Origin of the sequence: Enterobacter sp. CP102, assembly GCF_025152625.1 — a bacterium.
Classification (GTDB): domain Bacteria; phylum Pseudomonadota; class Gammaproteobacteria; order Enterobacterales; family Enterobacteriaceae; genus Enterobacter; species Enterobacter soli.
On sequence record NZ_CP104014.1, the window covers coordinates 745390 to 803060 of the forward strand.

Sequence of the window (57671 nt, forward strand, 5' to 3'; positions counted from 1 at the left end):
ATAAAAGGGGAACTCCTGACAAAAAATCAGCAATTTATTTATCCCTATATTAAGCCAATAATTCTTCCCGATGAAGCGAGGAGGTAAATTATGAAGAGGTCTACCGCACGTCAGTTTTATCAGCAGTATTTTTCAGCGACAAAGGGAGTGTCCTGGCTGGCCCGCCAGTGTGCAGAGCAACGGCTGAAAATTTTGGAAGAATTGATGCAGTGGGACGTTACGAAATCGACCTCTTCTCGCTAACTCGCCTCGATCATGTGTGACTGAGTATTGGTGCTAATCACCCGCCAGCAAAATGTTTTTGCTGGCTTTTTTCGTTTACTATTTCACCCAATTTAAACCGCTTTCACAAGGATTTCGTATGCTCTGGTTGATGACGATGGGGCGACGCCTGAACGGCGTGTATGCCGCATTTATGCTGGTGGCTTTTATGATGGGTGTGGCGGGGGCGCTCCAGGCGCCTACGCTCAGCCTGTTCCTCAGCCGCGAAGTCGGGGCGCAGCCATTCTGGGTTGGCCTGTTTTACACCGTCAACGCCATTGCCGGGATCCTGGTCAGCCTGTGGCTTGCTAAGCGTTCCGACAGCCAGGGCGATCGCCGAAAATTGATCCTCTTTTGTTGCGCCATGGCCATCGGTAATGCCTTGCTGTTTGCCTTTAATCGTCACTATATGACGCTGCTCACCTGCGGCGTGCTGCTGGCGGCGCTGGCCAATACCGCCATGCCGCAGCTCTTTGCGCTGGCCCGTGAGTATGCAGACAGTTCTGCCCGCGAAGTGGTGATGTTCAGCTCGGTGATGCGTGCGCAGCTCTCTCTCGCGTGGGTTATTGGCCCACCGCTGGCATTTATGCTGGCGCTGAGTTATGGCTTTACGGTCATGTTTTCGATCGCGGCAGGGATTTTTGCCATCAGCCTTGTACTGATTGCCTTTGCGCTGCCTTCGGTTGCAAGGGTTGAGCAAACGCCAGACAAACTGGTTGCCCAGGTCAGCGGCTGGAAGGATAAAAATGTCCGGATGCTGTTTATCGCCTCCACGCTGATGTGGACTTGCAACACCATGTACATCATCGATATGCCTTTGTGGATCAGTAGTGCGCTGGGTCTACCGGACAAACTTGCGGGCATCCTGATGGGGACGGCCGCAGGGCTTGAGATCCCGGCGATGATTCTGGCGGGTTACTATGTTAAGCGCTTCGGAAAACGCCCGATGATGATTGTTGCCGTGGCGGCAGGGGTGTTGTTCTATCTGGGGCTTATCTTCTTCCATTCGCGCGAGGCGCTGCTGGCGTTACAGTTGTTTAATGCCGTGTTTATCGGGATTGTTGCCGGGATAGGGATGCTCTGGTTTCAGGATTTAATGCCCGGGCGCGCGGGTTCGGCCACAACGTTGTTTACGAACAGTATTTCAACCGGTGTGATTCTGGCGGGGGTGATTCAGGGGGCGCTTTCACAAAGCTACGGGCATTGGGCTGTGTACTGGATGATTGCGGCGATATCCCTGGTGACGCTGGGGCTGACCTGCCGGGTTAAGGATGTCTGATTCTGGAAGGCAGCTTCACGAAAAGAAACGACTTTCTGACAGGTGCAAATAAGGCGCATAGAGTGCGTGGCGGGTGCTTGAGGCTGTTTGCCTCAGGCTTTCGCAAGAGGCAAACAGTGGAGAGTCCCACATCAAAAAAACGATGGGGAGACCAACTTCACAACCAACATTGCGAGGTTAGTCTCTTCATTGCCGAAAATCAATAAGGAGGCTGGAATGCCAAAACGTACTCTGCTGTTAAGTTTGTTTTTGATCTGTACGACGCTGTTGATCTTCACCTGGATGGTGCGCGACTCGCTGTGTGAGCTGCACTTCAGACAGGAGAAAACAGAGCTGGCGGCAGTGTTGGCTTACGAAGCAAAACGTTAGCGGTGTTGGCGGGGGAAGGTTCCCCGCCTCTCCAGAGTGGTTGAGCCTCAACGCACCCTTTTCAATGGCCCGCGCGCTGCGGGCCATTGCCTTTAGCGCATAAACGCAGGTTGTTTTTTCTCGTATGCGGAAATTGCGTCTTCATGCTGTAACGTCAGACCAATACTGTCCAGGCCGTTCAGCATACAATGGCGACGGAATGCATCAATACTAAAGCTATAAGTTTTATCACCGGCTTTCACCACTTCCGCTTCCAGATCCACTTCAAACGATATGCCCGGATTTGCCTGCACCAGCGCAAACAGCTCATCGACCTGTTCATCGCTCAACGTGACCGGCAGCAGCTGGTTGTTGAAGCTGTTGCCGTAGAAGATATCCGCGAAGCTCGGGGCAATGACCACTTTAAAGCCGTAGTCAGTGAGTGCCCAGGGGGCGTGTTCACGTGATGAACCGCAGCCAAAGTTTTCCCTGGCCAGAAGAATCGATGCACCCTTATATTCCGGGAAGTTCAGCACGAATTCCGGGTTAGGGACTTCGCCTTTATCGTCCAGGAAACGCCAGTCATTAAACAGGTGAGCGCCAAAACCTGTGCGAGTCACTTTCTGTAAAAACTGCTTAGGAATGATTGCATCGGTATCGACGTTGGCCGCATCCAGTGGGACAACCAGGCCTGTATGTTGGGTAAATTTCTCTGCCATGATTGTCTCCTTATTTCAGGCTGCGAATGTCGGCGAAATGGCCGGTAACTGCCGCAGCGGCGGCCATAGCCGGGCTGACCAGGTGGGTGCGCCCACCACGGCCCTGACGGCCTTCAAAGTTACGGTTACTGGTAGAAGCGCAGCGCTCGCCCGGATTCAGACGGTCGTTGTTCATCGCCAGACACATGGAGCAGCCAGGCAAGCGCCACTCAAAACCGGCTTCGATAAAGATTTTGTCCAGACCTTCTGCTTCTGCCTGCGCTTTAACCGGGCCAGAGCCAGGTACGACCAGCGCCTGAACGCCTGGCGCGACTTTGCGGCCTTTGGCAATCTCAGCGGCTGCACGCAAGTCTTCAATACGGGAGTTGGTGCAAGAGCCAATAAACACTTTGTCGATTGCGACGTCTGTCAACGGGACGCCTGGCTTCAGCCCCATATAGGTCAGTGCTTTTTCTGCGCTGGCGCGCTCGACCGGGTCGGCGAATGATGCCGGGTCAGGGATAGTGTCATTGACGGAAATTACCTGGCCTGGGTTAGTTCCCCAGGTGACCTGCGGAGCAATGTCTTCTGCCTGGAGCGTGACAACCGTATCAAAGGTTGCTCCGTCGTCGGTGCTCAGGGTTTTCCAGTATTCAACCGCGTTGGCAAAATCCTGATCTTTCGGTGCGTGCAAACGACCCTTCACATAGTTGAAGGTGGTTTCGTCAGGCGCGACCAGACCGGCTTTGGCGCCCATCTCAATGGCCATGTTGCACAGGGTCATACGGCCTTCCATGCTTAACGCCTGGATAGCGTCGCCGCAGAACTCGACAACGTGGCCCGTGCCGCCCGCGCTACCGGTTTTACCGATAATCGCCAGCACGATGTCTTTAGCGGTAATGCCTGGTGCGGCTTTACCCTTCACTTCAATCTTCATGGTTTTGGCACGACCCTGTTTCAGGGTCTGCGTGGCCAGCACGTGTTCGACTTCAGACGTACCAATACCGAAGGCCAGTGCGCCGAACGCGCCGTGTGTCGCGGTATGGGAGTCGCCACAGACAATGGTCATCCCCGGCAGGGTGATGCCCTGTTCCGGCCCCATAACGTGCACAATGCCCTGATACGGGTGGTTCAGGTCATACAGCTCAACACCAAATTCGTTGCAGTTCTTAATCAGCTCCTGCATCTGGATACGCGCCATCTCACCCGACGCATTGATGTCTTTAGTCTGAGTGGAAACGTTGTGATCCATGGTGGCGAAAGTTTTGCCTGGCTGGCGTACCGGGCGCTTGTGTGCGCGCAAGCCGTCAAAGGCCTGCGGAGAGGTCACTTCGTGCACCAGATGACGGTCGATGTACAACAGTGGTGTTTCGTTGGCTGCCTCATAAACCACGTGGGCATCGAACAACTTTTCGTATAACGTCTTCGCCATGATTACACCCCTTCAGCGACATAGCGGGCAATGATATCGCCCATTTCATCGGTACTGACTGCCGCCGTGCCACGTGCTAAATCACCGGTACGGACGCCTTCTTCCAACGCACGGTTAATGGCGTTTTCAATTGCCGTTGCGGCATCGCCCGCATCCAGGCTGTAACGCAGCAACAGTGCCAGAGACAGGATCTGCGCGATAGGGTTAGCGATGTTTTTGCCTGCGATATCCGGTGCAGAGCCGCCAGCCGGTTCGTACAGACCAAACCCTTCTTCATTGAGGCTTGCGGAAGGCAACATCCCCATAGAGCCGGTGATCATCGCGCACTCATCCGACAGAATGTCGCCGAACAGGTTAGAGCACAGCAGCACATCAAACTGGGAAGGATCCTTGATCAGCTGCATGGTGGCGTTGTCGATGTACATGTGCGACAGCTCAACGTCCGGGTACTCTTTTGCGATTTCGCTGACGATTTCACGCCACAAAATAGAAGACTGCAACACGTTCGCTTTATCAATTGAGGTCACTTTATGACGGCGTTTACGCGCAGACTCAAAAGCGATGTGGGCGATACGTTCGATTTCAAAACGGTGATACACCTCGGTATCAAAGGCTTTCTCATGCTGACCGCTGCCTTCACGGCCTTTCGGTTGACCAAAATAGATCCCGCCGGTCAGTTCACGCACGCACAGAATGTCGAAGCCATTTGCGGCGATGTCTGCACGCAGAGGGCAGAACTCTTCCAGCCCCTGGTACAGCTTCGCCGGACGCAGGTTGCTGAACAGCTTAAAATGCTTACGCAGGGGCAGCAGCGCGCCACGCTCCGGTTGCTCTGCCGGTGGCAGGTGTTCCCATTTTGGGCCGCCAACGGAGCCGAACAGCACAGCATCTGCATTTTCGCAGCCTTCAACGGTTGCTTTTGGCAGCGGCGTGCCGTGGTTATCAATAGCAATGCCGCCTACATCGTAGTGGCTGGTGGTAATTTTCATCGCAAAACGCGAACGAACGGCTTCCAGTACTTTCAGCGCCTGTGCCATCACTTCCGGGCCAATTCCATCACCCGGTAACACAGCAATATGGTAATTCTTCGACATTACACGGTTTCCTTATTGTTCTCTTTATTCTGAGCTTTGCGTTGCAATTCTTTTTCGACTTCAGCGGCACGCCAGATGTTGTTCAGGACGTGAACCATTGCTTTTGCAGAGGATTCAACGATATCGGTCGCCAGGCCTACGCCGTGGAAACGACGTCCGTTATGGGTAACAACGATATCCACCTGACCCAGGGCATTTTTCCCCTGGCCTTTGGCCGTCAGGTCATATTTAACCAACTCTACGTCATACTCGGTGACGCGATTGATAGCCTGGTAAATGGCATCAACCGGTCCGTTGCCGTTAGCGGCCTCGGCTTTGATTTCATCCCCGCAGGCCAGTTTGACGGAGGCTGTTGCGATGTCGCTGGAGCCGGACTGCACGCTGAAGTAATCCAGGCGGAAATGCTCTGGCTCTTCCTGCTGTTTGTTGATGAAAGCCAGTGCTTCCAGGTCGTAGTCGAATACCTGACCTTTTTTGTCTGCCAGCTTCAGGAAGGCGTCATACAGCTGATCCATGTTGTAGTCGCTGTCCTTGTAACCCATCTCTTCCATGCGGTGTTTCACTGCCGCACGGCCAGAGCGTGAAGTCAGGTTCAGCTGTACCTGGTTCAGACCGATGGATTCCGGGGTCATGATTTCGTAGTTTTCGCGGTTCTTGATCACGCCATCCTGGTGAATACCGGAGGAGTGTGCGAATGCGCCCGTGCCCACAATCGCTTTGTTTGCCGGGATTGGCATGTTGCAGATCTGGCTGACGGTCTGGCTGGTGCGCCAGATTTCATTGTGATTAATGCGCGTGTTCACGTTCATGATATCTTTGCGCACTTTAATCGCCATGATCACTTCTTCCAGTGAACAGTTACCCGCACGTTCGCCGATACCGTTCATTGCACCTTCTACCTGACGCGCACCGGCGTGGACGGCGGCAATGGCATTACCGACGGCCAGACCTAAATCGTCATGGGTATGAACGGAAATAATCGCTTTGTCGATGTTTGGCACGCGGTCATACAGGCCAGTGATGATGTTGGAGAACTCAAACGGCATGGTATAGCCGACGGTGTCCGGGATGTTGATGGTTCTGGCACCGGCATTGATCGCCGCTTCAACGACGCGCGCCAAATCTTCAATTGGCGTACGGCCAGCATCTTCACAGGAGAATTCCACATCGTCTGTGTAGTTGCGAGCACGTTTAACCATGTACACGGCGCGTTCGATAACTTCATCCAGCGTGCTGCGCAGCTTGGTGGCAATGTGCATTGGTGAGGTGGCAATAAAGGTATGAATACGGAAGGCTTCCGCCACTTTCAGCGATTCGGCAGCAACGTCGATATCTTTCTCAACGCAGCGCGCCAGGCCACACACACGGCTGTTTTTGATGGTGCGTGCGATGGTTTGTACGGATTCGAAATCACCCGGAGAAGAGACAGGGAAACCGACCTCCATGACGTCAACACCCATACGTTCGAGGGCCAGTGCAATCTGGAGTTTTTCTTTTACACTCAGGCTTGCCTGTAATGCCTGTTCACCGTCACGCAAAGTTGTATCGAAAATAATGACTTGCTGGCTCATGGGTTAGGTCCTTGTCTGTCTTAGGGCGCCTTGCTACGAGCATAAAAAAACCCGCGCAGTGGCGCGGGTTTCTTGTATTACTGGTGACGATTCAACGCTGAATTTCGCCCGCCAGTCTACCGCGCACAGTGGATGCGTTTAGTAGTAGTAGACCGGTGAAACGAATGGTGCGAATCATGAATCGTGCTCCAGATAAAATCGATATGCTTTTAGTGGTACTGGATACGACGATTCATGTCAACCCCTGACAGGGAAAAAGGGCAGTAATCCGGGCGTGAAAGAGAAAGTTCGCTTTAGCTTATTGTGCTGGTTTTCTGTTTTCCAGCAACGCTAATTGTCTTATTTTGGACTGAGTATTCACTTGACGAATGATTTATTCATAATTCGTATCAATTAAACATATAATTTGTTTTATCAACCCTTAAGCATAAATGCTTTTTGTTTCATCAGGTTAAATAATTTCGCAATAATGATGCTTCGCCGGATGATGATAGATTGTTAATCACTCTTTAGCGGTATTGATTAATAGTTTAATAATACTTAAGTCATCATTAACCAGAGAGGTGATTGTTTATTGGTATGGTTTATGGTTTCATCTCAATCCTAATGTTATTCGTATCAATTGAACTGATTTTCATCTCATCAGGGTTGAGAACCCAATACATTCATTTGTAATGGCGACTTCTTTATTTATTCTGATTTTAAAACATTTCTCTTTCGCTGGTTCTATATGCATGGTAAATCATATTTTTCGATGTTCTTGCAACATTTTGATTAAGGGATATTAGCGTGACAGTGGAGTTAAAAGTGTCAAAAAATAATATTAAACAATCTCAAGTTCATGATGGGATGAAACCTCAGTTACGCACAGTAGATCTCAATCTGTTAACCGTATTTGATGCGGTGATGCAGGAGCAGAATATCACTCGGGCCGCTAACTCTCTGGGTATGTCTCAGCCTGCGGTAAGTAATGCCGTTTCCAGACTTAAGGTGATGTTTAACGACGAGCTTTTTGTCCGCTACGGCAGAGGGATACAGCCTACTGCGCGAGCCTATCAGCTGTTCGGCTCTATTCGCCAGGCACTCCAGCTTGTTCAGAATGAGTTGCCCGGTTCAGGGTTTGAACCCCTGAGCAGTGAGCGCGTGTTTAACCTGTGTGTCTGTAGCCCGTTAGATAATTATCTGACTTCAGTGATATACAATAAGGTTGAAGAGATCGCACCCAATATTCATCTGGTATTTAAATCGTCACTGAATCAAAACACCGAACATCAGCTGCGTTATCAGGAAACTGAGTTTGTTCTGGGCTACGAAGAATTCCGCCGACCTGAATTTTCCTGTGTTCCTCTGTTTAAAGATGAAATGGTGTTAGTTGCTTGTAAAAAACATCCGCGAATGAATTCACCGCTACGTGAAGCAGATGTTTATAATGAGCAACACGCAGTTGTTTCCCTCGACAGATATGCCTCTTTTAGCCAGCCATGGTATGACACCGTTGATAAACAAGCATGTGTTGCCTATCAGGGAATGGCGATGGTAAGTGTTTTAAATATCGTCTCCCAGACTCAGCTGGTTGCTATTGCGCCGCGCTGGTTAGCGGAAGAATTTGCTGAGCAGCTTGAACTTCAGATTCTGCCATTGCCACTGAAGCTAAATAGCCGGACTTGCTATCTTTCATGGCATGAAGCCGCTGGCCGGGATAAAGGCCATCAGTGGATGGAAGAGTTACTTATCAGCGTTTGCCGCCGATAAGCTCATCGGGATAAATCCTCCTTGTGCCTGTGATTTATCCCGGTTTATTTAGAATGTATGGAGTTTTATTCTGTGAGATTTTTTTATACATGCCGTTTCGCTCTCAAAAATAGATGAATTCCTGATTCTGTTCATTTTTAAACGATGATTAATCATCGTGTTCACTTATTCCAGATGAATTCACCATATCCCCTCGTAATGCCTGTTTTTTCTGCTTTAATCTCCATTTGAGGCTCTCGGTTTGCTAATTGCCTGCCTCATAGCGAGCGGTTAAGGTAAATGACACTCTGCAAAATATAAGATTGGGTTAGCCCAGTCAGAAGACGGCGCGGAAATGAATTCTGCGGTCTGTCTATAACAAAGCCTGGAGGCAAAGCATGGAGATGTTGTCTGGCGCGGAAATGGTTGTCCGATCGCTTATCGATCAGGGCGTGAAGCAAGTATTCGGCTATCCTGGGGGCGCGGTCCTCGATATTTACGATGCGCTGCATACGGTGGGTGGCATTGACCATGTGCTGGTACGTCATGAACAAGCCGCCGTGCACATGGCTGATGGGCTGGCTCGCGCAACCGGTGAAGTGGGCGTCGTGCTGGTGACGTCTGGCCCTGGGGCGACCAACGCCATCACCGGTATTGCCACCGCGTATATGGATTCTATCCCGCTGGTTATTCTCTCCGGACAAGTTGCTACCTCGCTGATTGGTTATGATGCCTTCCAGGAGTGCGACATGGTGGGGATCTCCCGTCCTGTTGTTAAGCACAGTTTTCTGGTTAAACAGACCGAAGACATCCCCGGGGTGCTGAAAAAAGCGTTCTGGCTGGCATCAAGCGGTCGCCCTGGCCCGGTGGTTGTTGACCTGCCAAAAGATATCCTGAACCCGGCAAACAAGCTGCCTTATGTCTGGCCGGACTCGGTCAGTATGCGTTCCTACAACCCCACCACTCAGGGGCACAAAGGGCAGATCAAACGTGCATTACAGACGCTGCTTGCTGCGAAAAAGCCAGTTGTCTATGTGGGGGGCGGCGCGGTCAACGCTGCCTGTGAAGAGCAGCTTCGCACACTGATTGAGAAATTAAATCTCCCGGTGGCTTCTTCATTGATGGGGCTGGGGGCGTTTCCTGCGACGCACCGTCAGGCGCTCGGCATGTTGGGGATGCATGGTACGTATGAAGCCAACATGACAATGCATAATTCCGATGTCATCTTTGCCGTTGGCGTGCGTTTTGACGACCGTACGACGAATAACCTCGCAAAATATTGTCCTGATGCGACCGTGCTGCACATCGATATTGACCCAACATCTATCTCTAAAACGGTGCCGGCAGATGTGCCGATTGTGGGCGATGCGCGTCAGGTTCTGGAACAAATGCTGGAGCTGCTGGCACAAGAAACGGCGACGCAACCCCTGGATGAGATCCGTGACTGGTGGCAGCAGATTGAACAGTGGCGTGCGCGTCATTGCCTGAAGTACGACACGCACAGTGAGAACATTAAGCCACAGGCGGTTATCGAAACGATTTGGCGACTGACGAAAGGCGAGGCGTATGTGACCTCCGATGTCGGTCAGCACCAGATGTTTGCTGCGCTTTACTACCCGTTCGACAAACCCCGCCACTGGATAAACTCAGGCGGTTTGGGGACGATGGGCTTTGGCCTGCCTGCCGCGCTGGGGGTGAAACTGGCGCTGCCAAATGAAACCGTCATTTGCGTGACCGGCGATGGCAGTATCCAGATGAACATTCAGGAACTCTCCACCGCCCTGCAATATGAACTTCCGGTGCTGGTGCTGAATCTTAACAACGGTTATCTCGGCATGGTGAAACAGTGGCAGGATATGATCTATTCTGGCCGCCACTCGCAATCGTACATGACGTCGCTGCCGGACTTTGTTCGCCTGGCTGAGGCTTACGGCCATGTTGGAATGCGTGTGTCCGATCCTGCAGAGCTGGAAACAAAACTCGGCGAAGCGCTTGAGCACGTGAAAAACAACCGCCTTGTTTTTGTGGATGTCATTGTGGACGGTGCAGAGCACGTTTACCCGATGCACATTCGCGGTGGCGGTATGGACGAGATGTGGTTAAGCAAAACGGAGAGAACCTGATATGCGCCGGATATTATCTGTATTACTGGAAAACGAGTCGGGCGCATTGTCTCGCGTCATTGGGCTGTTTGCACAGCGCGGCTATAACATTGAAAGCCTTACCGTTGCGCCAACTGACGATCCAACGCTTTCACGCATGACTATCCAGACCGTTGGCGATGCCAAAGTTCTGGAGCAGATCGAAAAGCAGCTGCACAAGCTGGTTGATGTACTGCGGGTCAGTGAACTGGGGCAGGGGGCCTATGTTGAACGTGAAGTAATGCTGGTGAAAATTCAGGCCAGCGGCTACGGGCGTGAAGAGGTCAAACGCAATACAGACATCTTCCGTGGGCAAATTATTGATGTAACGCCTTCTATATATACGGTTCAGCTTGCAGGAACGAGCGATAAACTGGATGCTTTCCTGGCGTCCGTTCGCGATGTAGCAAAAATTGTCGAGGTAGCGCGCTCAGGCATCGTGGGACTTTCCCGCGGCGAGAAAATCATGCGCTAGTTGTCAAAAAGGTTCGCCTCTTTCTGCCCGGTCACCAAAGCCGGGCTTTTTTTTGCGTAATCGACCGCCAACGCAGATAAAAGCGGTTGCCGCGAGGGCTATTCTGCGTTTAGATGTTAAAAGATTTAACCATAACCTTGACAGGGCCATGGACTCTTTTCTTTTTTTAAGGGGCAATTGTGAAACTGGATGAAATCGCCCGGCTCGCCGGCGTGTCACGAACTACGGCGAGCTATGTGATTAACGGTAAAGCAAAGCAGTACCGTGTCAGCGATAAGACCGTTGAAAAAGTTATGGCGGTGGTTCGTGAACATAACTACCATCCGAATGCTGTCGCAGCCGGCTTACGCGCCGGGCGTACCCGCTCTATTGGCCTGGTGATCCCAGACCTGGAAAACACCAGCTATACCCGTATTGCCAACTACCTTGAACGCCAGGCACGTCAGCGTGGTTATCAGTTGTTGATCGCCTGCTCGGAAGATCAGCCTGACAACGAGATGCGTTGCATTGAACACCTGCTGCAACGCCAGGTGGATGCGATCATCGTCTCAACCTCCTTACCGCCAGAGCATCCCTTCTATCAACGCTGGGCAAATGATCCGTTCCCAATTGTCGCGCTTGACCGCGCGCTTGACCGGGAACACTTCACCAGCGTCGTGGGGGCTGACCAGGACGATGCAGAAATGCTGGCTGCTGAGCTGCGCACCTTCCCGGCCGAAACCGTACTGTACCTGGGAGCCTTACCTGAGCTTTCCGTGAGCTTCCTGCGTGAGCAGGGGTTCCGCACGGCCTGGAAAGATGACCCTCGTGAGGTGCATTACCTCTATGCCAACAGTTATGAGCGTGAAGCGGCAGCCCAGTTATTCGAAAAATGGCTCGAAACGCACCCGATGCCGCAGGCGCTTTTCACCACCTCGTTTGCGCTGTTGCAGGGCGTGATGGACGTGACCTTGCGTCGTGATGGAAAGCTGCCTTCTGATCTGGCGATTGCGACGTTTGGTGATAACGAGCTGCTCGACTTCCTTCAGTGCCCTGTTCTGGCTGTGGCTCAGCGCCACCGTGATGTGGCGGAGCGCGTGCTTGAGATAGTCCTGGCAAGTCTTGATGAGCCACGTAAGCCGAAGCCGGGTCTGTCCCGAATCAAACGTAATCTCTATCGTCGTGGAATTTTGAGCCGTCACTAATGAATTAGCCGGGCCGTGAAAACGGCCCTTTTTTGACAAATTAATGAGAAGAATAATTCCCGGATAAAATTTAGGATAATTCCTTAGGAATCATAGCCTGCTATTTTTCTTAATTCATTTTGGCTTTTAAATTGCCTTTAAAAGAACATTTATAGACTTTTTAAATGCTGACTTTGTATTATTTTGTTACAAAGGTCATTCGGGCGATGAATTATCAGACGTTTTTCCAGCCTGCACACCAGCCCGTAAGCCCGCCTGCGCGCCCGCATGACACCTTGATGAATCTGGCGCTGTTATCCCCTGAGAATATGTCTTAAAATGCTGCCCGCGTCGCAAACTGACACTTTATATTTCCCTGCGATGATATTGAGTGATTTTTAACGCTAGTGTGCATATTCGGTTTTTTTCTTACAAATATTCATAACGTTAATTTTGCCTCGCCAGTTGTTCAGTTATTAATCAGCTCGGGATATATCTGCAAATCGAGGGCTTTCGGGTCCATATAGCGATAGTCCTGGCTTGACAAGCTTTTCCCTCGCTCCGTAAACTCCTTTAGGTGGGAATTTGTGGGTTAAAGTGGTGAGGAGGGGTGAGGCTGGCATGTTCCGTGGAGCAACGTTAGTCAATCTCGACAGCAAAGGGCGTTTATCGGTTCCAACACGATACCGCGACCAGCTGATTGAGAACGCTTCAGGTCAAATGGTTTGCACCATTGACATCAACCACCCCTGCCTGCTGCTTTACCCCTTGCCTGAATGGGAAATTATTGAGCAAAAGCTGTCGCGACTGTCGAGCATGAACCCGCAAGAACGCCGTGTGCAGCGGCTGTTATTGGGACATGCCAGTGAGTGTCAGATGGATAACGCGGGGCGATTACTGATTGCGCCTGTGTTGCGGCAACATGCCGGTCTGACAAAAGAAGTGATGCTGGTCGGCCAGTTCAACAAGTTTGAACTGTGGGATGAAACGACCTGGTATCAACAGGTCAAGGAAGATATCGACGCTGAGCAATCTGATTCCGCAACCTTGTCGGACCGATTGCAGGACTTGTCTCTATAAATATGATGGAAAATTATAAACATACAACGGTGTTGCTGGATGAGGCCGTTAATGGCCTGAACATTCGTCCGGATGGCATCTACATTGATGGCACTTTTGGTCGCGGTGGTCACTCGCGTTTGATCCTCTCCCAACTTGGAGCGGAAGGACGCCTGCTGGCAATCGATCGCGATCCGCAGGCGATTGCCGTTGCGCAAACCATCGATGACCCACGCTTTTCCATCGTGCATGGACCTTTCTCTGCGCTGGCTGATTACGTGGCTGAGCGCGGACTGACGGGCAAGATCGACGGAATTCTTCTCGATCTTGGCGTTTCTTCACCTCAACTTGATGACGCAGAGCGTGGCTTCTCCTTTATGCGCGATGGCCCGCTGGACATGCGCATGGACCCGACTCGCGGTCAATCTGCTGCTGAATGGCTACAAACTGCTGACGAAGCGGATATCGCCTGGGTGATAAAAACCTTCGGTGAAGAGCGTTTTGGCAAGCGTATTGCGCGCGCTATCGTTGAGCGTAACCGTGTAGAACCTATGACCCGCACCAAAGAGCTGGCAGAAGTCATCGCGGCCGCCACTCCGGTAAAGGACAAGCACAAACATCCCGCGACCCGTACCTTCCAGGCGGTGCGCATCTGGGTAAACAGTGAACTGGAGGAAATAGAGCTGGCGCTAAAAAGCTCGCTCGACGTGCTGGCCCCGGGTGGGCGGTTATCCATCATCAGCTTCCATTCGCTGGAAGACCGCATTGTGAAGCGCTTTATGCGTGAGCAAAGCCGCGGTCCACAAGTTCCAGCGGGCCTGCCGATGACGGAAGAACAACTCAGGAAACTGGGTGGCCGTCAGTTGCGAGCATTAGGCAAGTTGATGCCGGGCGAAGAAGAGGTGGCAGAGAATCCACGTGCCCGTAGTTCAGTGCTGCGTGTTGCAGAGAGGACGAACGCATGATCAGCAGAGTGACAGAGACCCTAAGCAAAGTTAAGGGATCGTTAGGAAGCAACGAGCGCCATGCCTTGCCTGGCGTGATCGGCGACGATCTTTTGCGGTTTGGGAAGCTGCCACTCTGCTTGTTCATTTGCATCATTGTGACGGCAGTAACGGTGGTCACCACGGCCCACCATACCCGTTTATTAACGGCGCAACGCGAGCAGATGGTACTGGAACGCGATGCGCTTGATATTGAATGGCGAAATCTGATCCTTGAAGAAAACGCGCTCGGCGATCACAGCCGGGTTGAACGGATCGCAACGGAAAAGCTGCAATTGCAGCATGTTGATCCTTCTCAGGAAAATATCGTAGTACAAAAATAAGGGAAAACGCGACGCATGAGAGTAGCGGCAAAAACGCAAAAACCAAAACGTCAGGAAGAGCAGGCCAACTTTATCAGTTGGCGTTTTGCGTTGCTGTGCGGCTGCATTTTACTGGCGCTGACTTTCCTGCTGGGGCGTGTCGCCTGGCTGCAAATCGTCGCGCCTGACATGCTGGTGCGTCAGGGGGATATGCGTTCCCTGCGCGTACAGGAAGTCTCGACTTCTCGCGGGATGATCACCGATCGCTCTGGCCGTCCGCTGGCGGTGAGCGTGCCGGTTAAAGCTATCTGGGCCGATCCTAAAGAGCTTCATGACGCCGGCGGGATCACGCTCGATAACCGCTGGAAAGCACTTTCAGATGCGCTGAAAATGCCGCTGGACCAGCTGGCGTCGCGTGTTAACGCAAACCCGAAAGGGCGCTTTATCTATCTGGCGCGTCAGGTGAACCCTGATATGGCCGACTACATCAGAAAACTGAAGCTTCCGGGGATCCATCTGCGTGAAGAATCACGTCGTTATTATCCTTCCGGCGAAGTAACCGCTCACCTCATCGGCTTCACCAACGTCGATAGCCAGGGGATCGAGGGCGTAGAAAAAAGCTTTGATAAATGGCTAACCGGCCAGCCTGGCGAGCGTATTGTGCGTAAAGACCGCTACGGCCGCGTTATTGAAGACATCTCGTCAACGGACAGCCAGGCGGCGCACAACCTTGCGCTGAGTATTGATGAGCGCTTGCAGGCGCTGGTCTATCGCGAACTGAACAACGCTGTGGCTTTCAACAAAGCGGAATCAGGAAGCGCCGTGCTGGTAGATGTGAGCACGGGGGAAGTTCTGGCGATGGCGAACAGCCCGTCCTATAACCCGAACAACTTTACGGGCACCGCGAAAGACGCGATGCGTAACCGGGCAATCACGGACGTGTTTGAGCCTGGTTCAACAGTCAAACCCATGGTAGTGATGACTGCGCTCCAGCGCGGCATCGTGAATGAAAGTACGGTTCTGAATACGATCCCTTACCGAATTAACGGTCACGAAATCAAAGACGTGGCACGTTACAGCGAATTGACCCTGACCGGGGTTTTGCAGAAGTCGAGTAACGTCGGTGTTTCAAAACTGGCGTTAGCGATGCCGTCCTCAGCGTTAGTAGAGACTTACTCACGTTTTGGGCTAGGAAAGGCGACCAATTTGGGGTTGGTCGGAGAACGCAGTGGCTTATATCCTCAAAAACAACGGTGGTCTGACATAGAGAGGGCCACCTTCTCTTTCGGCTACGGGCTAATGGTAACCCCGTTACAGTTAGCGCGAGTCTACGCCACGATTGGCAGCTATGGCGTTTATCGTCCGCTGTCGATTACCAAAGTTGATCCACCGGTTCCGGGAGAGCGTATCTTCCCGGAATCTATCGTTCGTACCGTTGTTCACATGATGGAAAGCGTGGCACTGCCAGGCGGCGGTGGCGTGAAGGCGGCGATTAAAGGCTATCGCATCGCCATTAAAACCGGTACGGCGAAAAAAGTCGGGCCAGACGGCCGCTATATCAACAAATACATTGCCTATACCGCAGGCGTTGCGCCTGCAAGCAATCCGCGTTTTGCGCTGGTGGTCGTCATTAACGATCCACAGGCGGGTAAATACTACGGCGGCGCCGTCTCCGCGCCTGTGTTCGGGGCTATCATGGGTGGCGTGTTACGCACCATGAACGTTGAACCGGATGCGCTGGCGACGGGCGAAAAAAGTGAATTTGTAATTAATCAAGGCGAGGGTACAGGTGGCAGATCGTAATTTGCGCGACCTTCTCGCTCCGTGGGTGCCAAATGCACCGGAGCGAGCACTGCGGGAGATGGTACTGGACAGCCGTATGGCTGCTTCTGGCGATCTTTTTGTAGCGGTGGTCGGTCATCAGGCGGACGGGCGTCGATATATCCCGCAGGCGATTGCGCAAGGTGTAGCTGCCATTATTGCTGAGGCAAAAGATGAAGCAACCGACGGTGAAATCCGTGAAATGCATGGTGTGCCGGTCATCTATCTCAGCCAGTTAAGCGAACGCCTTTCCGCACTGGCGGGGCGTTTCTATCATGAGCCTTCTGACCAGTTACGCCTGATTGGCGTGACCGGAACCAACGGTAAAACCACGACCACGCAGTTAATGGCGCAGTGGGCGCAGTTGCTGGGTGAAACCAGTGCGGTGATGGGGACCGTGGGCAATGGCCTGCTGGGCAAAGTGAACCCAACGGAAAATACCACCGGTTCTGCGGTAGACGTGCAGCATGTGCTGGCGGGTCTGGCAGGGCAGGGTGCAACGTTCGCCGCAATGGAAGTCTCTTCACACGGGCTGGTGCAGCACCGCGTAGCGGCACTGAAATTTGCTGCTTCCGTGTTTACCAACCTGAGCCGTGACCACCTCGACTATCACGGGGATATGGAGCATTACGAAGCAGCAAAATGGCTGCTTTACTCCACGCATCACTGCGGGCAGGCGATCATCAACGCTGATGACGACGTGGGCCGCCGCTGGCTGGCTAAGCTGCCGGATGCGGTTGCGGTGTCCATGGAAGATCATATCAACCCTGATTGCCACGGCCGCTGGCTGAAGGCGGTTGAGGTGAATTATCACGATAGCGGAGCCACCATTCGCTTTACCTCTTCCTGGGGTGACGGCGAGATTGAAAGCCGCCTGATGGGCGCGTTTAACGTCAGCAATCTGTTGCTGGCACTGGCAACGTTACTGGCGCTGGGTTACCCGATGGCAGAGCTGCTGAAAACTGCCGAGCGCCTGCAACCGGTTTGCGGCCGCATGGAAGTGTTCAGCGCGCCAGGTAAACCGACCGTGGTGGTGGATTACGCGCATACCCCGGATGCCCTGGAAAAAGCGCTGGAAGCGGCACGTCTGCACTGTGCCGGTAAACTCTGGTGTGTCTTTGGCTGCGGCGGCGATCGCGATAAAGGCAAACGTCCGCTGATGGGCGCTATTGCTGAACAGTTCGCGGATATTCCGGTTGTGACCGATGACAACCCGCGTACTGAAGAGCCTCGTGCCATCATCAACGACATTCTGGCAGGAATGCTGGACGCAGGCCGTGCGCGTGTTGTTGAAGGCCGCGCCGAAGCGGTGACGAATACCATTATGCAGGCCCAGGAGAACGATGTGGTTCTGCTGGCCGGTAAAGGCCATGAAGATTATCAGATTGTCGGGGCTCGCCGTCTGGATTATTCAGACCGCGTGACCGCAGCACGTCTGCTGGGAGTGGTGGCATGATTAGCATAACGCTAAGCCAGGCCGCTCAGGTCTTACAAGGGACGCTGCATGGTCAGGATCTGACCATTGACGCCGTAACGACGGATACCCGCAAGGTCACTTCGGGCTGCCTGTTCGTCGCACTGAAGGGCGAACGTTTTGACGCACACGACTTTGCCGAACAGGCAAAAGAGAGCGGGGCAGGCGCGCTGCTGGTGAGCCGCAAACTGGATACCGATCTGCCGCAGATTGTGGTGGCTGATACACGTCTGGCATTTGGCGAACTGGCTGCATGGGTTCGCCAGCAGGTCCCGGCCCGCATCGTGGCGCTGACGGGATCATCTGGCAAAACGTCAGTAAAAGAGATGACGGCTGCCATCCTGAGCCAGTGCGGCAACACTCTTTATACGGCTGGCAATCTAAATAATGACATTGGCGTGCCGATGACATTACTTCGCCTGACCAAAAAGCATGAATTTGCCGTTATCGAGTTAGGGGCAAACCACCAGGGTGAAATCGCCTGGACCGTGAGTTTGACTCGCCCGGAAGCGGCGCTGGTCAATAACCTGGCGGCTGCGCACCTGGAAGGCTTTGGCTCTCTGGAAGGTGTTGCGAAAGCAAAAGGCGAGATCTACACCGGTCTGCCGGCTGACGGTATCGCCATTATGAATGCCGACAACAATGACTGGCTGAACTGGCAGAGCATTATTGGTTCACGTAAAACCTGGCGCTTCTCACCCAATGCGGCCAACAGTGATTTTACCGCAACCAATATCCATGTGACCTCGCATGGCACGGAGTTCACTCTCAATACCCCTACGGGCGGCATTGACGTGCTGCTGCCGTTGCCGGGTCGCCATAACATCGCTAATGCGCTTGCTGCTGCCGCGTTGTCTACGGCGGTGGGGGCGACTCACGAAGCGATTAAAACCGGTCTGGCTGATCTGAAAGCCGTGCCGGGGCGTCTGTTCCCAGTCCAGCTGGCTGAGAACAAACTGCTGCTGGATGACTCATACAACGCGAACGTGGGTTCGATGACCGCAGCGGTACAGGTGTTGTCAGAGATGCCGGGTTATCGCGTGATGGTTGTTGGCGATATGGCTGAGCTGGGTGATGAAAGTGAAGCCTGCCACGTTCAGGTGGGTGAAGCGGCGAAAGCGGCAGGCATTGATTGCGTGTTGAGCGCAGGAAAACTGAGCCAGGCGATTAGCCATGCCAGTGGTGTTGGTGAACATTTTGCCGATAAAGCGCCACTGATTGAACGTCTTAAATCGTTGATTGCAGAAAAACAAATTGTGACAGTGCTTGTGAAAGGTTCACGTAGTGCCGCCATGGAAGAGGTTGTGCACGCATTACAGGAGAACGGAACATGTTAGTTTGGCTGGCCGAACATTTGGTCAAATATTATTCAGGCTTTAACGTCTTTTCCTATCTGACGTTTCGCGCCATTGTCAGCCTGCTGACCGCGCTGTTCATCTCATTGTGGATGGGCCCGCGCATGATTGCCCGTTTACAAAAACTCTCTTTCGGCCAGGTTGTCCGTAATGATGGTCCGGAGTCGCACTTTAGCAAGCGTGGCACCCCGACCATGGGCGGGATTATGATCCTGACCGCCATTGTGGTTTCGGTATTGCTGTGGGCGTACCCGTCTAACCCGTATGTGTGGTGTGTTCTGACCGTGCTGGTCGGGTACGGGATCATCGGTTTTGTTGATGACTACCGCAAAGTGGTGCGTAAAGACACGAAAGGCCTGATCGCCCGCTGGAAGTACTTCTGGATGTCGGTGATTGCGCTGGGCGTGGCCTTTGCGCTGTACCTGGCAGGAAAAGACACGCCAGCCACTGAGCTGGTTGTTCCGTTCTTCAAAGACGTGATGCCGCAGCTGGGCCTGTTCTACATTCTGCTGGCGTATTTCGTGATTGTGGGCACCGGTAACGCCGTTAATCTGACCGATGGTCTGGACGGCCTGGCCATTATGCCAACCGTGTTCGTGGCTGCCGGTTTTGCGCTGGTGGCGTGGGCGACCGGTAACATGAATTTTGCTAACTACCTGCACATTCCTTATCTGCGTCATGCGGGTGAACTGGTGATCGTCTGTACGGCGATTGTCGGCGCGGGTCTGGGCTTCTTGTGGTTTAACACTTACCCGGCTCAGGTCTTTATGGGTGATGTCGGTTCTCTGGCGTTGGGCGGTGCTCTGGGCATCATTGCCGTGCTGCTGCGTCAGGAGTTCCTGCTGGTGATCATGGGCGGTGTGTTTGTGGTTGAAACCCTGTCGGTGATTTTGCAGGTCGGTTCGTTCAAGCTGCGCGGTCAGCGCATCTTCCGTATGGCGCCGATCCACCACCACTATGAACTGAAAGGCTGGCCAGAGCCGCGCGTTATTGTGCGCTTCTGGATTATTTCGCTGATGCTGGTGCTGATTGGCCTGGCAACGCTGAAGGTACGTTAATCATGGCAGATTACCAGGGCAAAAAAGTCGTTATCATCGGGTTAGGCCTTACCGGCCTCTCCTGCGTGGACTTTTTCCTCGCACGTGGCGTGACGCCGCGCGTGATGGATACGCGTGTCTCTCCGCCAGGTCTGGACAAACTGCCGGAACAGGTTGAACGCCACCTTGGTGGTCTGAATGATGACTGGCTGCTGGCAGCCGATCTGATTGTTGCAAGCCCGGGTATGGCGCTGGCGCACCCTTCACTGAGCGCAGCTGCTGACGCGGGTGTTGAGATTGTTGGTGATATCGAACTATTTTGCCGCGAGGCGCAGGCGCCTGTTATTGCCATCACTGGCTCTAACGGCAAAAGCACCGTGACCACGCTGGTGGGTGAGATGGCGAAAGCAGCGGGCATGAACGTGGGTGTCGGCGGGAATATCGGCCTGCCTGCGCTGATGCTTCTGGATCAAGGCTGCGAACTGTATGTTCTGGAGCTTTCCAGCTTCCAGCTGGAAACTACCTCCAGCCTTCAGGCTGCTGCCGCGACCATTCTGAACGTGACCGAAGATCATATGGACCGTTATCCGTTTGGTCTGCAACAGTACCGTGCCGCTAAGTTACGCATCTATGAAAATGCCAAAGTGTGCGTCGTCAATGCTGATGATGCACTGACGATGCCAGTGCGCGGTGCAGATGAGCGCTGCATCAGCTTTGGTATCACCATGGGTGATTATCATCTGAATCGCCAACTGGGTGAAACCTGGCTGCGCGTGAAAGGTGAGAAAGTGTTGAACGTGAAAGAGATGAAACTTTCCGGCCAGCATAACTACACCAATGCGCTGGCGGCACTGGCACTGGCGGACGCCGTTGGTTTGCCGCGCTCTTCCAGCCTGAAAGCACTGACCACCTTCACGGGCCTGGCGCACCGCTTCCAGCTGGCGCTGGAGCACAATGGCGTGCGCTGGATTAACGACTCCAAAGCCACCAACGTGGGGAGCACAGAAGCCGCGCTGAACGGTTTGCACGTTGATGGCACGCTGCATCTGCTGCTTGGCGGAGACGGTAAATCGGCCGATTTCTCATCACTGAAGCGTTATCTTTCGGGGGACAACATCCGCCTTTACTGCTTCGGCCGGGACGGTAGCGAACTGGCTGGACTGCGTCCGGACATTGCTGAACAGACCGGGACAATGGAACAGGCAATGCGCCTCATTGCTCCACGCGTGAAACCGGGAGACATGGTGCTGCTTTCTCCGGCCTGCGCCAGCCTCGATCAGTTTAAGAATTTCGAACAGCGTGGTGACGTTTTTACCCGCCTGGCGAAGGAGTTAGGCTGATGCGTTTATCTCTCCCTCGTCTGAAAATGCCGCGCCTGCCAGGATTTGGGATCCTGGCGTGGCTGTTTGCGGCACTTAAAGGCTGGGTGATGGGCTCTCGTCAGAAGGATAACGACAGCCTGATCATGTACGATCGCACGCTCTTCTGGTTAACCATGGGGCTGGCGGCGGTCGGTTTTATTATGGTGACGTCGGCATCAATGCCTGTGGGGCAGCGACTGGCGAACGATCCTTTCCTGTTTGCCAAGCGTGATGGTCTGTACATCATTCTGGCGTTCTGCCTGTCGCTGGTGACCTTACGCCTGCCGATGGAGTTCTGGCAACGCCACAGCACGGCGATGCTGATCGCCTCGATCATCATGCTGTTGATCGTACTGGTGGTGGGTAGCTCCGTAAACGGGGCATCGCGCTGGATTGCGTTTGGCCCGCTGCGTATTCAGCCTGCGGAATTTACCAAGCTTTCACTGTTCTGCTACCTGGCTAACTACCTGGTCCGTAAAGTGGATGAAGTGCGTAATAACCTGCGCGGCTTCTTAAAACCGATGGGCGTTATCCTGGTTCTGGCAGTTTTACTGCTGGCACAGCCTGACCTTGGTACCGTGGTGGTACTGTTTGTCACCACGCTGGCAATGCTGTTCCTGGCTGGCGCGAAGCTGTGGCAGTTCATCGCCATCATTGGCATGGGGATTTCTGCGGTTGTCCTGCTGATCCTCGCCGAGCCGTATCGTATCCGCCGCGTAACCTCATTCTGGAACCCGTGGGAAGACCCGTTCGGCAGCGGTTATCAGCTGACCCAGTCGCTGATGGCGTTTGGCCGCGGTGAAGTCTGGGGGCAAGGCCTGGGGAATTCCGTTCAAAAGCTGGAGTATTTACCCGAAGCGCATACTGACTTTATCTTCTCCATTATTGCGGAAGAACTGGGTTATATCGGTGTGGTACTCGCGCTTTTAATGGTATTCTTCGTCGCTTTCCGTGCCATGTCGATTGGCCGAAAAGCGCTGGAAATCGATCACCGCTTCTCAGGGTTCTTAGCCTGCTCAATTGGTATTTGGTTTAGCTTCCAGGCACTGGTAAACGTAGGGGCCGCAGCAGGTATGCTGCCGACCAAGGGCCTGACGTTGCCGTTAATCAGTTATGGTGGTTCAAGTCTGTTAATCATGTCGACGGCCATCATGTTGTTGTTACGCATAGATTATGAAACGCGTCTGGAAAAAGCCCAGGCGTTTACACGAGGTTCACGATGAATCAACCGAAGCGGTTAATGGTGATGGCAGGCGGTACCGGCGGACATGTGTTCCCGGGGCTTGCGGTTGCGCACCATTTAATGGATCAGGGCTGGCAGGTACGCTGGCTGGGAACCGCAGACCGTATGGAGGCCGATCTGGTACCCAAACACGGTATCGAGATCGACTTCATTCGTATTTCCGGGCTTCGTGGCAAAGGTATCAAAGCTCAGCTTCTTGCTCCGGTGCGTATTTTTAACGCCTGGCGTCAGGCGCGCACCATCATGAAGCGCTTTAAGCCGGATGTGGTGCTGGGGATGGGCGGTTATGTTTCGGGTCCTGGCGGGCTGGCCGCGTGGTCGCTGGGTATCCCGGTTGTGCTGCATGAGCAAAATGGGATTGCCGGGCTCACCAACAAATGGCTGGCAAAAATTGCCACCAAAGTGATGCAGGCATTTCCGGGTGCTTTTCCGAAAGCTGATGTGGTGGGTAACCCGGTACGCGTCGATGTGCTGGCGCTGCCGTTGCCCGATGCACGCCTGGCTGGGCGTGAAGGCCCGGTACGTGTGCTGGTGGTGGGCGGCTCTCAGGGCGCACGCATTCTTAACCAGACGATGCCGCAGGTTGCCGCAAAACTGGGGGATGCCGTTACCATCTGGCATCAGAGCGGAAAAGGCGCTCAGCAGACCGTTGAGCAGGATTATGTTGCCGCAGGTCAGCCGCAGCATAAAGTCACCGAATTTATCGATGATATGGCCGCAGCTTATGCCTGGGCCGATGTCGTTGTCTGCCGCTCTGGCGCGCTGACGGTGAGTGAAATCGCCGCCGCCGGTCTGCCAGCGCTGTTTGTGCCGTTCCAGCACAAAGACCGACAGCAGTACTGGAATGCGCTGCCGCTTGAGAAAGCCGGTGCCGCGAAAATTTTCGAGCAGCCACAATTTACCGCCGATGCGGTCGCCACCACCCTGGCGGGCTGGAACAGAGACGCATTGCTGGAGATGGCCCAACGCGCACGCGCGACCGCTATCCCCGATGCGACGGAGCGGGTGGCAAATGAAGTGAGTCTGGCAGCTCAGGCTTAACCCTCGCAGCGCGTGTTGCGCTGCACGATTTTTTTGAAGTAGTCGATGGCGTTTAGAGAATGAATACACAACAACTGGCGAAACTGCGTTCAATCGTGCCCGAGATGCGTCGCGTCCGGCACATTCACTTCGTTGGCATCGGTGGTGCTGGCATGGGCGGTATTGCCGAAGTGTTAGCTAACGAAGGTTACCAGATCAGTGGTTCCGACCTGGCTCCAAACCCTGTTACGCAGCAGCTGGCGTCGCTTGGGGCGACTATCTATTTCAACCATCGCCCGGAAAACGTGCGCGATGCGAGCGTTGTTGTGGTTTCCAGCGCAATTTCTGCGGATAACCCGGAAATTGTTGCCGCGCATGAAGCGCGTATCCCGGTGATCCGCCGCGCGGAAATGCTGGCTGAGTTAATGCGTTTCCGTCACGGCATTGCGATTGCCGGCACGCACGGTAAAACCACCACCACGGCGATGGTTTCCAGCATTTATGCTGAAGCGGGTCTTGATCCGACCTTCGTTAACGGTGGTCTGGTGAAAGCGGCCGGTGTACATGCGCGCCTGGGCCACAGCCGTTACCTGATTGCTGAAGCAGACGAAAGCGATGCATCGTTCCTGCACCTGCAGCCGATGGTGGCGATTGTCACCAACATCGAAGCTGACCACATGGATACCTACCAGGGCGACTTCGAAAATTTAAAACAGACCTTTATCAACTTCCTGCACAACCTGCCGTTCTATGGCCGTGCGGTGATGTGTGTCGACGATCCTGTGATTCGCGAGCTGCTGCCGCGCGTAGGCCGTCAAATTACCACATATGGCTTTAGCGAAGATGCTGATGTTCGCGTGGAAGACTACAAGCAAATTGGTGCGCAGGGGCATTTCACTCTGGCGCGTCAGGATAAAGAGTTGCTGCACGTTACGCTCAATGCGCCAGGACGTCATAACGCCCTGAACGCGGCAGCAGCGGTTGCGGTAGCCACTGAAGAAGGCATTGATGACAACGCGATCCTGCGTGCGCTGGAGAGCTTCCAGGGGACCGGGCGCCGTTTCGACTTCCTGGGTGAATTCCCGCTGGAAGAAGTGAACGGTAAAACGGGCTCTGCAATGCTGGTGGACGATTACGGACACCATCCGACGGAAGTGGACGCGACCATCAAAGCCGCACGTGCAGGCTGGCCGGACAAGAATCTGGTGATGATCTTCCAGCCACACCGCTTCACCCGTACCCGCGATCTGTATGACGATTTCGCTAACGTGCTGTCGCAGGTGGATACGCTGCTGATGCTGGATGTTTACTCCGCGGGCGAAACGCCTATCCCGGGTGCGGACAGCCGTTCATTGTGTCGCACTATTCGTGGTCGCGGAAAAGTTGACCCCATTCTGGTGTCAGACCCTGCCCTGGCGGCGGAGATTCTGGCTCCGGTTCTGACGGGTAACGATCTGATTCTGATTCAGGGTGCGGGAAATATCGGCAAAATCGCCCGTACCTTAGCCGAAATCAAACTGAAGCCGCAAACTCAGGAGGACGAGCGTCATGGCTGATAAGATTGCTGTCCTGTCTGGCGGCACCTCCGCCGAGCGCGAGGTTTCCCTGAATTCTGGCGCTGCCGTCCTGGCGGGCCTGCGTGAAGGTGGCGTCAATGCTCATCCGGTCGATCCGAAAGAGACGGATGTGACGCAACTGAAAGCGATGGGCTTTGATAAAGTCTTTATCGCGCTGCATGGCCGTGGTGGCGAAGACGGCACCCTGCAAGGGCTTCTGGATTTAATCGGGATGCCGTACACCGGCAGCGGCGTGATGGCCTCCGCGATTTCTATGGATAAACTGCGCAGCAAACTGCTGTGGCAGGGGGCCGGTCTTCCTGTCGCGCCGTGGGTCGCGCTGACGCGTCGTGATTTTGAAATGGGCCTGTCAGACAGCGTTAATACCCGCATTGCCGAACTAGGGTTACCGGTTATTGTAAAGCCGAGCCGTGAAGGGTCGAGTGTGGGGATGTCGAAAGTCGACAAAGCGCAGGATTTATCTTCCGCTTTAGCGCTGGCATTTCAACATGATGAAGAAGTTCTGATAGAAAAATGGCTCAGCGGGCCGGAATTTACCGTTGCGATGCTTGGTGAAGAAATTTTACCGTCAATTCGTATCCAACCCGCCGGAACCTTCTATGATTATGAAGCGAAGTATCTCTCTGATGAGACGCAATATTTCTGCCCAAGTGGTCTTGAAGCTGAACGTGAATCAGATTTACAGTCCCTGGTGCTTAAAGCCTGGAATGTTTTGGGTTGCCGCGGATGGGGACGCATTGATGTGATGCTCGACAGCGACGGGCAATTTTACTTGCTGGAAGCAAATACCTCCCCTGGCATGACCAGCCATAGCCTTGTGCCGATGGCCGCGCGTCAGGCGGGAATGAGCTTCTCGCAATTAGTTGTACGTATTCTGGACCAGGCGGGCTGATATGTCTCAGGCTGCATTGAACACGCGCAACCGCGATGACGAAGAAGAATATTCTTCTTCGCGGCGGAGTAATGGAACGCGTCTTGCAGGGATTATATTCCTGCTCGGTGTGCTGTGTACCGTGTTTATCAGCGGCTGGATGGTGCTGGGCTGGATGGAAGATGCGCAGCGTTTACCGCTCTCGAAACTGGCGGTAACGGGTGAGCGTCACTACACGCGTAACGATGATATTCGCCAGTCGATTCTGGCACTGGGCCCGCCTGGGACCTTTATGACTCAGGACGTCAATATTATCCAGAGCCAGATTGAACGTCTGCCGTGGATAAAACAGGCGAGTGTAAGAAAGCAATGGCCTGATGAATTGAAGATTCATCTGGTTGAATATGTGCCCATTGCGCGTTGGAATGATCAGCACATGGTTGACGTAGATGGAAATTCCTTCACCGTCCCGAGCGATCGTGTCAACAAGCAAAATTTACCGATGTTGTATGGCCCGGAAGGTAGCGAAAACGAAGTCTTGCAAGGTTTTCGCGATATGGGGCAGGTGCTGGCTAAGGACCGGTTTACGTTAAAAGATGCAGCAATGACGGCGCGCCGTTCATGGCAGTTGACGTTAACGAATGGCATCAAGCTCAACCTTGGCCGCGGCGACACGATGAAACGTCTGGCGCGTTTTGTAGAACTTTACCCGGTTTTACAGCAGCAGGCACAGACTGACGGCAAACGGATAAGCTACGTTGATTTGCGCTATGACTCAGGCGCAGCAGTCGGTTGGGTACCGGCTCCGGTCGAGGAACCTAATCAGCAACAGAATCAGGCACAGGTACAGGCAGAACAACAATGATCAAGGCGACGGACAGAAAACTGGTAGTTGGACTGGAGATTGGCACCGCGAAGGTTGCCGCTTTAGTAGGGGAAGTTCTGCCCGACGGTATGGTCAATATCATTGGCGTGGGCAGCTGCCCGTCCCGTGGTATGGATAAAGGTGGGGTAAACGATCTTGAGTCGGTGGTGAAGTGCGTACAGCGCGCCATCGATCAGGCGGAATTGATGGCTGATTGCCAGATTTCATCTGTCTATCTGGCCCTCTCTGGTAAGCACATCAGCTGCCAGAACGAGATTGGTATGGTGCCAATCTCAGAAGAAGAAGTGACGCAGGAAGACGTTGAAAACGTAGTGCATACGGCGAAATCTGTCCGTGTTCGCGATGAACATCGCGTGCTGCACGTCATCCCGCAGGAATATGCGATTGACTATCAGGAAGGGATCAAGAATCCCGTCGGTCTTTCCGGCGTGCGAATGCAGGCAAAAGTGCACTTGATCACATGTCACAACGATATGGCGAAGAACATCGTGAAAGCCGTTGAACGTTGTGGCCTGAAAGTTGACCAACTTATTTTCGCCGGTCTGGCGGCAAGCTATTCCGTGCTGACCGAAGACGAACGTGAACTGGGCGTCTGTGTGGTCGATATTGGTGGTGGTACTATGGACATGGCCGTTTATACCGGCGGTGCTCTGCGCCACACCAAAGTGATCCCTTACGCAGGGAACGTTGTGACCAGCGATATTGCTTATGCCTTTGGTACGCCACCGAGCGATGCAGAGGCGATCAAAGTGCGCCATGGCTGTGCACTGGGATCCATCGTTGGCAAAGATGAGAGCGTTGAAGTGCCAAGCGTAGGTGGTCGTCCACCACGTAGCCTGCAACGCCAGACGTTGGCAGAGGTGATTGAGCCGCGTTATACCGAGCTGCTCAACCTGGTCAACGAAGAGATTTTGCAGTTACAGGAACAACTTCGCCAGCAGGGCGTGAAACATCATCTTGCAGCGGGGATTGTATTAACCGGCGGTGCAGCGCAAATTGAAGGTCTTGCGGCCTGTGCTCAGCGCGTGTTCCATACCCAGGTACGTATTGGCGCACCACTGAATATCACCGGTTTAACGGATTACGCTCAGGAGCCGTACTATTCAACGGCCGTGGGCCTGCTTCATTATGGGAAAGAATCCCATCTCAGTGGCGAAGCAGAAGTGGAAAAGCGCGTATCAGTGGGGTCGTGGGTCAAACGACTTAACACCTGGTTGCGAAAAGAGTTTTAATTTTTTTAAGAGACCGGAGAGAATTAGCGGTCTCGGGCGACAGGCACAACGGAGAGAGAAATTATGTTTGAACCTATGGAACTGACCAACGACGCGGTGATTAAAGTCATCGGCGTCGGTGGTGGCGGCGGTAACGCTGTAGAGCATATGGTGCGTGAGCGTATCGAAGGCGTTGAATTCTTTGCGGTCAACACTGATGCACAGGCACTGCGTAAGACGGCTGTAGGCCAGACTATTCAGATCGGTGGTGGTATCACCAAAGGTCTGGGCGCGGGGGCTAACCCGGAAGTCGGCCGTAATGCAGCTGAAGAAGATCGTGAAGCACTGCGTGCTGCGCTGGAAGGTGCAGACATGGTGTTTATCGCAGCAGGTATGGGCGGCGGTACTGGTACCGGCGCGGCGCCTGTTGTTGCCGAAGTGGCAAAAGATTTAGGTATCCTGACCGTTGCTGTCGTAACGAAGCCTTTCAACTTTGAAGGCAAGAAGCGTATGGCATTCGCGGAGCAGGGTATCACTGAGCTGTCCAAACATGTGGACTCTCTGATCACTATCCCGAACGACAAGCTGTTGAAAGTTCTGGGTCGCGGTATTTCCCTGCTGGACGCTTTTGGCGCGGCAAACGACGTGCTGAAAGGCGCGGTTCAGGGTATCGCTGAACTGATTACCCGTCCTGGTCTGATGAACGTTGACTTTGCAGACGTTCGCACCGTGATGTCCGAAATGGGCTACGCGATGATGGGCTCTGGTGTGGCGAGCGGTGAAGATCGTGCAGAAGAAGCGGCTGAAATGGCTATCTCTTCTCCACTGCTGGAAGATATCGACCTGTCTGGTGCGCGCGGCGTGCTGGTCAACATTACCGCTGGCTTTGACCTGCGTCTGGATGAGTTCGAAACGGTGGGTAACACCATTCGTGCGTTCGCTTCTGACAACGCGACTGTGGTAATCGGTACTTCCCTTGACCCGGAAATGAACGACGAACTGCGCGTGACTGTTGTTGCCACCGGTATCGGTATGGACAAGCGTCCTGAGATTACCCTGGTGACCAACAAGCAGACTCAGCAGCCAGTGATGGACCGCTACCAGCAGCACGGTATGGCTCCGCTGACCCAAGAGCAGAAACCGGCCGCGAAAGTGGTAAATGACACGACTCCGCAAACAGCGAAAGAACCAGATTATCTGGATATCCCAGCGTTCCTGCGTAAGCAAGCTGACTAGGAATTGGCTGGAATTTGGGGATTTTCGCTCTTTGTGCTAAACTGGCCCACCGTTAGTGATATACACTCTCGGTTGGATAGTTAATTTGGCGAGATTATACGATGATCAAACAAAGGACACTTAAACGTATCGTTCAGGCGACTGGCGTCGGTTTACATACCGGCAAAAAAGTCACACTGACGTTGCGCCCTGCGCCGGCCAATACCGGGGTCATCTATCGTCGCACCGACTTGAATCCACCGGTAGATTTTCCGGCTGATGCCAAATCTGTGCGTGATACTATGCTCTGTACTTGCCTGGTGAACGAGCATGACGTGCGGATTTCTACCGTAGAGCACCTGAATGCCGCCCTGGCGGGTCTGGGTATCGACAACATCATTGTTGAAGTCGATGCGCCAGAAATCCCGATCATGGATGGTAGTGCTGCTCCGTTCGTTTATTTGCTGCTGGATGCTGGCATCGAAGAACTGAACTGCGCGAAGAAATTTGTTCGCATCAAAGACACCGTTCGTGTCGAAGATGGCGACAAATGGGCTGAATTCAAGCCGTTCAATGGTTTCTCGCTGGACTTTACCATCGACTTTAACCATCCGGCGATTGATGCCAGCACTCAGCGTTATGCGATGAACTTCTCTGCTGATGCGTTTATGCGTCAGATCAGTCGTGCTCGCACGTTTGGCTTCATGCGTGATATCGAATATTTGCAGTCCCGTGGCCTGTGCCTGGGCGGCAGCTTCGATTGTGCCATCGTTGTTGACGATTATCGCGTACTGAACGAAGACGGCCTGCGTTTTGAAGATGAATTCGTTCGTCACAAAATGCTGGATGCAATTGGCGACCTGTTCATGTGTGGTCACAACATCATTGGTGCATTTACCGCGTTTAAATCCGGTCATGCACTGAACAACAAACTGTTGCAGGCAGTCCTGGCAAAACAGGAAGCCTGGGAATATGTGACCTTCGAAGACGAAGCAGAGCTGCCTCTGGCGTTCAAAGCACCAAGCATGGTTCTGGCGTAACGGTTCACACCGTTTCGTAAAAAAATCGACTGGTTAACCTGGTACTCTCTCCGACCAGGGAGACCAGTCGTTTTTATTTTTACCCTTCTTCATTTTTGCCTCCAGTCCCTTAATCCTTTGCCATACGTTGAAAATCTGTGCGTTAGCTGCATTCTTGACCGTTTTTCCCCGCGGCGATACGTCATTCCTGCTGATGTGCTTTGGCTTTAGTGGTAATATCTGGGCGCTAAAAAGAATAACTGAACTCAGCCTGTACAGGCTGGCTTATGTGGTGGAGCAAGTGAGCGGAATACTGACGCGCTGGCGACAATTTGGCAGACGTTACTTCTGGCCGCATCTCTTATTAGGGATGGTCGCGGCGAGTCTCGGCTTGCCTGCACTCAGCAACAGCGCTGAAGCGGCGACTCCGACAAAGACCACCACCACAAAACACGACCTCTCCACGCGGGTTAATTTTACTAACCTCGCGCTGCTTGAAGCGAATCGCCGGCCAAATTTCTCGGTTGATTACTGGCATCAGCACGCCATTCGTACGGTTATCCGTCATCTTTCGTTTGCCATGGCGCCGCAGGCAATGCCTGTGGCCGAAGAAGCGCTGCCGGTTCAGGCCCAACATCTCGCGCTGCTGGACACGCTCAATGCGCTGCTGACGCAAGACAGCCAGCCGCCAGTCATCGTCCGCGAGCAGGCAAAAAACCGTTTTGTTCCTCCTGCCACGTTTATCGTCTCTGCCTGGATTAGCCAGGTTCAGGGCATCCGTGCCGGGCCTCAACGCCTCAGCTAAATTAACGCTTTTTCAATACCTTAATTTATTTGCCCGCAATGGGGCGTTTGAGAATTTATTATGCTAATCAAATTATTAACCAAAGTTTTCGGTAGTCGTAACGATCGTACCCTGCGCCGTATGCGCAAAGCTGTCACCGTTATCAACGGTATGGAACCGGCGATGGAAAAGCTCTCTGATGATGAGCTGAAAGCCAAAACCGGGGAATTCCGTGCGCGTCTGGAAAAGGGTGAATCCTTAGAAAGCCTGATCCCGGAAGCCTTTGCTGTTGTCCGTGAAGCAAGTAAGCGTGTGTTTGGAATGCGCCACTTCGACGTTCAGCTGCTGGGTGGTATGGTTCTGAACGAACGCTGCATCGCGGAAATGCGTACCGGTGAAGGTAAAACCCTGACTGCAACCTTGCCTGCTTACCTGAACGCGTTGTCTGGCAAAGGTGTTCACGTTGTTACCGTCAACGACTATCTGGCGCAGCGTGACGCCGAAAACAACCGTCCACTGTTTGAATTCCTTGGTATGACCGTCGGCATCAACATGTCCGGCTTGCCAGCACCGGCCAAGCGTGATGCGTATAACGCAGACATCACCTACGGTACCAACAACGAATACGGCTTCGACTACCTGCGTGACAACATGGCGTTCAGCCCTGAAGAGCGTGTACAGCGTAAACTGCACTATGCGCTGGTGGATGAGGTGGACTCCATTCTGATCGATGAAGCGCGTACTCCGCTTATCATCTCTGGCCCGGCTGAAGACAGCTCCGAGATGTACCGTAAAGTCGACAAGATCATTCCACACCTGCTGCGCCAGGAAAAAGAAGACTCCGATACTTTCCAGGGCGAAGGCCACTTCTCCGTGGATGAAAAAGCGCGTCAGGTTAACCTGACGGAACGCGGCCTGGTGAAAATTGAAGAGCTGCTGGTTGCTCAGGGCATCATGGACGAGGGCGAGTCACTGTACTCCCCGAGCAATATTATGCTGATGCACCACGTAACTGCGGCACTGCGCGCTCATGCGCTGTTTACCCGCGACGTGGACTACATCGTAAAAGACGGTGAAGTCATTATCGTTGACGAACACACCGGTCGTACCATGCAGGGGCGTCGCTGGTCCGATGGTCTGCACCAGGCTGTTGAAGCCAAAGAAGGTGTGGATATTCAAAATGAAAACCAGACGCTGGCATCCATTACCTTCCAGAACTACTTCCGTCTGTACGAGAAGCTGGCAGGGATGACCGGTACCGCAGATACCGAAGCGTTTGAATTCAGCTCCATCTACAAGCTGGATACCGTGGTTGTGCCAACCAACCGTCCGATGATCCGTAAGGATATGCCGGATCTGGTTTACATGACTGAAGCGGAAAAAATCCAGGCGATCATTGAAGACATTCGCGATCGTACCGCGGCTGGTCAGCCGGTTCTGGTGGGTACCATTTCCATCGAGAAATCCGAAGTGGTCTCTAATGAACTGACCAAAGCGGGCATTAAACACAACGTACTGAACGCCAAGTTCCACGCCAAAGAAGCAGATATCGTTGCGCAAGCGGGTTACCCGGCGGCGGTGACCATCGCCACCAACATGGCGGGTCGTGGTACCGATATTATGCTCGGTGGTAGCTGGCAGGCAGAAGTTGCTGAGCTGGAAGACCCAACGCCAGAACAGATTGCTCAAATCAAGGCGGACTGGCAGGTGCGTCACGATGCGGTGCTGGCTTCCGGTGGTTTACACATCATTGGTACTGAACGTCACGAATCTCGTCGTATCGATAACCAGCTGCGTGGCCGTGCGGGCCGTCAGGGTGATGCTGGTTCTTCCCGCTTCTACCTGTCTATGGAAGATGCGCTGATGCGCATTTTCGCATCTGACCGCGTATCCGGCATGATGCGTAAACTGGGCATGAAGCCAGGCGAAGCCATTGAACACCCGTGGGTCACTAAAGCGATTGCTAACGCTCAGCGCAAAGTTGAAAGCCGTAACTTCGATATTCGTAAGCAGCTGCTGGAATATGATGACGTGGCTAACGATCAGCGTCGCGCCATCTACACCCAGCGTAACGAACTGCTGGACGTGTCCGACGTGAGCGAAACCATCAACAGCATCCGTGAAGATGTGTTCAAAGCGACCATCGATGGCCACATTCCACCGCAGTCTCTGGAAGAAATGTGGGATATCGAAGGCTTGCAGGAACGTCTGAAAAACGACTTCGACCTTGAACTGCCAATCAAAGAGTGGCTGGACAAAGAGCCGGAACTGCATGAAGAAACCCTGCGCGAACGTATTTTCGAAACCGCGCTGGAAGTTTACAAGCGTAAAGAAGAAGTGGTTGGCGCTGAGATGATGCGTCACTTTGAGAAAGGCGTAATGCTGCAAACGCTGGACTCCCTGTGGAAAGAGCACCTGGCGGCGATGGATTACCTGCGTCAGGGTATCCACCTGCGTGGCTATGCGCAGAAGGATCCGAAGCAGGAATACAAACGTGAATCCTTCTCCATGTTTGCTTCCATGCTGGAGTCACTGAAATATGAGGTGATCAGCACCCTGAGCAAGGTTCAGGTGCGGATGCCGGAAGAAGTAGAAGCGATGGAGCAGCAGCGTCGTGAAGAAGCGGAGCGCCTGGCGCAGATGCAACAGCTGAGTCACCAGACAGACGACAGCGAAGCGGCTGCGGCTATCGCGGCGCAAACCGGTGACCGTAAAGTTGGGCGTAACGATCCGTGCCCATGCGGTTCCGGTAAAAAATACAAGGCGTGCCACGGCCGTCTGAGCTAAGAACGTAACATAATCTAAAAGGCGCAGAAATCTGCGCCTTTTTTATGGAAGTCACACTATGAAAACACTGCAAATTGCCGTCGGGATCATTCGCAACCCACAAAACCAAATCTTCATTACCCAGCGGGCAGCCGATGCTCATATGGCGAATAAGTGGGAATTTCCGGGGGGGAAAATCGAGTCAGGTGAAACGCCGGAACAGGCGCTGATTCGTGAGCTTCAGGAAGAGGTGGGGATCACACCCGTTGGGGCAACACTTTTCGATAAGCTCGAATACCAGTTTCCTGACCGCCACATCACATTGTGGTTCTGGCTTGTCGAAAACTGGGAAGGAGAACCCTGGGGAAAAGAAGGCCAACCGGGTGGCTGGGTTTCGCTTCACGCGAGTGATGCCGAAAAATTTCCTCCGGCAAATGCGCCCGTCATATCCCGGCTAACGGGCAACCAGTAGGCCTGCTAAGCGAAGCGCCAGCAGGCTTTTCAGATTACTGCTGGTTTTCGCTCCAGTCATCGCTGTCAGAGAGATCGCCTTCGCTTGGAATGCGTTTCTCTTCCGCCGCCCATTCGCCAAGGTCAATAAGCTGGCAGCGTTTGCAGCAGAACGGGCGAAATGGACTCACTTCGCCCCAGACTACGGTTTTCCCACAGGTCGGGCAGCTTACGGTTGTTACGTCAGACATCAATACTCCTTAACAGCAGGCCAGCTCAAAATCGAGGCGTTCAGGCACGAGGCCATTTTCGCTGTCCAGAGGCATAAATCTAATCGCAAAACGGCTTTTATGGCCGGAGATTTGCGGGTAAAGCTGATCGCTCAGGGACAAATTCAGGCGCAGCAGGTCGGCATCATCACCGTTATCCTGATAAAAACCGTTCAGGCTGGTTTGCTTGCGGAAAGGCGCTGAATTACGTACCAGGTCGAGAATGAGTGATAACGTCTGGTTCATTGGCTCCAGGCTTGCCAGCCAGCTATTCACCTGCGCATCACGCTGGTTTTGCGGCATGTGTAGCCACATATGGAGTGTCGGCAGGTCAAAGCTGCAACAGCCGCCAGGAATGCTCAGGCGCTGACGGACCAGACCGATAAGCCGATCTTCACGCAAGAATTGCCCCACGCGGGGCGCGGCCATCAGCACACTGCTGCTGGTTTTCAGTTGCTGGCGAAGCGAATCAATACGATTCTGATCAACGCCCGGCACTTCAGCCCAGGCCTGTAATTTACGCTGCTGGCGCTCAAGCTCTTTTAATAACTCGGTGCGAACATCACCGCGTTCAATGACATCCAGCAGATCGCCAACATTGCGGAAAAAATGCAGCGCAGTGGCGTGATCGTTAACAGGCAGATGGTGTGAAAGCTGTTGAACTAAAAACTCGATACGCAGCCAGGTGCGCATTTTTTCGTTAAGCGGGTGCTCAAAAAGGATATGAGTAGACATTATGGTTTTTCCTGTGCAACGGCCTGCGCCGCGAACGTCAGATACTGCGCGTGCAGACGGGCAACATCCGATGCAAGAGCATCTGGTGCGCCGTTATTATCAATAACATCATCCGCAACAGCAAGGCGCGCTTCACGCGTGACCTGAGCAGCAAGAATTTGTTCAGCATGTTCACGCGAGACATGGTCGCGCGTCATTGTTCGCTCGATCTGCGTTTCGGGGGAAACATCGATAACCAGAACCCGGTCGGCTTTTTTGTGAAGCTGATTTTCCACCAACAGAGGCACAACCCACAGTACGTAGGGTGAGCGGGCTTCAGCAATCTGACGCTGGGTTTCCTGGTGGATAATGGGGTGGAGCAGGGCATTAAGCCAGGCTTTTTCTGAAGAATCAGAAAAAATGCACTCGCGAAGCTGGCGGCGATTGAGCGTGCCATCAGCATTGATGACTTCACGCCCGAAATGCGCTTCGATGGCCTTTAATGCGGGTGTATTGGGTTCTACCACCTGACGGGCAATAATATCGGCATCAATAATCGGGATGCCCAGACGAGAAAAAGCGTCTGCAACGGTGCTTTTGCCACTACCGATGCCGCCGGTTAACGCGACGATGTACCCCATTAAATCAAATCCTGGGAATTATTCATTATTAAAATCAGTTGCTTAAAAATCAAACTTAGAGCAGCGAATGGTTAACTCTCTTTACCTGCTTTCTACCAGGTAAATTTATAGGATTGTAGCGTAAAAAAAGAGAATTTCGCAGTCTTGCGGAGCAGGTATTAGTGCGTATGATAGCGTCACTGGAGTTGTGCTTTTAACATATTTGCCTCTAACCCCAGGAATCCGCACATGCGTATCGAAGAAGATCTGAAGTTAGGTTTCAAAGACGTTCTTATCCGCCCTAAACGCTCTACACTGAAAAGTCGCTCAGACGTTGAACTCGAACGTCACTTCACCTTTAAACATTCCGGTCAGACCTGGTCTGGTGTGCCAATCATCGCTGCCAACATGGACACTGTGGGTACCTTCGCAATGGCAACGGCACTGGCAAAATTTGATGTCCTCACCGCTGTGCATAAGCACTACAGCCCTGAAGAGTGGAATGCCTTTGTGGCGTCCTCGTCTGACGATGTTGTTAAACATGTCATGGTGTCTACCGGTACATCCGATGCGGATTTTGAAAAGACCAAACAGATCCTCGCGGCTAACCCGGCGCTGAATTTCGTTTGTATTGATGTCGCGAATGGTTACTCCGAGCACTTCGTGCAGTTCGTCAGCAAAGCGCGTGAAGCCTGGCCGACCAAAACCATTATCGCGGGTAACGTTGTGACCGGCGAAATGTGTGAAGAGCTGATCCTCTCCGGCGCGGATATCGTGAAAGTCGGCATTGGCCCGGGTTCCGTGTGTACCACGCGTGTGAAAACCGGCGTGGGCTACCCGCAACTTTCTGCGGTGATTGAGTGTGCTGATGCCGCCCACGGTCTTGGCGGCCAGATTATCAGCGACGGCGGTTGCACCATGCCGGGCGATGTGGCTAAAGCATTTGGTGGCGGTGCCGATTTCGTGATGCTCGGCGGAATGCTGGCGGGTCACGAAGAGAGTGGCGGTACGGTGGTTGAAGAGAACGGCGAGAAATTTATGCTGTTCTACGGTATGAGCTCTGAATCCGCGATGACCCGTCATGTGGGTGGCGTGGCAAAATATCGTGCGGCAGAAGGTAAAACCGTGAAGCTGCCACTGCGCGGCCCGGTGGATCTTACCGCGCTGGATATCCTCGGTGGCCTGCGTTCTGCTTGCACCTACGTTGGGGCATCTCGCCTGAAAGAGCTGACGAAACGTACTACGTTTATCCGCGTTCAGGAGCAGGAAAACCGCGTATTCAATAGCCTGTAATGGCTCATGCTGGCGCATCTCCGTGCGCCAGCACTAACCTCAGCACTAACCTCAGCACTAACCCGCACTCATCGCATCCCCCAGATGGAAAATCGGCAAGTACATTGCAACCACCAGCGTACCGATAATGGCTCCCGTCACAATCAACAGTATTGGCTCCAGCAGCGCCGCCATGTTGTCTGCTTGCTGGAACGTATGCTCTGTGTGGTGATGAGCAAGATTCTCCAGCATGATATCAAGAGCCCCGGAAACTTCCCCGGTGCGTATCAGTTGAATACAGAGTGGTGTAAAGACTGCGGCATGGTGAAATGCTGACCAGACCGGCGCTCCCTGTTCGATTTTCTCCCGCATCCCCTGGATCACATCCCGCCAGAAGGGGTTTTCCACGGTTTCTTCCGCGCTTTCCAGACCCTGTAAAAAGGCGATCCCAGCGTGCTGAGTGAGTGCCAGTACGGTAAATATCTGCCCCAGTTTTTGCCCCCTGGCCAGTGCACCCATAACGGGTAAATTCAGCACTATCCGCTGACTCACTCGCTGCCATCGCGCATGGCGCCGAAGACGGTAAATAGCAAAGGGTGGAATGAGCACTAATGCGGCCAGAATTATTGCCCATTCCTGAATGAACACAGCCAGCCCCATGACCATCTGCGTTAACAGCGGCAGAGGGGTATTAAATGTTCGGTAGATGGCCGCGAATTCGGGCAAAACCAGCGTGACCATTGCCAGTACAACGGCAATGGCCAGCGTCAGGATTATCATCGGGTAGCGCAGCGCTTTTTTCACCTTAGCATTAAGCAGCTGCTGCGATTTTTGTTGTTGCGCAAGCTGGCGACAGCACTCTTCCAGTTTGCCCGTGAGCTCACCTGTTTTCACCATTGAAACGTAGAGCGGGCTGAATACCTCTGGCCATTTTTTTAATGCCGCAGACAAGGCACAACCCTCGCTGAGATCGTCAGCCAGACTTTGCAACAGTGCCTGCCACTGAACGACCGGGTGCTGTTGCGCCAGCATCCCGAGACTGTGAGACAGCGTAAGCCCTGCCTTCAGAAGCGTCGCGAGCTGCCGAAAAACGTCGTAGCAGTGGTGGGACTGCCACCGAAGACGCTGCGAACAGCGTACCAGCGCCAAAGGATGCAGTGCTTTTCGCATTAATGCTGTGAATGCGGCTTCACGGTTGATGGCCCACATCACCCCGTTTTGTAACTCGCCCTCATCCGTAAGCGCCCGCCAGCGCCAGAGCTGATTAGTTGCCATTGGGCATTCCCAGCACGCGCACCAGCTCTTCCACGGTGGTTAGCCCTTGCTCTACCGCCATACAGCCATGTTCGAACAGGCTGGTCATCCCGGTCTGCCGGGCGCTTGCTTCGATAACCTCAATTGCGGCGCCACTGGAAATGGCCTGACGGAGGTCGTTGTCGATGGTCAGAACTTCAAACAGGGCAATCCGGCCATAAAAGCCGTGATAACAACGATCGCATCCGGCTGGCCGCCACTGAGGAAGCTCTCGTGGCCAAAGTGTGTGAGGCAATACGGCTTTGGTCTGCCCCTGCTGTCGGCAATGGGGGCACAAGCGGCGAACCAGACGCTGTGCTATGACCAGAGAGAGTGCAGAAGAGATCATCCAGCGAGCGACACCCATTTGCTGCAAACGGATCAGCGTTTCTGCCGTAGAATTGGTATGAAGCGTGGAGAGTACCAGATGCCCGGTCTGCGCGGCATTGATGGCAATTTCTGCTGTTTCGCCATCACGAATTTCACCCACCATGATGATGTCAGGATCCTGGCGTAACAGGGCGCGTATTACGCTTTGAAAGGTGAGCCCGGAACGCGGGTTAATTTGGGTCTGATTGAGCCCAGCGAGCGGGATCTCGATAGGATCTTCTACGCTGCAAATGTTCACATCCGGCGTGTTACGCGCCTGCAAGGCGCTGTAGAGGGTGACGGTTTTCCCACTCCCCGTAGGCCCGGTAACCAGGATCAACCCTTGTGGCTGGCGCAGCATTTCGGTAAATCGGGCCTGCTGATCTGCACTCATGCCCAGTTGCGCAATATCCAGCGTCTGCTGTTCCTGCTGTAGCAGACGCAGAACGATTTTCTCCCCGCCGCTACAGGGCAGGGTGGCGATGCGAAACGAGACCGGTTCGTTTGCCAGTTCGACCGTAAACTGGCCATCCTGGGGCAAGCGTCGTTCCGCAATATCCAGATTACCCAGCACTTTTAGCCGTGCGGTGAGCGAGGTTGCCAGCCCGGCGTTGAGGGTGGTGTGCGGATTGAGTACCCCATCGATACGCAGGCGAATATGGCAAGCGTGTTCCGACGGCTCAATGTGGATATCAGATGCCCGTTGACGCATGGCCTGCAACAGCGTGTGGTTGAGAATATCCACCGCGGATTGGGCCGTTGATGCCACAGGCAGATGTGATTGCGATGCCAGCTGCCGGTATTTTTCCATGCGCTCGCTGGTCCAGCATTCGATATCAATGCGCTTTTGCGTCGCGAAATGTAAGGCCTCCATTAGCTCTGCGGCAGGCGTACCCACCACCGCGATGTTGACCATACTCGCATCGCTTGTGAGCAACTGTGCATTGTGGCGCTGACAGAGCGCCATAAGTTGTTCTGTATTCATCGGCCGCTCCGGTTAATTACTGTTGAAGCGAAAGACGTCTTCGCAGGCTTGCTTAAGCGCGCTATCGTTCGCGATGCTGCATGTGCGTGTCCAGCCGGTCATGCCGTTGGTGTTGTCCCAGACCGGCGTCATGCTGACCTCAAGACCGTTCAGGCTCTCTTGCCCGGTGAGGGTAATCGCGCCTTTTGTCACGCTCATGCCGGATACATAGCGAGAAGTAACAGGCGAGGGGATGCCATTACTTCCCCCATCGCAGCTGTCTACGCCGCCGTGTTCCAGGGCGCAAAGCTCAACGGCGGTGCGGTACGGGATAAAGGTTTGCAGCATGTCGGTGAGTGCGGCTTTTCGAAGGTAGTTCTGGTAAGCGGGTACGCCGATCGCACTTAAGATGGCAATAATGCCGATGACCACCATTAACTCAATCAGCGTGAAGCCTTGTTGTCTGTTCATATCTGCTCCTTAGAAAAAGTGGCGCTACTGTGGCAGCGTGGGGGAGCACAGACGAGTGGTAAAAAATGAAGTGTGGAGGCGCTTTCCGCGAATTAATGCGGGGTTGCGGTGCGGGACAACAAAGTTGCGAGCAGCTTCGTATTTCCCCTCTCCGGGCGGAGAGGGGAACGTGGTATTACTTAAAGCGCATTGAGAGGTCGAGTGCGCGGATGTGTTTGGTCAGCGCGCCAACGGAGATGAAATCGACACCCGTTTCAGCGAATTCGCGGATTGTCTCAAACGTCACGTTGCCGGATACCTCAAGCTGCGCCTTGCCGTCAGTGCGTTTTACCGCTTCGCGCATCTGGTCGGTTTCGAAGTTATCCAGCATGATGATATCGGCCCCGGCCTTGATGGCTTCATCCAGCTCGTCGAGGTTTTCCACTTCCACTTCTACCGGTACGTCCGGGTGCAGCCAGAAGGCTTTCTCTACCGCCTGACGTACTGAGCCAGAAGCAATAATGTGGTTCTCTTTGATCAGGAAGGCGTCGGATAAACCCAGACGGTGGTTTGCGCCACCGCCACACAACACCGCATATTTCAGGGCGGTACGCAGGCCTGGCAGCGTTTTACGGGTATCCAGCAACTGGGTACGTGTGCCTGCCAGCAGGTCGGTGTAGCGGCGCACTTCACTGGCAACGCCTGACAGCGTCTGTACAAAGTTCAGTGCGGTACGTTCACCGGTCAGCAGCACGCGGGAAGGGCCATCCAGCTCAAACAGCGGCTGATTTGCGCTGATAGTGTCGCCATCTTCAACATGCCAGGTGACCTGAACATCGTCACCCGCGAGCTGGGTAAAGACCTCTTCAACCCAGCGTTTTCCGCAAAATACGCCATCTTCACGGGTAATGATGACGGCGTGGGAGCGTGTCTCTTTTGGCAATAATTGCGCGGTAATATCGTTGTCGGCATTGACGTCGCCGCCCAGGTCTTCTTTCAAAGCATGGGCAACGCTTGCCGGAATATCCATGTTAATACGTTCCAGAAGCGCGTCACGTCGGTGGTCGGGGTTGTAGCGGCGAGGCGGCATGATAAAACTCCAAATTGGTAACGAATCATAATATTGAAACATGCTACTCTGAACCGAGTAATAGCACCATACAGAAGGAGTTCCAGCATGTTGTTAGAGAACGGATGGCTGGTGGATGCGCGGCATGTGCCCTCGCCGCACCACGATTGCCGCCCGGAGGATGAACAGCCTTCACTGCTGGTGGTTCATAATATTAGTCTGCCGCCGGGTGAGTTTGGCGGTCCGTGGATCGATGCATTATTCACGGGAACGATTGATCCCAATGCTCATCCTTTTTTTGCAGAAATTGCTCATCTGCGCGTATCGGCGCATTGCCTGATCCGTCGTGATGGGGAGATTGTTCAGTATGTTCCGTTTGATAAGCGCGCCTGGCACGCGGGGGTGTCGGTTTATCAGGGGCGAGAACGCTGTAATGATTTTTCAATCGGGATTGAGCTTGAAGGCACTGATACCACGCCGTATACCGATGCACAGTATCAGCAACTGGTTGCCGTGACGCAGACCCTTATCGGGTTGTATCCTGCGATTGTCGATAATATAACGGGGCACAGTGATATTGCTCCGGTAAGGAAAACGGACCCCGGCCCGGCATTCGACTGGTCGCGGTTTCACGCCATGCTTACCGCATCGTCAGATAAGGAGATAACATGACGCTGTTTACCATGCTGCTGGTTATCGTTGCGGAACGTCTGTTCAAGCTCGGTGAACATTGGCACCTGGATCACCGGCTGGAAGTCCTCTTCCGCCGTATCAAACACTTTTCCCTGCTCCGTACGCTGCTGATGACCGCTGGCGTGATGTTGATTACCTTCCTGCTGCTGCGCTCGCTGCACGGCCTCTTTTTCAATGTGCCGCTGCTGGTGGTGTGGATCCTGCTCGGTGTTTTATGCATCGGCGCGGGTAAAGTCAGGATGCATTATCACGCCTATCTGAAGGCGGCATCCCGGGATGATGCCCATGCGCGAAGTGCAATGGCGAGCGAGCTCACCATGATCCACGGTGTTCCACCTGATTGCGATGAGCGTGATTTTCTGCGTGAGCTGCAAAATGCCCTGCTGTGGATTAACTTCCGCTTTTATCTGGCACCGTTGTTCTGGTTTGTGGTGGGCGGCCCGTGGGGGCCAGTCTTGCTGATGGGCTATGCATTTTTACGCGCCTGGCAGACCTGGCTTGCCCGATACCTCACCCCGCATGAGCGTCTGCAATCCGGGATCGATGCCATTTTGCATGTGCTTGACTGGATCCCGGTGCGGTTCGTGGGTGTGGTGTATGCGTTGATTGGCCACGGTGAAAAAGCGCTGCCAGCGTGGTTTGCCTCTCTGGCCGACCGCCATACGGCGCAGTATCAGGTACTAACGCGTCTGGCGCAGTTCTCTCTGGCACGTGAGCCACATACCGACAAGATCGAGACGCCAAAAGCGGCTGTGTCGATGGCGAAGAAAGCATCCTTTGTTGTAGTGGTGGTTGTGGCGCTGCTGACCATTTACGGCACGCTGGTTTAGGCCAGCGCGCCGTCACTTCGGTTAAAGCGTATCAGCAGGCGGGATGCCAAAATCAGGCATCCCGTTTTTGTCCCAGCGGACAAGCTTCAGGCGGGTATGGCGATTGGGATCGTAAAGCGGATCGCCTTCAATTTCGGTGTAGTTACGTGCGTGATACACCAGCACATCTTCCCCATCCGGCGTTTGCGTAAAGCTGTTGTGCCCCGGCCCATACTGGTGATTCTCATAGCTGGTGGTGAATACCGGGCGTGGCGACTTCTGCCAGTTTGCCGGGTTTTGCGGATCGGCGTTCATATCGATCCACAATAGCCCCATGCAGTAGTTCTCGTCAGTTGCGCTGGCGGAATAGCTGATAAACAGCCGGTCATTGTGTACCAGTACCGCCGGGCCTTCGTTGACCCAAAATCCGCGACACTCCCAGTCATATTCCGGTTTGCTGAGCATTATCGGCTCGCCTTTGAGCGTCCAGGGGTTCTCCATTTCACACAGATAGAGATTGGAGTTACCGGAGATATCCGGGGCTTTTTGCGCCCACAGATACCAGCGTTTCCCCTGATGCACAAACGTAGTGGCATCCAGCGCAAAGGTGTCGAACTGGCTTTTAATCTGCCCCTTTTCCTGCCATTTTCCGGTGAGGGGATCCGGGTCTGCACACTCCAGGGCGAACATGCGATGCTGGAACATTCCGAGCTTATCGAGCGCCTGGGTATGGGTGGCGGCAAAATAGATGTACCACTTGCCGTCAATGTGATGCAGCTCCGGTGCCCAGATAAGCTCGCTCATTGGGCCGGCGTCGGGTTTGCGCCAGACGACAACTTCTTCAGCTTTACGTAAGCCTTCCAGCGACTCTGCGCGGCGGATCGCCAGCCTGTCGTACTGCGGCACGGAGGCGATAAAATAGTACTGCCCCTCATGGCGTAAAATGTACGGGTCCGCACGTTGTTCGATAAACGGGTTTGGCCACTGATGCATTTGGCTCTCCTTATTTTGTCTCTGCGGCTTTCAGTTCCTGATAGTCGCTCAGTTCACGGTAATTGGTGCGACGTTTTTCCAGGTCTTCCTGAATGCGTTTCATCGTTTCACGGTCTACCTTCAGAAGGCGTACTACGCCCGCGGTAATTAAGTATCCAATGCCGGGAATGACGGTAAAGAGCAGCACGATCCCGTTAATGGCTTCCGCGCTCTGCGCTTTTGCGCCCGCGTCATAACCGTACCAGGAGAGCAGGAAGCCGACCATTGCACCGGCAATCGCCAGCCCCAGTTTGAGGAAGAAAATATTGCCGGAGAAGCTGATCCCGGTGATGCGTTTACCGGTTTTCCACTCGCCGTAATCGTCCACATCGGCCATCAGTGACCAGTGCAGCGGGGAAGGGATCTGGTGCAGGATATTCAGCAGGAAGTAGAGCACCACGATGGTGGTTGTCGCTTTCGGATCGAAGAAGTAAAACGCGCAGGAGAAAATCGCCAGCACGATATTGGTCCAGAAGAAGACTTTCAGCTTACACCAGCGGTCAGTTAACACTTTCGCCAGCATACTGCCGAACATCATGCCAACCACGCCCAGGCTGATAAACAGGGTGGCGAAGTGGGTGCTTTGGCCCATCACCCAGGTGACGTAATACATGGTGGCGGCCATGCGGATAAAGCCCGGGCAGACGTTGCAGAGCGTGAGCAGCAGAATGCGTACCCACTGGTCGTTCTTCCACACGTCTTTAAGATCGTTCTTCAGCTCGTCATTGGTTTGTACTGCCGGGCGGATGCGCTCGCGTACGGTCGCGAAGCTAAACAGGAACATGCAGGTGCCAATCAGCGCCAGCACGGTCATCGCCATCTGGTAGCCTTTGGCTTTGTTATCCCCACCGAACCAGTCGGCCATCGGCAGCAACGTGAGTGACAGCAGCAGCGTCGCGATACCAACCATCACGAAGCGATAGGACTGACAGGCAACGCGCTCTTTAGGATCGTTAGTAATCACGCCACCCAGCGAGCAGTAAGGAATGTTGATGGCGGTGTAGGTCAGCGACAGCAGGAAATAAGTGACAAAGGCATAGATAACTTTGCTGTTATAGCTCCAGTCTGGCGTGGTGAACATCAGGATACTGAACAGCGCATAGGGGAAGGCTATCCACAACAGCCATGGACGAAACCGACCATATTTACTGCGGGTACGGTCAGCGATAGCGCCCATGATAGGGTCAGTTACGGCATCAATGACGCGAACAGACAGCAGCAATACGCCGACTAGCGCAGGTGCAAGACCAAAAATATCCGTATAAAAATAGTTAACAAACAACATGATGGCGCCAAAGATGATATTGCATCCCGCGTCCCCCATCCCATAGCCGATCTTTTCTTTTACTGACAGTTTGTTGTTATCCATTGACTGCTCTCCGGGTTTCGGTATGGAGAGAATTATTTGCTGGCAAAGGAATTTTTGCGTTGCAGTATAAGGTCGGTGATATGGATAAAATTGCTGTAGGCGGGAATTTGTGAGGAAGGTAACAACACTCTGCACACCTGAAAAAGGCGTGCAGAGTGGAAGGGCAGATTAGTGTGCTTTTACCGCGTTGGCATTTTTCTGTTTAACCAGATAACCCACGCCGAGGATCGCAATCCACACCGGGATCAGGTACACAGAAATCGCCATGCCCGGGGTGATTAACATGATAACCAGCACCGCCGCCATGAACAGCAGGCACACCCAGTTACCCAGCGGGTAGAGCAGGGCCGGGAAGCGAGTCGCCACGCCTTGCTGCTGCTTGGCGCGGCGGAACTTGATGTGCGCCAGGCTGATCATTGCCCAGTTGATAACCAGCGCGGAGACCACCAGCGCCATCAGCAGACCGAAGGCAGATTCCGGGGCCAGGTAGTTAATCAGCACGCACAGCGCGGTAACCACTGCCGAAACGATAATGGTGTTTACCGGTACGCCGCGCTTGTCGACGTTGAGCAGTGCTTTCGGGGCGTTACCCTGCTGAGCCAGACCAAACAGCATACGGCTGTTGCAGTATACGCAGCTGTTGTAAACGGACAGCGCAGCGGTCAGCACCACGATATTCAGGGCGTTTGCCACGAAGGTATCGCCCAGCTCGTGGAAGATCAGTACAAACGGGCTGGTATCTGCGGTAACACGTGTCCACGGCAGCAGGGAGAGCAGCACGGCCAGTGAACCCACATAGAAGATCAGAATACGGTAGATAACCTGATTAGTGGCTTTCGGGATGCTCTGCTCCGGGTTGTCGGCTTCAGCGGCGGTGATACCCACCAGCTCCAGCCCACCGAAGGAGAACATGATGATTGCCATCATCATGACCAGGCCGCTCATGCCGTGTGGCAGGAATCCACCCTGTTCCCACAGGTTACGTACGGTCGCCTGCGGGCCGCCGTTACCGCTGAACAGCAGCCAGCCACCGAAGATGATCATGGCCACAACGGCGATGACTTTGATGATGGCAAACCAGAACTCCATCTCACCGAACACTTTTACGTTGGTCAGGTTGATGGCGTTAATGATGATGAAGAAGGCCGCAGCAGAAGCCCAGGTTGGGATCTCCGGGTACCAGAACTGAATGTACTTACCAACGGCGGTAAGCTCAGCCATGGCAACCAGAACGTACAGCACCCAGTAGTTCCAGCCGGAGGCGAAGCCCGCAAAGCTCCCCCAGTATTTATAAGCAAAGTGGCTAAATGAACCGGCTACCGGCTCTTCGACCACCATTTCGCCTAACTGACGCATGATCAAAAAGGCAATAAAACCCGCGATTGCGTAACCCAAAATAATGCCAGGGCCGGCAGACTGGATAACGGATGCGCTTCCCAGAAACAGGCCGGTACCGATAGCACCACCCAATGCGATGAGCTGAATATGGCGGTTTTTAAGGCCGCGCTTTAGCTGATCGCCGTGCTGTTGAGCTTCCATTTGAAACCTCGTGTGTGGTTGTTATGTTCACGCTGTGCGTGTGTAATTATGAACATCCGTTTTCTGTATTTAATTCTTTACGGTTAACGAGACCGAAAAAAGCGGAGATGACTTCCGTAAGCGCCAGAATAGTGGTAAGCGCCCGTGAATGCACCTGCTTTATGAAGGGCTGATGACGAGTTGAATAAAAAGAAAGCATTTGTAAATTGGCCTGTAATTCCTTCCTACCCCAACCTATAGAATAAAAATGCTCCGTAAGTGGGCGAATTTTCATTATTTGCGTTGTTGAATCGCTTCAGATTGCAAAATCCCTCGTTTCATTAAGGTTAAAACTGCCTCTTTATGGGTAATCAACTCATTTGTGCAAAGTTACATTTCTGAAACGTTATTTCTGTAAGGTTGTTAAAATGTGCAGGGTTTACTGATTTCAATCAAAACCAATATGGACAGAAGGTGAATACTTTGTTACTTTAGCGATACGAACTTGAAATTGGTAAGACCAATTGACTCCGGGCAAAAAGGCGTAAGACAGGGAATATGGCCTACAGCAAAATTCGCCAACCAAAACTATCCGATGTGATTGAGCAGCAGCTGGAGTTTTTAATCCTCGAAGGGACACTGCGCCCTGGTGAAAAACTCCCGCCTGAACGCGAGCTGGCAAAACAGTTCGACGTTTCCCGTCCCTCGCTGCGTGAGGCAATTCAACGCCTCGAAGCAAAGGGCTTGCTGCTTCGTCGCCAGGGAGGCGGAACCTTTGTGCAAAACAGCCTGTGGCAGAGCTTCAGCGATCCGCTGGTAGAACTTCTCTCTGACCACCCAGAATCCCAGTTTGACCTGCTTGAGACCCGTCACGCGCTTGAAGGTATTGCGGCCTATTACGCCGCTCTTCGCAGCACTGATGAAGATCGCGTGCGTATCCGCGAACTGCATCAGGCCATTGAACGGGCACAGCAGTCCGGCGACTTAGACGCCGAGTCCGATGCCGTCGTCCAGTATCAAATTGCCGTCACCGAAGCGGCACATAACGTGGTGTTGCTACACTTGCTTCGCTGCATGGAGCCGATGCTGGCCCAGAACGTTCGTCAGAATTTTGAATTGTTGTATGCCCGTCGGGAAATGCTTCCGCTGGTCAGCAACCATCGCACCCGAGTATTCGAGGCGATAATGGCCGGGGAACCGGAGCAGGCGCGCGAAGCGTCGCACCGACATCTGGCTTTCATTGAGGAAATCTTGCTGGACCGCAGCCGTGAACAATCGCGTCGCGAACGTTCATTACGCCGCATACAGCAACGAAAGGATTAAGCGCCAGGTTTTTTTAGAGCGCGGCAACTAAACGCAGAACCTGTCTTATTGCGCTTTTAGTTTTCGAAATAGTTTGGGGTGTATCGCGGCGGCAAGCGCGCGAATCCCCAGGAGCATAGTTAACTATGTGACTGGGGTGAGGAAGCGCAGCCAACAAAGAGACAGCCCGAAATATGAAGAAAGGAAAGTGCAATGGGACAGGTTCCAGACAAATCAACGTATTAGATAGATAAGGAATACCCCCATGTCAGAACGTCTCCAAAATGACGTGGATCCGATCGAAACTCGCGACTGGCTACAGGCGATCGAATCGGTCATCCGTGAAGAAGGTGTTGAGCGTGCTCAGTATCTGATTGATCAGCTGCTTTCTGAAGCCCGTAAAGGCGGTGTGAAAGTGGCTTCAGGTGCAGGGGCTAACAACTACGTAAACACGATTGCCGTTGAAGACGAACCGGAATACCCGGGCAATCTGGATCTGGAACGTCGTATCCGTTCTGCAATCCGCTGGAACGCCATTATGACCGTTCTGCGCGCATCCAAGAAAGATCTGGAACTGGGCGGCCACATGGCTTCCTTCCAGTCTTCTGCAACCGTTTACGAAGTGTGCTTCAACCACTTCTTCCGTGCAGCTAACGAGAAAGACGGCGGCGATCTGGTGTACTTCCAGGGCCACATCTCTCCGGGCATCTATGCACGTGCATTCCTGGAAGGTCGTCTGACTGAAGAGCAGATGAACAACTTCCGTCAGGAAGTTCACGGTAAAGGTCTGTCTTCTTACCCGCACCCTAAACTGATGCCTGAATTCTGGCAGTTCCCGACCGTTTCTATGGGTCTGGGCCCAATCGGTGCGATCTACCAGGCTAAATTCCTGAAATATCTGGAACACCGTGGCCTGAAAGATACTTCTGAGCAAACCGTATACGCCTTCCTGGGCGACGGCGAAATGGATGAACCAGAATCTAAAGGTGCGATCACCATCGCTACCCGTGAGAAACTGGACAACCTGTGCTTCATCATCAACTGTAACCTGCAGCGTCTGGATGGTCCGGTAACCGGTAACGGCAAGATCATCAACGAACTGGAAGGCATCTTCAGCGGTGCTGGCTGGAACGTGATTAAAGTCATGTGGGGCGGTCGTTGGGATGAGCTGCTGCGTAAAGACACCAGCGGTAAACTGATCCAGCTGATGAACGAAACCGTTGACGGCGATTATCAGACCTTCAAATCCAAAGACGGTGCCTACGTTCGCGAGCACTTCTTCGGCAAATATCCTGAAACCGCAGCACTGGTTGCAGACTGGACTGATGAGCAGATCTGGGCCCTGAACCGTGGTGGTCACGATCCGAAGAAAGTCTACGCTGCACTGAAAAAAGCACAGGAAACCAAAGGTAAAGCGACTGTAATCCTGGCCCACACCATCAAAGGTTACGGCATGGGTGATACCGCAGAAGGTAAAAACATCGCTCACCAGGTTAAGAAAATGAACATGGACGGCGTGCGTTATATCCGCGACCGTTTCAACGTTCCAGTGACCGATGAGCAGGTAGAAAACCTGTCTTACATCACCTTCCCGGAAGGGTCTGAAGAGCACAAGTACCTGCACGAACGTCGTCAGGCGCTGAAAGGCTACCTGCCAGCTCGTCAGCCTAACTTCACCGAGAAGCTGGAACTGCCAGCGCTGGAAGACTTCTCTCAGCTGCTGGAAGAGCAAAACAAAGAAATCTCTACCACTATCGCTTTCGTTCGTGCCCTGAACGTGATGCTGAAGAACAAGTCGATCAAAGATCGTCTGGTTCCAATCATCGCCGACGAAGCGCGTACTTTCGGTATGGAAGGTCTGTTCCGTCAGATCGGTATCTACAGCCCGAACGGCCAGCAGTACACCCCGCAGGACCGTGAGCAGGTTGCATACTACAAAGAAGACGAAAAAGGTCAGATCCTTCAGGAAGGTATCAACGAACTGGGTGCTGGCGCATCCTGGCTGGCTGCTGCGACCTCTTACAGCACCAACAACCTGCCAATGATCCCGTTCTACATCTACTACTCCATGTTCGGTTTCCAGCGTATCGGTGACCTGTGCTGGCAGGCTGGCGACCAACAGGCTCGCGGCTTCCTGGTAGGTGGTACTTCCGGTCGTACGACCCTGAACGGCGAAGGTCTGCAGCACGAAGATGGTCACAGCCACATTCAGTCTCTGACTATCCCTAACTGTATCTCTTACGACCCGTCTTACGCGTACGAAGTGGCTGTCATCATGCACGACGGTCTGACCCGTATGTACGGTGAAGCACAAGAGAACATTTACTACTACATCACCACGCTGAACGAAAACTACCACATGCCGGCAATGCCAGCAGGTGCCGAGGAAGGTATCCGTAAAGGTATCTATAAACTCGAAACCGTTGCAGGTAGCAAAGGCAAAGTTCAGCTGCTGGGTTCCGGTTCTATCCTGCGTCACGTACGTGAAGCAGCACAGATCCTGGCGAACGACTACGGTGTAGGTTCTGACGTGTACTCTGTTACCTCCTTCACTGAACTGGCACGTGATGGCCAGGATTGTGAGCGCTGGAACATGCTGCACCCAATGGAAACTCCGCGCGTTCCGTACATCGCTCAGGTGATGAACGACGCTCCAGCGGTCGCTTCTACTGACTATATGAAACTGTTCGCTGAGCAGGTTCGTACTTACGTACCAGCTGATGATTATCGCGTACTGGGTACTGACGGCTTCGGTCGTTCTGACAGCCGCGAAAACCTGCGTCACCACTTCGAAGTTGATGCTTCTTACGTGGTTGTAGCAGCACTGGGCGAACTGGCTAAACGTGGCGAAATCGATAAGAAAGTGGTTGCGGATGCAATTACCAAATTCAACATCGATGCAGAAAAAGTTAACCCGCGTCTGGCGTAAGAGGTAAAAGAATAATGGCTATCGAAATCAATGTACCGGACATCGGGGCTGATGAAGTTGAAATCACCGAGATCCTGGTCAAAGTTGGCGACAAAGTTGAAGCTGAACAGTCGCTGATCACCGTAGAAGGCGACAAAGCCTCTATGGAAGTCCCGTCTCCTCAGGCTGGCATCGTTAAAGAGATCAAAGTCTCTGTTGGCGATAAAACCGAGACTGGTAAACTGATCATGATTTTCGATTCCGCCGACGGTGCAGCAGCAGCTGCACCTGCGCAGGAAGAGAAGAAAGCCGCTCCGGCCGCCGCTGCACCAGCAGCTGCCGCGGCAGCGAAAGAAGTTAACGTGCCTGACATCGGCGGTGACGAAGTTGAAGTCACTGAAATCCTGGTGAAAGTGGGCGATACCGTTGCGGCTGAGCAGTCTCTGATCACCGTAGAAGGCGACAAAGCCTCTATGGAAGTTCCGGCTCCGTTCGCGGGTACCGTTAAAGAGATCAAGATCAACACCGGTGACAAAGTGTCTACAGGTTCCCTGATCATGGTCTTCGAAGTGGCGGGTGCTGCACCTGCTGCTGCGCCTGCACAGGCAGCGGCTCCGGCAGCCGCGGCTCCAGCTGTTGCTGGCGGCGCGAAAGACGTTAACGTACCAGACATCGGCGGTGACGAAGTTGAAGTGACCGAAGTGATGGTGAAAGTGGGCGATAAAGTTGCCGCTGAACAGTCACTGATCACCGTAGAAGGCGACAAGGCTTCCATGGAAGTTCCTGCGCCATTCGCGGGTACCGTTAAAGAGATCAAAATCAGCACTGGTGACAAAGTGTCTACCGGCTCTCTGATCATGGTCTTCGAAGTGGAAGGCGCTGCGCCTGCTGCTGCTCCAGCGGCAGCGGCTGCTCCAGCACCTGCTGCTGCACCGGCTCAGGCTGCTAAACCTGCTGCGGCACCAGCTGCAAAAGCAGAAGGCAAATCTGAGTTCGCTGAAAACGATGCTTACGTCCACGCGACTCCACTGATTCGTCGCCTGGCGCGCGAATTCGGTGTGAACCTGGCGAAAGTCAAAGGTACTGGCCGTAAAGGTCGTATCCTGCGCGAAGACGTGCAGACTTACGTGAAAGACGCGGTGAAACGCGCTGAAGCGGCTCCAGCTGCTGCCACCGGTGGCGGTATCCCTGGAATGCTGCCATGGCCGAAAGTGGACTTCAGCAAGTTCGGCGAAATCGAAGAAGTTGAACTGGGCCGTATCCAGAAAATCTCTGGCGCGAACCTGAGCCGTAACTGGGTCATGATCCCGCACGTTACGCACTTCGACAAAACCGATATCACCGATCTGGAAGCGTTCCGTAAACAGCAGAACGCCGAAGCTGAGAAGCGTAAACTGGACGTGAAATTCACCCCAGTGGTCTTCATCATGAAAGCGGTTGCTGCGGCTCTGGAACAGATGCCACGCTTCAACAGTTCCCTGTCCGAAGATGGCCAGAAGCTGACGCTGAAGAAATACATCAACATCGGTGTTGCGGTTGATACGCCAAATGGTCTGGTTGTTCCGGTCTTCAAAGATGTGAACAAGAAGAGCATCACTGAGCTGTCCCGTGAACTGACCGTGATCTCCAAGAAAGCGCGTGATGGCAAGCTGACTGCTGGCGAAATGCAGGGCGGTTGCTTCACCATCTCCAGCATCGGTGGCTTGGGTACTACCCACTTCGCGCCGATTGTTAACGCGCCGGAAGTGGCAATCCTTGGTGTGTCCAAGTCCGCGATGGAGCCTGTGTGGAATGGCAAAGAGTTCATGCCGCGTCTGATGATGCCAATCTCTCTGTCCTTCGACCACCGCGTGATCGACGGTGCTGATGGTGCGCGTTTCATCACCATCATCAACAACACCCTGAGCGACATTCGCCGCCTGGTGATGTAATCGAAAAGCCGGCCAATCGGCCGGCTTTTTTCTGATAATCTCATGGGGTTTGTGAGGTTATTGGCGAAAGCGACAATTCGTGAGCCGTTTGTTGTTTCAAAATTGTTAACAATTTTGTAAACTGCGGGCGGATAGAACGACCCGGTGGACGACGGGTATAAATTAAGAGGTCATGATGAGCACAGAAATCAAAACTCAGGTCGTAGTACTTGGGGCAGGCCCGGCAGGTTACTCCGCAGCATTCCGCGCCGCGGATTTAGGTCTGGAAACCGTCATCGTAGAACGTTACAGCACCCTCGGCGGTGTTTGTCTGAACGTCGGCTGTATCCCTTCTAAAGCGCTGCTGCACGTAGCCAAAGTTATCGAAGAAGCCAAAGCTCTGGCTGAACACGGTATCGTCTTCGGCGAGCCGAAAACCGATATCGACAAAATTCGTACCTGGAAAGAGAAAGTTATCACTCAGCTGACCGGCGGTCTGGCGGGTATGGCCAAAGGCCGTAAAGTGAAAGTGGTAAACGGTCTGGGTAAATTCACCGGCGCGAACACCCTGGAAGTGGAAGGCGAAAACGGCAAAACCGTTATCAACTTCGACAACGCGATCATCGCGGCGGGCTCTCGTCCAATCGAACTGCCATTCATTCCACATGAAGATCCACGTGTGTGGGACTCCACCGATGCGCTGGAACTGAAAACCGTTCCAAAACGCCTGCTGGTTATGGGTGGCGGTATCATCGGTCTGGAAATGGGTACTGTGTACCATGCGCTGGGTTCAGATATTGACGTGGTTGAAATGTTCGACCAGGTTATCCCGGCTGCTGACAAAGACATCGTTAAAGTCTTCACCAAACGCATCAGCAAGAAATTCAACCTGATGCTGGAAACCAAAGTGACTGCCGTTGAAGCGAAAGAAGACGGTATTTACGTTTCCATGGAAGGCAAAAAAGCCCCTGCGGAACCACAGCGTTATGACGCCGTGCTGGTCGCTATCGGCCGTGTGCCGAACGGTAAAAACCTCGACGCTGGCAAAGCTGGCGTGGAAGTGGACGACCGTGGCTTCATCCGCGTTGATAAACAGCTGCGCACCAACGTGCCGCACATCTTTGCAATCGGCGATATCGTCGGTCAGCCAATGCTGGCACACAAAGGTGTTCACGAAGGTCACGTTGCCGCTGAAGTTATCGCTGGCATGAAACACTACTTCGATCCGAAAGTGATCCCATCTATCGCTTACACCGAGCCAGAAGTTGCCTGGGTTGGTCTGACTGAGAAAGAAGCGAAAGAGAAAGGCATCAGCTACGAAACCGCCACCTTCCCGTGGGCTGCTTCTGGCCGTGCTATCGCTTCCGACTGTGCAGACGGTATGACCAAACTGATCTTCGACAAAGAGACTCACCGTGTGATCGGTGGTGCGATTGTCGGCACCAACGGCGGCGAGCTGCTGGGTGAAATCGGTCTGGCTATCGAAATGGGTTGTGACGCTGAAGACATCGCGCTGACCATCCACGCTCACCCAACTCTGCATGAGTCTGTGGGCCTGGCGGCAGAAGTGTTCGAAGGTAGCATCACCGACCTGCCAAACGCGAAAGCGAAGAAGAAGTAAGTTTCTTCACGATTGCTAAACGCCTCTTCGGAGGCGTTTTTTTTTGTCTGAAAACTACCCGTTCTGGTAGTCATCTTATTGATATTAGCGCTAAAAATTTTCTTCGGACTGCCGATACTTTTTTCACCATTGTGTGGCTACTGGCCGCGCTGTTTAGGGGTTCTGGACTCTTTATTACACGAAAAAAGGAAAACACATGTCTTTGAAGAAAGTTGCGGTGATTGGCTTAGTGGCAGCAGCGATGACGCTGACCGGGTGTGGCGCGATGACCACCGCGGTGAAAAAACGTAATCTGGAAGTGAAAACCCAGATGAGTGAAACCGTCTGGCTGGAGCCATCAAACGAAAAAACGGTCTACATCCAGGTTAAAAATACCTCTGATAAAGACATGAGCAACCTGCAAACCCTGCTGGCTAACGATCTCGTTGCCAAAGGCTATAAGGTAACCAGCTCTCCTGACGGCGCCTACTACTGGGTACAGGCTAACGTTCTGAAAGCGGACAAAATGGATCTGCGTGAATCCCAGAGCTACCTGAAAACTGGCTACGAAGGTGCTGCTGTAGGTGCTGCACTGGGCGCGGGTATCACCGCGTATAACAGCAACTCTTCCGGTGCCGCGCTGGGCGTGGGTCTGGCGGCTGGCCTGATTGGTATGGCGGCGGATGCAATGGTGGAAGACGTGAACTACACCATGGTAACCGACTTGCAGATCTCTGAGCGTAGCAAAGCGAAAGTCACCACTGATAACATCGCGGCGCTGCGTCAGGGAACATCCGGCGTGAAAGTGCAGACCAGCACCGAGCAGGGCGATCGCGCGAAATATCAGACCCGCGTGGTGTCTAACGCCAACAAGGTTAACCTGAAGTTCGAAGAAGCGAAGCCGGTACTGGAAGCCCAGCTGGCAAAATCAGTCGCAAATATTCTGTAAGTTAAAAAGCCGGGTGGCGTCTTCGCCTTACCCGGCCTACAAAACCCCTGGCCGCCAGCAGTCAGGGGGCAACGGCCTCCCAGGATTTATCCGGGCTGTACGCCGTTAAGGCTGCGGCTTTTTGCTCTGAATCCTTACCCAGATCGCTCTGGTAAACAGTATCATCCTGATTGATCACAAAGCTCATCACACCCGTTTGTCCGTAGCTGACAGGCCATGCAACCATCGCAAAGCCATGGTTTTTATCGGGCAAAATACGAAAGCGATATCCGTGATAGCCTGCTCCAGGCTCTGACGGGCTGAATGCCGGGCCAAGCGGGCTGGGTGCTTCCCCTGGCGTAATGGGCCAGTAGAGGCCATCTTTTTTCCCTTCTGAACTGACAATTTTCTGCGCGTACGTCTGGTTCATCTCGTAATAACTTTGCTGCGCGTCAACGTAAGCGTGGAGCGCTTCTATCGCGGCGAGCTCATTACGGCCAATTTCACGGGTCAGGATCTCTTCGGAAGCTTCCTTGATATCAAATTGCCAGCCGTTTGCGGTCTTAATGACCGGTATCGGGAGCTGCCAGTCGCTATCGCCCACCACCAGATGCGCGACATCGCCGTTAGTCACGGTGTTATGCCGGACTTTCCAGTCGCGCAGGAAGCGGTCTACGGCATCAGGATCGACCCCTTCAGGTGGCAGGAAATCACGCCAGTTTTCCCCCAGCAGTTTGCCCATTGCACCTTCATTTTGCTCGCTGATTGCGTTTACCAGCGCGTCGGTCGCCTTGTCCGGAGTGTCGAAATGTTCTTGTGCTTGCGCGATAGACGAAACCATAAGCAACACCATTGCGCTGAGTAATTTAATGTTCATGTCGGCTCCCTTAACGATGACGGACTTCACGGCGTTCAGGCCGTGCGCCAGAGGCTTGTCGCTGTGGCTGATTACGCGAGGCAACCTGACGGCTCTGTGCGCCACGCTGCTGCTGAGCTTGCCAGTTCCCGGAGCGGCTATCGTTACCGCTCAGGGCATTAGCGCGCGGCTGGCTTATGCGCTGCTGAGTATTTCGTTGTTGCACATTGCGCTGCTGTGCCGTTTGCGAAACCCGTTGCTCCTGTCTTTGCGTCGTCGCTTTCCGATTTTCTCGCTGCTGAGTGTTGGCCTTTTTCGCGGTTTGCGTTTTGTTGGTGTCGTAGCCCCGATAGTTATTACGCTGAGAAATCTGCTTCAGCTGCTGATTCGACGCCTGACGCTGAGCATCTTTTGTGCCGGTGCGTGCCGTTTGCGGGAAGGTTTTCCCGGTCGATTTTTCCATCTGCGCCATTGCAGCCTGACGCTGGTTATCACGATTAACCGGTTTTTGCTGAGTTGCGCTCAGCCCTGTTGCCGTGTTGGTGGAGTGGAAGCGGTTATTCAGCTGACTATTTGGGTACGGCACCCCTTCACGATAAGCCGGATTATGCTGCCAGGTACGGTTAGCATCCGTCAGACGCTGGCCGCTGATTTTATTGAAGTTATCAACGTTAATATTGATGTTGTTATCACCATTACGGTTGTAGCCGCCATGGTGATCCCAGTCATCATCATGATGATGATCCCAATCGTCATCGTCCCAGTCGATGCTGCTGAAGATGGCATAGGTGGTTGCCACGCCCAGGCTGAAACCTAAGCCGTTCACGAAGCTGTTGCCGAACTGCTCACCGGTGGTTGGCGGGAGATAGGTCGGCGGATAGGCGGTGTTTGGCCAGGTCCCGTAAACCGTATTCGGGTTATAGGTAGGAACATAAACCACCTGCGGATCGGCGGATTCAATCTTGATCACCGTTGGGCTTGTGGTGGTAGTGGTCGTGGTTGTCGACTCGCTGGTGACGGTTTTCGCCGGGGCAGGTTTTGTCTCGGTGGTAACCGTCTGCTGTGGTGTCGATTTTAA

Annotated in this window: 52 protein-coding genes (2 of these 52 only partly in view); 34 read left to right on the forward strand and 18 right to left on the reverse strand. The window is 53.5% G+C overall.

Going from position 1 to position 57671, the window contains the following annotated elements:
• Window positions 1-2, reverse strand: a 2-nt sliver of a protein-coding gene (gene sgrR / locus N1249_RS03530; RefSeq protein ID WP_259834639.1) for an HTH-type transcriptional regulator SgrR. The gene continues 1654 nt to the left of window position 1, outside the view; just 2 of its 1656 coding nucleotides fall inside the window; its start codon straddles the left edge of the window (only 2 of its three bases are visible, at window positions 1-2); the stop codon falls past the left edge of the window.
• Between the two features lie 88 nt (window positions 3-90).
• Here sgrR and sgrT point away from each other — a divergent pair, with 88 nt between their 5' ends.
• The 3 genes from sgrT to N1249_RS03545 all read left to right on the forward strand — a co-directional run bounded on the left by sgrT (window position 91) and on the right by N1249_RS03545 (window position 1909).
• The gene (gene sgrT / locus N1249_RS03535) at window positions 91-243 is read left to right on the forward strand and encodes a glucose uptake inhibitor SgrT (RefSeq protein WP_014068881.1); all 153 of its coding nucleotides are present in this window, start codon (window positions 91-93) and stop codon (window positions 241-243) included.
• Window positions 244-361: 118 nt separating this feature from the next.
• The gene (locus tag N1249_RS03540) at window positions 362-1540 is read left to right on the forward strand and encodes a sugar efflux transporter (RefSeq protein ID WP_259834643.1); all 1179 of its coding nucleotides are present in this window, start codon (window positions 362-364) and stop codon (window positions 1538-1540) included.
• A gap of 216 nt (window positions 1541-1756) precedes the next feature.
• Window positions 1757-1909 carry a Hok/Gef family protein gene (locus N1249_RS03545; RefSeq protein WP_014068883.1) on the forward strand — a complete coding sequence of 51 codons (153 nt, stop codon included), beginning with the start codon at window positions 1757-1759 and terminating at the stop codon, window positions 1907-1909.
• Between the two features lie 92 nt (window positions 1910-2001).
• Here N1249_RS03545 and leuD read toward each other — a convergent pair whose 3' ends face one another.
• The 5 genes from leuD to leuL form a co-directional block, all read right to left on the reverse strand.
• Window positions 2002-2607, reverse strand: coding sequence for a 3-isopropylmalate dehydratase small subunit (gene leuD, locus N1249_RS03550; protein WP_259834648.1), 606 nt, complete (start codon window positions 2605-2607; stop codon window positions 2002-2004).
• Between the two features lie 10 nt (window positions 2608-2617).
• Complete coding sequence (leuC, locus tag N1249_RS03555) at window positions 2618-4018, reverse strand: 3-isopropylmalate dehydratase large subunit (protein WP_259834651.1); 1401 nt, start codon at window positions 4016-4018, stop codon at window positions 2618-2620.
• Window positions 4019-4020: 2 nt separating this feature from the next.
• Window positions 4021-5112 (reverse strand): 3-isopropylmalate dehydrogenase, encoded by a 1092-nt coding sequence (gene leuB, locus N1249_RS03560; protein WP_014068886.1) that lies wholly within the window; start codon window positions 5110-5112, stop codon window positions 4021-4023.
• Window positions 5112-6683, reverse strand: coding sequence for a 2-isopropylmalate synthase (leuA, locus tag N1249_RS03565; RefSeq protein WP_014068887.1), 1572 nt, complete (start codon window positions 6681-6683; stop codon window positions 5112-5114). The genes leuB and leuA overlap by 1 nt, the downstream gene beginning before the upstream one ends.
• 91 nt (window positions 6684-6774) lie before the next feature.
• Window positions 6775-6861, reverse strand: coding sequence for a leu operon leader peptide (gene leuL / locus N1249_RS23240; protein ID WP_071530973.1), 87 nt, complete (start codon window positions 6859-6861; stop codon window positions 6775-6777).
• A 671-nt stretch (window positions 6862-7532) separates the two neighbouring features.
• Here leuL and leuO point away from each other — a divergent pair.
• The 23 genes from leuO (at window position 7533) to mutT (ending at window position 34670) form a co-directional block, all read left to right on the forward strand.
• On the forward strand, window positions 7533-8435 hold the full coding sequence (gene leuO / locus N1249_RS03570) for a transcriptional regulator LeuO (RefSeq protein ID WP_259837979.1): 903 nt from the start codon (window positions 7533-7535) through the stop codon (window positions 8433-8435).
• A 377-nt stretch (window positions 8436-8812) separates the two neighbouring features.
• Window positions 8813-10537 (forward strand): acetolactate synthase 3 large subunit, encoded by a 1725-nt coding sequence (ilvI, locus tag N1249_RS03575; RefSeq protein WP_259834655.1) that lies wholly within the window; start codon window positions 8813-8815, stop codon window positions 10535-10537.
• 1 nt (window position 10538) lies between these two features.
• Window positions 10539-11030 carry an acetolactate synthase small subunit gene (ilvN, locus tag N1249_RS03580; protein ID WP_014068890.1) on the forward strand — a complete coding sequence of 164 codons (492 nt, stop codon included), beginning with the start codon at window positions 10539-10541 and terminating at the stop codon, window positions 11028-11030.
• Between the two features lie 179 nt (window positions 11031-11209).
• Window positions 11210-12214 (forward strand): catabolite repressor/activator, encoded by a 1005-nt coding sequence (cra, locus tag N1249_RS03585; protein ID WP_014068891.1) that lies wholly within the window; start codon window positions 11210-11212, stop codon window positions 12212-12214.
• Between the two features lie 600 nt (window positions 12215-12814).
• On the forward strand, window positions 12815-13273 hold the full coding sequence (mraZ, locus tag N1249_RS03590) for a division/cell wall cluster transcriptional repressor MraZ (protein ID WP_259834659.1): 459 nt from the start codon (window positions 12815-12817) through the stop codon (window positions 13271-13273).
• A gap of 2 nt (window positions 13274-13275) precedes the next feature.
• The gene (rsmH, locus tag N1249_RS03595) at window positions 13276-14217 is read left to right on the forward strand and encodes a 16S rRNA (cytosine(1402)-N(4))-methyltransferase RsmH (RefSeq protein ID WP_182273741.1); all 942 of its coding nucleotides are present in this window, start codon (window positions 13276-13278) and stop codon (window positions 14215-14217) included.
• Window positions 14214-14579, forward strand: coding sequence for a cell division protein FtsL (gene ftsL, locus N1249_RS03600; RefSeq protein ID WP_014068894.1), 366 nt, complete (start codon window positions 14214-14216; stop codon window positions 14577-14579). The genes rsmH and ftsL overlap by 4 nt, the downstream gene beginning before the upstream one ends.
• Before the next feature lie 15 nt (window positions 14580-14594).
• A complete protein-coding gene (locus N1249_RS03605; RefSeq protein ID WP_014068895.1) occupies window positions 14595-16361 on the forward strand; it encodes a peptidoglycan glycosyltransferase FtsI in 1767 nt (588 codons plus the stop codon).
• On the forward strand, window positions 16348-17835 hold the full coding sequence (gene murE, locus N1249_RS03610; protein ID WP_259834660.1) for a UDP-N-acetylmuramoyl-L-alanyl-D-glutamate--2,6-diaminopimelate ligase: 1488 nt from the start codon (window positions 16348-16350) through the stop codon (window positions 17833-17835). The genes N1249_RS03605 and murE overlap by 14 nt, the downstream gene beginning before the upstream one ends.
• Window positions 17832-19190 carry a UDP-N-acetylmuramoyl-tripeptide--D-alanyl-D-alanine ligase gene (gene murF, locus N1249_RS03615; protein ID WP_259834661.1) on the forward strand — a complete coding sequence of 453 codons (1359 nt, stop codon included), beginning with the start codon at window positions 17832-17834 and terminating at the stop codon, window positions 19188-19190. Before murE ends, murF begins: the two co-directional genes overlap by 4 nt.
• Window positions 19184-20266: a phospho-N-acetylmuramoyl-pentapeptide-transferase gene (mraY, locus tag N1249_RS03620; protein WP_008501985.1), complete on the forward strand. Its 1083-nt coding sequence runs from the start codon at window positions 19184-19186 to the stop codon at window positions 20264-20266. The genes murF and mraY overlap by 7 nt, the downstream gene beginning before the upstream one ends.
• A gap of 2 nt (window positions 20267-20268) precedes the next feature.
• Window positions 20269-21585: a UDP-N-acetylmuramoyl-L-alanine--D-glutamate ligase gene (murD, locus tag N1249_RS03625; protein WP_259834662.1), complete on the forward strand. Its 1317-nt coding sequence runs from the start codon at window positions 20269-20271 to the stop codon at window positions 21583-21585.
• Window positions 21585-22829, forward strand: coding sequence for a cell division protein FtsW (gene ftsW / locus N1249_RS03630; RefSeq protein WP_014068899.1), 1245 nt, complete (start codon window positions 21585-21587; stop codon window positions 22827-22829). The genes murD and ftsW overlap by 1 nt, the downstream gene beginning before the upstream one ends.
• Window positions 22826-23890 carry an undecaprenyldiphospho-muramoylpentapeptide beta-N-acetylglucosaminyltransferase gene (gene murG, locus N1249_RS03635; protein ID WP_259834665.1) on the forward strand — a complete coding sequence of 355 codons (1065 nt, stop codon included), beginning with the start codon at window positions 22826-22828 and terminating at the stop codon, window positions 23888-23890. The genes ftsW and murG overlap by 4 nt, the downstream gene beginning before the upstream one ends.
• A 59-nt stretch (window positions 23891-23949) precedes the next feature.
• A complete protein-coding gene (gene murC, locus N1249_RS03640; RefSeq protein WP_259834668.1) occupies window positions 23950-25425 on the forward strand; it encodes a UDP-N-acetylmuramate--L-alanine ligase in 1476 nt (491 codons plus the stop codon).
• Complete coding sequence (locus N1249_RS03645; RefSeq protein ID WP_259834670.1) at window positions 25418-26338, forward strand: D-alanine--D-alanine ligase; 921 nt, start codon at window positions 25418-25420, stop codon at window positions 26336-26338. Before murC ends, N1249_RS03645 begins: the two co-directional genes overlap by 8 nt.
• Window position 26339: 1 nt before the next feature.
• A complete protein-coding gene (gene ftsQ, locus N1249_RS03650) occupies window positions 26340-27182 on the forward strand; it encodes a cell division protein FtsQ (RefSeq protein ID WP_259834673.1) in 843 nt (280 codons plus the stop codon).
• Complete coding sequence (gene ftsA, locus N1249_RS03655) at window positions 27179-28435, forward strand: cell division protein FtsA (protein WP_010426970.1); 1257 nt, start codon at window positions 27179-27181, stop codon at window positions 28433-28435. Before ftsQ ends, ftsA begins: the two co-directional genes overlap by 4 nt.
• Window positions 28436-28498: 63 nt before the next feature.
• Window positions 28499-29650 carry a cell division protein FtsZ gene (gene ftsZ, locus N1249_RS03660; protein ID WP_131633946.1) on the forward strand — a complete coding sequence of 384 codons (1152 nt, stop codon included), beginning with the start codon at window positions 28499-28501 and terminating at the stop codon, window positions 29648-29650.
• A 101-nt stretch (window positions 29651-29751) separates the two neighbouring features.
• Entirely contained in the window at window positions 29752-30669 is a 918-nt protein-coding gene (lpxC, locus tag N1249_RS03665) for a UDP-3-O-acyl-N-acetylglucosamine deacetylase (RefSeq protein WP_259834678.1), read from the forward strand.
• 280 nt (window positions 30670-30949) lie between these two features.
• Window positions 30950-31453: a secA translation cis-regulator SecM gene (gene secM, locus N1249_RS03670; protein ID WP_259837980.1), complete on the forward strand. Its 504-nt coding sequence runs from the start codon at window positions 30950-30952 to the stop codon at window positions 31451-31453.
• 60 nt (window positions 31454-31513) lie between these two features.
• Window positions 31514-34219 carry a preprotein translocase subunit SecA gene (gene secA, locus N1249_RS03675; RefSeq protein WP_259834679.1) on the forward strand — a complete coding sequence of 902 codons (2706 nt, stop codon included), beginning with the start codon at window positions 31514-31516 and terminating at the stop codon, window positions 34217-34219.
• A 58-nt stretch (window positions 34220-34277) separates the two neighbouring features.
• Window positions 34278-34670, forward strand: a complete 393-nt coding sequence (gene mutT / locus N1249_RS03680; RefSeq protein ID WP_259834680.1) for an 8-oxo-dGTP diphosphatase MutT — start codon at window positions 34278-34280, stop codon at window positions 34668-34670.
• A gap of 34 nt (window positions 34671-34704) precedes the next feature.
• Here the strand turns inward: mutT and yacG are convergent, their stop codons facing one another.
• From yacG to coaE, 3 genes are read right to left on the reverse strand one after another with little or no spacing between them, the layout of a single operon-like run.
• Entirely contained in the window at window positions 34705-34899 is a 195-nt protein-coding gene (gene yacG, locus N1249_RS03685) for a DNA gyrase inhibitor YacG (protein WP_006810106.1), read from the reverse strand.
• A gap of 9 nt (window positions 34900-34908) precedes the next feature.
• Window positions 34909-35652 (reverse strand): cell division protein ZapD, encoded by a 744-nt coding sequence (gene zapD, locus N1249_RS03690; protein ID WP_259834681.1) that lies wholly within the window; start codon window positions 35650-35652, stop codon window positions 34909-34911.
• Window positions 35652-36272: a dephospho-CoA kinase gene (gene coaE, locus N1249_RS03695; RefSeq protein WP_014068910.1), complete on the reverse strand. Its 621-nt coding sequence runs from the start codon at window positions 36270-36272 to the stop codon at window positions 35652-35654. Before coaE ends, zapD begins: the two co-directional genes overlap by 1 nt.
• 228 nt (window positions 36273-36500) lie before the next feature.
• Between coaE and N1249_RS03700 the strand changes: the two genes are divergently transcribed.
• Window positions 36501-37544 (forward strand): GMP reductase, encoded by a 1044-nt coding sequence (locus N1249_RS03700; RefSeq protein WP_166717886.1) that lies wholly within the window; start codon window positions 36501-36503, stop codon window positions 37542-37544.
• A 57-nt stretch (window positions 37545-37601) separates the two neighbouring features.
• Here the strand turns inward: N1249_RS03700 and hofC are convergent, their stop codons facing one another.
• The 4 genes from hofC to nadC form a co-directional block, all read right to left on the reverse strand.
• On the reverse strand, window positions 37602-38798 hold the full coding sequence (hofC, locus tag N1249_RS03705; protein ID WP_259834682.1) for a protein transport protein HofC: 1197 nt from the start codon (window positions 38796-38798) through the stop codon (window positions 37602-37604).
• Window positions 38788-40170, reverse strand: coding sequence for a type II secretion system protein GspE (gene gspE / locus N1249_RS03710; protein WP_259834683.1), 1383 nt, complete (start codon window positions 40168-40170; stop codon window positions 38788-38790). The genes hofC and gspE overlap by 11 nt, the downstream gene beginning before the upstream one ends.
• Before the next feature lie 12 nt (window positions 40171-40182).
• A complete protein-coding gene (gene ppdD, locus N1249_RS03715) occupies window positions 40183-40620 on the reverse strand; it encodes a prepilin peptidase-dependent pilin (protein WP_259834686.1) in 438 nt (145 codons plus the stop codon).
• A gap of 175 nt (window positions 40621-40795) precedes the next feature.
• The gene (gene nadC, locus N1249_RS03720; protein WP_014068915.1) at window positions 40796-41689 is read right to left on the reverse strand and encodes a carboxylating nicotinate-nucleotide diphosphorylase; all 894 of its coding nucleotides are present in this window, start codon (window positions 41687-41689) and stop codon (window positions 40796-40798) included.
• Between the two features lie 87 nt (window positions 41690-41776).
• Between nadC and ampD the strand changes: the two genes are divergently transcribed.
• Both ampD and ampE read left to right on the forward strand, forming a co-directional pair.
• On the forward strand, window positions 41777-42340 hold the full coding sequence (gene ampD, locus N1249_RS03725; protein WP_259834689.1) for a 1,6-anhydro-N-acetylmuramyl-L-alanine amidase AmpD: 564 nt from the start codon (window positions 41777-41779) through the stop codon (window positions 42338-42340).
• Window positions 42337-43191 carry a beta-lactamase regulator AmpE gene (gene ampE, locus N1249_RS03730; RefSeq protein ID WP_259834692.1) on the forward strand — a complete coding sequence of 285 codons (855 nt, stop codon included), beginning with the start codon at window positions 42337-42339 and terminating at the stop codon, window positions 43189-43191. Before ampD ends, ampE begins: the two co-directional genes overlap by 4 nt.
• A 21-nt stretch (window positions 43192-43212) precedes the next feature.
• Here the strand turns inward: ampE and N1249_RS03735 are convergent, their stop codons facing one another.
• From N1249_RS03735 to aroP, 3 genes are all read right to left on the reverse strand, one after another.
• The gene (locus tag N1249_RS03735; RefSeq protein ID WP_259834694.1) at window positions 43213-44163 is read right to left on the reverse strand and encodes a family 43 glycosylhydrolase; all 951 of its coding nucleotides are present in this window, start codon (window positions 44161-44163) and stop codon (window positions 43213-43215) included.
• A gap of 10 nt (window positions 44164-44173) precedes the next feature.
• On the reverse strand, window positions 44174-45571 hold the full coding sequence (locus N1249_RS03740; protein ID WP_259834697.1) for a glycoside-pentoside-hexuronide (GPH):cation symporter: 1398 nt from the start codon (window positions 45569-45571) through the stop codon (window positions 44174-44176).
• Window positions 45572-45739: 168 nt separating this feature from the next.
• Complete coding sequence (gene aroP / locus N1249_RS03745) at window positions 45740-47110, reverse strand: aromatic amino acid transporter AroP (protein ID WP_259834700.1); 1371 nt, start codon at window positions 47108-47110, stop codon at window positions 45740-45742.
• Window positions 47111-47647: 537 nt separating this feature from the next.
• Between aroP and pdhR the strand changes: the two genes are divergently transcribed.
• From pdhR to traT, 5 genes are all read left to right on the forward strand, one after another.
• Entirely contained in the window at window positions 47648-48412 is a 765-nt protein-coding gene (gene pdhR, locus N1249_RS03750) for a pyruvate dehydrogenase complex transcriptional repressor PdhR (RefSeq protein WP_014068921.1), read from the forward strand.
• A 244-nt stretch (window positions 48413-48656) separates the two neighbouring features.
• Window positions 48657-51320: a pyruvate dehydrogenase (acetyl-transferring), homodimeric type gene (gene aceE, locus N1249_RS03755; RefSeq protein WP_217187587.1), complete on the forward strand. Its 2664-nt coding sequence runs from the start codon at window positions 48657-48659 to the stop codon at window positions 51318-51320.
• Between the two features lie 14 nt (window positions 51321-51334).
• Window positions 51335-53230: a pyruvate dehydrogenase complex dihydrolipoyllysine-residue acetyltransferase gene (aceF, locus tag N1249_RS03760; RefSeq protein ID WP_014068923.1), complete on the forward strand. Its 1896-nt coding sequence runs from the start codon at window positions 51335-51337 to the stop codon at window positions 53228-53230.
• 175 nt (window positions 53231-53405) lie between these two features.
• A complete protein-coding gene (lpdA, locus tag N1249_RS03765) occupies window positions 53406-54830 on the forward strand; it encodes a dihydrolipoyl dehydrogenase (protein ID WP_014068924.1) in 1425 nt (474 codons plus the stop codon).
• Window positions 54831-55026: 196 nt separating this feature from the next.
• On the forward strand, window positions 55027-55758 hold the full coding sequence (traT, locus tag N1249_RS03770) for a conjugal transfer complement resistance protein TraT (RefSeq protein WP_259834707.1): 732 nt from the start codon (window positions 55027-55029) through the stop codon (window positions 55756-55758).
• 61 nt (window positions 55759-55819) lie between these two features.
• On the opposite strand, the gene N1249_RS03775 is transcribed toward traT, so the two are convergent.
• Window positions 55820-56614 carry a DUF2950 domain-containing protein gene (locus tag N1249_RS03775; protein ID WP_259834711.1) on the reverse strand — a complete coding sequence of 265 codons (795 nt, stop codon included), beginning with the start codon at window positions 56612-56614 and terminating at the stop codon, window positions 55820-55822.
• Window positions 56615-56624: 10 nt separating this feature from the next.
• On the reverse strand, window positions 56625-57671 hold the 3' portion of the coding sequence (locus N1249_RS03780; protein WP_259834714.1) for a DUF3300 domain-containing protein. 546 nt of this gene lie beyond the right edge of the window; 1047 of the gene's 1593 nt are visible here — the last part of the coding sequence; its start codon lies off the right edge, out of view — the gene reads right to left on this strand; its stop codon occupies window positions 56625-56627.

Bases quoted from the DNA above. Each gene is read 5' to 3' on its own strand.
- sgrT (WP_014068881.1), top strand. From the start codon at position 91: ATGAAGAGGTCTACCGCACGTCAGTTTTATCAGCAGTATTTTTCAGCG.
- N1249_RS03540 (WP_259834643.1), top strand. From the start codon at position 362: ATGCTCTGGTTGATGACGATGGGGCGACGCCTGAACGGCGTGTATGCC.
- N1249_RS03545 (WP_014068883.1), top strand. From the start codon at position 1,757: ATGCCAAAACGTACTCTGCTGTTAAGTTTGTTTTTGATCTGTACGACG.
- leuD (WP_259834648.1), bottom strand. From the start codon at position 2,607: ATGGCAGAGAAATTTACCCAACATACAGGCCTGGTTGTCCCACTGGAT.
- leuC (WP_259834651.1), bottom strand. From the start codon at position 4,018: ATGGCGAAGACGTTATACGAAAAGTTGTTCGATGCCCACGTGGTTTAT.
- leuB (WP_014068886.1), bottom strand. From the start codon at position 5,112: ATGTCGAAGAATTACCATATTGCTGTGTTACCGGGTGATGGAATTGGC.
- leuA (WP_014068887.1), bottom strand. From the start codon at position 6,683: ATGAGCCAGCAAGTCATTATTTTCGATACAACTTTGCGTGACGGTGAA.
- leuL (WP_071530973.1), bottom strand. From the start codon at position 6,861: ATGATTCGCACCATTCGTTTCACCGGTCTACTACTACTAAACGCATCC.
- leuO (WP_259837979.1), top strand. From the start codon at position 7,533: ATGAAACCTCAGTTACGCACAGTAGATCTCAATCTGTTAACCGTATTT.
- ilvI (WP_259834655.1), top strand. From the start codon at position 8,813: ATGGAGATGTTGTCTGGCGCGGAAATGGTTGTCCGATCGCTTATCGAT.
- ilvN (WP_014068890.1), top strand. From the start codon at position 10,539: ATGCGCCGGATATTATCTGTATTACTGGAAAACGAGTCGGGCGCATTG.
- mraZ (WP_259834659.1), top strand. From the start codon at position 12,815: ATGTTCCGTGGAGCAACGTTAGTCAATCTCGACAGCAAAGGGCGTTTA.
- rsmH (WP_182273741.1), top strand. From the start codon at position 13,276: ATGATGGAAAATTATAAACATACAACGGTGTTGCTGGATGAGGCCGTT.
- ftsL (WP_014068894.1), top strand. From the start codon at position 14,214: ATGATCAGCAGAGTGACAGAGACCCTAAGCAAAGTTAAGGGATCGTTA.
- N1249_RS03605 (WP_014068895.1), top strand. From the start codon at position 14,595: ATGAGAGTAGCGGCAAAAACGCAAAAACCAAAACGTCAGGAAGAGCAG.
- murF (WP_259834661.1), top strand. From the start codon at position 17,832: ATGATTAGCATAACGCTAAGCCAGGCCGCTCAGGTCTTACAAGGGACG.
- mraY (WP_008501985.1), top strand. From the start codon at position 19,184: ATGTTAGTTTGGCTGGCCGAACATTTGGTCAAATATTATTCAGGCTTT.
- murD (WP_259834662.1), top strand. From the start codon at position 20,269: ATGGCAGATTACCAGGGCAAAAAAGTCGTTATCATCGGGTTAGGCCTT.
- ftsW (WP_014068899.1), top strand. From the start codon at position 21,585: ATGCGTTTATCTCTCCCTCGTCTGAAAATGCCGCGCCTGCCAGGATTT.
- murG (WP_259834665.1), top strand. From the start codon at position 22,826: ATGAATCAACCGAAGCGGTTAATGGTGATGGCAGGCGGTACCGGCGGA.
- murC (WP_259834668.1), top strand. From the start codon at position 23,950: ATGAATACACAACAACTGGCGAAACTGCGTTCAATCGTGCCCGAGATG.
- N1249_RS03645 (WP_259834670.1), top strand. From the start codon at position 25,418: ATGGCTGATAAGATTGCTGTCCTGTCTGGCGGCACCTCCGCCGAGCGC.
- ftsQ (WP_259834673.1), top strand. From the start codon at position 26,340: ATGTCTCAGGCTGCATTGAACACGCGCAACCGCGATGACGAAGAAGAA.
- ftsA (WP_010426970.1), top strand. From the start codon at position 27,179: ATGATCAAGGCGACGGACAGAAAACTGGTAGTTGGACTGGAGATTGGC.
- ftsZ (WP_131633946.1), top strand. From the start codon at position 28,499: ATGTTTGAACCTATGGAACTGACCAACGACGCGGTGATTAAAGTCATC.
- lpxC (WP_259834678.1), top strand. From the start codon at position 29,752: ATGATCAAACAAAGGACACTTAAACGTATCGTTCAGGCGACTGGCGTC.
- secA (WP_259834679.1), top strand. From the start codon at position 31,514: ATGCTAATCAAATTATTAACCAAAGTTTTCGGTAGTCGTAACGATCGT.
- mutT (WP_259834680.1), top strand. From the start codon at position 34,278: ATGAAAACACTGCAAATTGCCGTCGGGATCATTCGCAACCCACAAAAC.
- yacG (WP_006810106.1), bottom strand. From the start codon at position 34,899: ATGTCTGACGTAACAACCGTAAGCTGCCCGACCTGTGGGAAAACCGTA.
- zapD (WP_259834681.1), bottom strand. From the start codon at position 35,652: ATGTCTACTCATATCCTTTTTGAGCACCCGCTTAACGAAAAAATGCGC.
- coaE (WP_014068910.1), bottom strand. From the start codon at position 36,272: ATGGGGTACATCGTCGCGTTAACCGGCGGCATCGGTAGTGGCAAAAGC.
- N1249_RS03700 (WP_166717886.1), top strand. From the start codon at position 36,501: ATGCGTATCGAAGAAGATCTGAAGTTAGGTTTCAAAGACGTTCTTATC.
- hofC (WP_259834682.1), bottom strand. From the start codon at position 38,798: ATGGCAACTAATCAGCTCTGGCGCTGGCGGGCGCTTACGGATGAGGGC.
- gspE (WP_259834683.1), bottom strand. From the start codon at position 40,170: ATGAATACAGAACAACTTATGGCGCTCTGTCAGCGCCACAATGCACAG.
- ppdD (WP_259834686.1), bottom strand. From the start codon at position 40,620: ATGAACAGACAACAAGGCTTCACGCTGATTGAGTTAATGGTGGTCATC.
- nadC (WP_014068915.1), bottom strand. From the start codon at position 41,689: ATGCCGCCTCGCCGCTACAACCCCGACCACCGACGTGACGCGCTTCTG.
- ampD (WP_259834689.1), top strand. From the start codon at position 41,777: ATGTTGTTAGAGAACGGATGGCTGGTGGATGCGCGGCATGTGCCCTCG.
- ampE (WP_259834692.1), top strand. From the start codon at position 42,337: ATGACGCTGTTTACCATGCTGCTGGTTATCGTTGCGGAACGTCTGTTC.
- N1249_RS03735 (WP_259834694.1), bottom strand. From the start codon at position 44,163: ATGCATCAGTGGCCAAACCCGTTTATCGAACAACGTGCGGACCCGTAC.
- N1249_RS03740 (WP_259834697.1), bottom strand. From the start codon at position 45,571: ATGGATAACAACAAACTGTCAGTAAAAGAAAAGATCGGCTATGGGATG.
- aroP (WP_259834700.1), bottom strand. From the start codon at position 47,110: ATGGAAGCTCAACAGCACGGCGATCAGCTAAAGCGCGGCCTTAAAAAC.
- pdhR (WP_014068921.1), top strand. From the start codon at position 47,648: ATGGCCTACAGCAAAATTCGCCAACCAAAACTATCCGATGTGATTGAG.
- aceE (WP_217187587.1), top strand. From the start codon at position 48,657: ATGTCAGAACGTCTCCAAAATGACGTGGATCCGATCGAAACTCGCGAC.
- aceF (WP_014068923.1), top strand. From the start codon at position 51,335: ATGGCTATCGAAATCAATGTACCGGACATCGGGGCTGATGAAGTTGAA.
- lpdA (WP_014068924.1), top strand. From the start codon at position 53,406: ATGAGCACAGAAATCAAAACTCAGGTCGTAGTACTTGGGGCAGGCCCG.
- traT (WP_259834707.1), top strand. From the start codon at position 55,027: ATGTCTTTGAAGAAAGTTGCGGTGATTGGCTTAGTGGCAGCAGCGATG.
- N1249_RS03775 (WP_259834711.1), bottom strand. From the start codon at position 56,614: ATGAACATTAAATTACTCAGCGCAATGGTGTTGCTTATGGTTTCGTCT.